General features: G+C 63.6%; 40 protein-coding genes. 14 read left to right on the top strand and 26 right to left on the bottom strand.

Annotation, left to right across the window (positions count from 1 at the left end; all coding sequences use genetic code 11):
• The first annotated feature begins 197 nt into the window (after positions 1-197).
• On the top strand, positions 198-1,238 hold the full coding sequence (locus ACVOLI_RS10145) for a S66 peptidase family protein (protein ID WP_481534512.1): 1,041 nt from the start codon (positions 198-200) through the stop codon (positions 1,236-1,238).
• A 49-nt stretch (positions 1,239-1,287) separates the two neighbouring features.
• On the opposite strand, the gene ACVOLI_RS10150 is transcribed toward ACVOLI_RS10145, so the two are convergent.
• Positions 1,288-2,262, bottom strand: a complete 975-nt coding sequence (locus tag ACVOLI_RS10150; RefSeq protein ID WP_481534513.1) for a hypothetical protein — start codon at positions 2,260-2,262, stop codon at positions 1,288-1,290.
• A 49-nt stretch (positions 2,263-2,311) separates the two neighbouring features.
• Positions 2,312-3,856 (bottom strand): serine hydrolase domain-containing protein, encoded by a 1,545-nt coding sequence (locus ACVOLI_RS10155; protein ID WP_481534514.1) that lies wholly within the window; start codon positions 3,854-3,856, stop codon positions 2,312-2,314.
• A 274-nt stretch (positions 3,857-4,130) separates the two neighbouring features.
• Here ACVOLI_RS10155 and ACVOLI_RS10160 point away from each other — a divergent pair, with 274 nt between their 5' ends.
• Together ACVOLI_RS10160 and ACVOLI_RS10165 are read left to right on the top strand one after the other, a co-directional pair.
• Positions 4,131-5,099, top strand: coding sequence for an MBL fold metallo-hydrolase (locus ACVOLI_RS10160; protein ID WP_481534515.1), 969 nt, complete (start codon positions 4,131-4,133; stop codon positions 5,097-5,099).
• A gap of 48 nt (positions 5,100-5,147) precedes the next feature.
• Entirely contained in the window at positions 5,148-5,498 is a 351-nt protein-coding gene (locus ACVOLI_RS10165; RefSeq protein ID WP_481534516.1) for a hypothetical protein, read from the top strand.
• Between the two features lie 169 nt (positions 5,499-5,667).
• On the opposite strand, the gene ACVOLI_RS10170 is transcribed toward ACVOLI_RS10165, so the two are convergent.
• Positions 5,668-6,558 carry a diguanylate cyclase domain-containing protein gene (locus ACVOLI_RS10170; RefSeq protein WP_481534517.1) on the bottom strand — a complete coding sequence of 297 codons (891 nt, stop codon included), beginning with the start codon at positions 6,556-6,558 and terminating at the stop codon, positions 5,668-5,670.
• A 595-nt stretch (positions 6,559-7,153) separates the two neighbouring features.
• On the opposite strand from ACVOLI_RS10170, the gene ACVOLI_RS10175 reads away from it, so the two are divergent.
• Positions 7,154-8,038 (top strand): acyltransferase, encoded by an 885-nt coding sequence (locus tag ACVOLI_RS10175; RefSeq protein ID WP_481534518.1) that lies wholly within the window; start codon positions 7,154-7,156, stop codon positions 8,036-8,038.
• Between the two features lie 67 nt (positions 8,039-8,105).
• On the opposite strand, the gene ACVOLI_RS10180 is transcribed toward ACVOLI_RS10175, so the two are convergent.
• A complete protein-coding gene (locus tag ACVOLI_RS10180) occupies positions 8,106-8,429 on the bottom strand; it encodes a glycine zipper 2TM domain-containing protein (RefSeq protein WP_481534547.1) in 324 nt (107 codons plus the stop codon).
• Between the two features lie 240 nt (positions 8,430-8,669).
• Here ACVOLI_RS10180 and ACVOLI_RS10185 point away from each other — a divergent pair, with 240 nt between their 5' ends.
• Positions 8,670-9,593 carry a M14 family metallopeptidase gene (locus ACVOLI_RS10185; RefSeq protein WP_481534519.1) on the top strand — a complete coding sequence of 308 codons (924 nt, stop codon included), beginning with the start codon at positions 8,670-8,672 and terminating at the stop codon, positions 9,591-9,593.
• 248 nt (positions 9,594-9,841) lie between these two features.
• Positions 9,842-10,594 (top strand): transporter, encoded by a 753-nt coding sequence (locus tag ACVOLI_RS10190; protein WP_481534520.1) that lies wholly within the window; start codon positions 9,842-9,844, stop codon positions 10,592-10,594.
• Positions 10,595-10,603: 9 nt separating this feature from the next.
• On the opposite strand, the gene phaZ7 is transcribed toward ACVOLI_RS10190, so the two are convergent.
• Positions 10,604-11,743, bottom strand: coding sequence for an extracellular native short-chain-length polyhydroxyalkanoate depolymerase PhaZ7 (gene phaZ7, locus ACVOLI_RS10195; protein ID WP_296245941.1), 1,140 nt, complete (start codon positions 11,741-11,743; stop codon positions 10,604-10,606).
• Between the two features lie 106 nt (positions 11,744-11,849).
• Complete coding sequence (locus ACVOLI_RS10200) at positions 11,850-12,755, bottom strand: LysR family transcriptional regulator ArgP (RefSeq protein ID WP_282265371.1); 906 nt, start codon at positions 12,753-12,755, stop codon at positions 11,850-11,852.
• 133 nt (positions 12,756-12,888) lie between these two features.
• Between ACVOLI_RS10200 and ACVOLI_RS10205 the strand changes: the two genes are divergently transcribed.
• Positions 12,889-13,524 (top strand): LysE/ArgO family amino acid transporter, encoded by a 636-nt coding sequence (locus tag ACVOLI_RS10205; RefSeq protein ID WP_282265376.1) that lies wholly within the window; start codon positions 12,889-12,891, stop codon positions 13,522-13,524.
• A 201-nt stretch (positions 13,525-13,725) separates the two neighbouring features.
• Here the strand turns inward: ACVOLI_RS10205 and ACVOLI_RS10210 are convergent, their stop codons facing one another.
• Both ACVOLI_RS10210 and ACVOLI_RS10215 read right to left on the bottom strand, forming a co-directional pair.
• Positions 13,726-16,461: a bifunctional diguanylate cyclase/phosphodiesterase gene (locus ACVOLI_RS10210; RefSeq protein ID WP_481534521.1), complete on the bottom strand. Its 2,736-nt coding sequence runs from the start codon at positions 16,459-16,461 to the stop codon at positions 13,726-13,728.
• A 297-nt stretch (positions 16,462-16,758) separates the two neighbouring features.
• Positions 16,759-17,568, bottom strand: a complete 810-nt coding sequence (locus ACVOLI_RS10215) for a carboxylesterase family protein (protein WP_481534522.1) — start codon at positions 17,566-17,568, stop codon at positions 16,759-16,761.
• 104 nt (positions 17,569-17,672) lie between these two features.
• Here ACVOLI_RS10215 and ACVOLI_RS10220 point away from each other — a divergent pair, with 104 nt between their 5' ends.
• Complete coding sequence (locus ACVOLI_RS10220) at positions 17,673-17,963, top strand: hypothetical protein (RefSeq protein WP_481534523.1); 291 nt, start codon at positions 17,673-17,675, stop codon at positions 17,961-17,963.
• 87 nt (positions 17,964-18,050) lie between these two features.
• On the opposite strand, the gene ACVOLI_RS10225 is transcribed toward ACVOLI_RS10220, so the two are convergent.
• From ACVOLI_RS10225 to ACVOLI_RS10295, 15 genes are all read right to left on the bottom strand, one after another.
• Positions 18,051-18,989 (bottom strand): SphA family protein, encoded by a 939-nt coding sequence (locus ACVOLI_RS10225; protein WP_481534524.1) that lies wholly within the window; start codon positions 18,987-18,989, stop codon positions 18,051-18,053.
• A gap of 87 nt (positions 18,990-19,076) precedes the next feature.
• Positions 19,077-20,381, bottom strand: a complete 1,305-nt coding sequence (locus tag ACVOLI_RS10230; protein ID WP_481534525.1) for an MFS transporter — start codon at positions 20,379-20,381, stop codon at positions 19,077-19,079.
• 285 nt (positions 20,382-20,666) lie between these two features.
• Positions 20,667-22,310: a thiamine pyrophosphate-binding protein gene (locus tag ACVOLI_RS10235; RefSeq protein ID WP_481534526.1), complete on the bottom strand. Its 1,644-nt coding sequence runs from the start codon at positions 22,308-22,310 to the stop codon at positions 20,667-20,669.
• A gap of 71 nt (positions 22,311-22,381) precedes the next feature.
• On the bottom strand, positions 22,382-23,875 hold the full coding sequence (locus ACVOLI_RS10240; protein WP_481534527.1) for an aldehyde dehydrogenase: 1,494 nt from the start codon (positions 23,873-23,875) through the stop codon (positions 22,382-22,384).
• Entirely contained in the window at positions 23,872-24,678 is an 807-nt protein-coding gene (locus ACVOLI_RS10245) for an aspartate dehydrogenase (protein WP_481534528.1), read from the bottom strand. Before ACVOLI_RS10245 ends, ACVOLI_RS10240 begins: the two co-directional genes overlap by 4 nt.
• A gap of 94 nt (positions 24,679-24,772) precedes the next feature.
• Complete coding sequence (locus tag ACVOLI_RS10250; protein WP_481534529.1) at positions 24,773-25,567, bottom strand: SDR family oxidoreductase; 795 nt, start codon at positions 25,565-25,567, stop codon at positions 24,773-24,775.
• Entirely contained in the window at positions 25,564-26,427 is an 864-nt protein-coding gene (locus tag ACVOLI_RS10255; protein ID WP_481534530.1) for an alpha/beta fold hydrolase, read from the bottom strand. Before ACVOLI_RS10255 ends, ACVOLI_RS10250 begins: the two co-directional genes overlap by 4 nt.
• Before the next feature lie 11 nt (positions 26,428-26,438).
• The gene (locus ACVOLI_RS10260; protein ID WP_481534531.1) at positions 26,439-26,960 is read right to left on the bottom strand and encodes a cupin domain-containing protein; all 522 of its coding nucleotides are present in this window, start codon (positions 26,958-26,960) and stop codon (positions 26,439-26,441) included.
• A 149-nt stretch (positions 26,961-27,109) separates the two neighbouring features.
• The gene (locus tag ACVOLI_RS10265; RefSeq protein ID WP_481534532.1) at positions 27,110-28,315 is read right to left on the bottom strand and encodes an NAD(P)/FAD-dependent oxidoreductase; all 1,206 of its coding nucleotides are present in this window, start codon (positions 28,313-28,315) and stop codon (positions 27,110-27,112) included.
• Positions 28,312-29,265, bottom strand: a complete 954-nt coding sequence (locus ACVOLI_RS10270) for a VOC family protein (RefSeq protein ID WP_481534533.1) — start codon at positions 29,263-29,265, stop codon at positions 28,312-28,314. Before ACVOLI_RS10270 ends, ACVOLI_RS10265 begins: the two co-directional genes overlap by 4 nt.
• Positions 29,266-29,362: 97 nt before the next feature.
• Positions 29,363-30,157, bottom strand: coding sequence for an IclR family transcriptional regulator (locus tag ACVOLI_RS10275; protein WP_481534534.1), 795 nt, complete (start codon positions 30,155-30,157; stop codon positions 29,363-29,365).
• Between the two features lie 13 nt (positions 30,158-30,170).
• Positions 30,171-30,941, bottom strand: coding sequence for an SDR family oxidoreductase (locus ACVOLI_RS10280; RefSeq protein ID WP_481534535.1), 771 nt, complete (start codon positions 30,939-30,941; stop codon positions 30,171-30,173).
• Entirely contained in the window at positions 30,938-31,984 is a 1,047-nt protein-coding gene (locus ACVOLI_RS10285; RefSeq protein ID WP_481534536.1) for a Rieske 2Fe-2S domain-containing protein, read from the bottom strand. Before ACVOLI_RS10285 ends, ACVOLI_RS10280 begins: the two co-directional genes overlap by 4 nt.
• A 36-nt stretch (positions 31,985-32,020) precedes the next feature.
• On the bottom strand, positions 32,021-32,329 hold the full coding sequence (locus ACVOLI_RS10290; protein ID WP_481534537.1) for a recombinase-like helix-turn-helix domain-containing protein: 309 nt from the start codon (positions 32,327-32,329) through the stop codon (positions 32,021-32,023).
• Positions 32,326-32,664 carry a non-heme iron oxygenase ferredoxin subunit gene (locus ACVOLI_RS10295; protein WP_481534538.1) on the bottom strand — a complete coding sequence of 113 codons (339 nt, stop codon included), beginning with the start codon at positions 32,662-32,664 and terminating at the stop codon, positions 32,326-32,328. Before ACVOLI_RS10295 ends, ACVOLI_RS10290 begins: the two co-directional genes overlap by 4 nt.
• A 666-nt stretch (positions 32,665-33,330) precedes the next feature.
• Between ACVOLI_RS10295 and ACVOLI_RS10300 the strand changes: the two genes are divergently transcribed.
• A complete protein-coding gene (locus tag ACVOLI_RS10300) occupies positions 33,331-34,392 on the top strand; it encodes an HDOD domain-containing protein (protein ID WP_481534539.1) in 1,062 nt (353 codons plus the stop codon).
• 235 nt (positions 34,393-34,627) lie between these two features.
• Here ACVOLI_RS10300 and ACVOLI_RS10305 read toward each other — a convergent pair whose 3' ends face one another.
• Positions 34,628-36,199 carry a phospholipase D family protein gene (locus tag ACVOLI_RS10305; protein WP_481534540.1) on the bottom strand — a complete coding sequence of 524 codons (1,572 nt, stop codon included), beginning with the start codon at positions 36,197-36,199 and terminating at the stop codon, positions 34,628-34,630.
• 123 nt (positions 36,200-36,322) lie between these two features.
• Here ACVOLI_RS10305 and sstT point away from each other — a divergent pair, with 123 nt between their 5' ends.
• The 3 genes from sstT to ACVOLI_RS10320 are packed head-to-tail and all read left to right on the top strand — an operon-like array spanning position 36,323 to position 38,555.
• Positions 36,323-37,528: a serine/threonine transporter SstT gene (sstT, locus tag ACVOLI_RS10310; RefSeq protein ID WP_481534541.1), complete on the top strand. Its 1,206-nt coding sequence runs from the start codon at positions 36,323-36,325 to the stop codon at positions 37,526-37,528.
• Entirely contained in the window at positions 37,528-38,256 is a 729-nt protein-coding gene (locus ACVOLI_RS10315; protein WP_481534542.1) for an AzlC family ABC transporter permease, read from the top strand. Before sstT ends, ACVOLI_RS10315 begins: the two co-directional genes overlap by 1 nt.
• The gene (locus tag ACVOLI_RS10320) at positions 38,253-38,555 is read left to right on the top strand and encodes an AzlD domain-containing protein (protein WP_481534543.1); all 303 of its coding nucleotides are present in this window, start codon (positions 38,253-38,255) and stop codon (positions 38,553-38,555) included. The genes ACVOLI_RS10315 and ACVOLI_RS10320 overlap by 4 nt, the downstream gene beginning before the upstream one ends.
• 165 nt (positions 38,556-38,720) lie before the next feature.
• Here ACVOLI_RS10320 and ACVOLI_RS10325 read toward each other — a convergent pair whose 3' ends face one another.
• The gene (locus ACVOLI_RS10325) at positions 38,721-39,431 is read right to left on the bottom strand and encodes an rRNA pseudouridine synthase (RefSeq protein WP_481534544.1); all 711 of its coding nucleotides are present in this window, start codon (positions 39,429-39,431) and stop codon (positions 38,721-38,723) included.
• Between the two features lie 66 nt (positions 39,432-39,497).
• Positions 39,498-39,995 (bottom strand): M48 metallopeptidase family protein, encoded by a 498-nt coding sequence (locus tag ACVOLI_RS10330; protein ID WP_481534545.1) that lies wholly within the window; start codon positions 39,993-39,995, stop codon positions 39,498-39,500.
• 69 nt (positions 39,996-40,064) lie between these two features.
• Between ACVOLI_RS10330 and ACVOLI_RS10335 the strand changes: the two genes are divergently transcribed.
• Together ACVOLI_RS10335 and ACVOLI_RS10340 are read left to right on the top strand one after the other, a co-directional pair.
• Entirely contained in the window at positions 40,065-40,619 is a 555-nt protein-coding gene (locus tag ACVOLI_RS10335; RefSeq protein WP_481534546.1) for a DUF2058 domain-containing protein, read from the top strand.
• A 161-nt stretch (positions 40,620-40,780) separates the two neighbouring features.
• Positions 40,781-41,044 carry a DksA/TraR family C4-type zinc finger protein gene (locus ACVOLI_RS10340; RefSeq protein ID WP_282265397.1) on the top strand — a complete coding sequence of 88 codons (264 nt, stop codon included), beginning with the start codon at positions 40,781-40,783 and terminating at the stop codon, positions 41,042-41,044.
• The last annotated feature ends 111 nt before the right edge of the window (positions 41,045-41,155 follow it).

Below are 41,155 nucleotides of genomic sequence, written 5' to 3' on the forward strand. Positions count from 1 at the left end.
GGGGCACTACCGGCAAAGCCTCTGCCGAGCATGGCTCGGCACTGTGAGGAGTTCGCTTGGAAAGCCCCCAGCCGAGCATGGCTCGGCACTACAGCTTGGGGTTCGCTTGGAACACCCCCTGCCGAGCATGGCTCGGCACTACAGGTGGAGCGGCGCGCTGCTACTCTTGGGGCGACATCCCGGGAACAGGTAGCAACATGGATCGACGTCGTTTCATTGGCGGTACGGCATTGGCGGCGGCCTTGCCGCTGATCGGCATGCAGGGCGCATTGGCGGTCGCGCGCGGGCAGCTGCTGGCGGCCGGGCTCAACAAGGGCGACACGGTGGGGCTGGTCAGCCCGTCCTCGGCCAGCAGCGAGCGGCTCAGCCTGCAGTTGGCGCGCGAGGCGATGGAAGCGCTGGGCTTTGTGGTCAAGACCGGGGCGCATTACGCCGCGCGCCATGGCCACCTGGCCGGCACCGATGCCGAACGCGCCGGCGATCTCAACGCCATGTTCGGCGACAAGCACGTCAAGGCCATCATCTGCGTGCGCGGCGGTTCTGGCGCCGCACGGCTGTTACCGCTGCTCGACTACGACCTGATCCGCGCCAATCCCAAGGTGTTGCTCGGTTATTCGGACATTACCGCGTTGCATTGCGCGATCCAGGCCAAGACCGGGCTGGTGACCTTCCACGGCCAGATCGGCGCAGGCAGCTGGAATCGCTTCAACGTCGACCAATTCGATCGGCTGTTCTTCAAGCGCGAGCTGATGCAGTACCAGAACCGCAGCGAGAGCGACGATGAACTGGTGCCGCGCGACAACCGTACGCTGACCATCCGCGGTGGCAAGGCGGAAGGAGAGTTGATCGGTGGCAATCTGACCGTGCTCACCGCACTGGCCGGCTCGCCTTATCTGCCGGATTTCACGGGCAAGATCCTGTTCCTGGAGGACGTGGCCGAAGCGCCGTATCGCATCGACCGCATGTTCAGCACCTTGAAGCTGATGGGCGCGCTGGACAAGATCAACGGCTTCATCTTTGGTGAGTGCACCGATTGTTGGCCGGGTGACGGCTATGGGTCCTTGACCCTGGACCAGATCTTCGATGACTACATCCTGCCCTTGAAGATTCCGGCCTACCGCGGCGCGATGATCGGCCACATCAAGGAGCAGTTCATCGTGCCGATCGGCGGCAAGGTCGGGATGGATGCCGACGCCGGGACCTTCCGTCTGCTGGCGCCGGTGCTGAGCGGGGCGTGATGCGCGCGACGACGTGGCGCGGTGCGAGCACGTCGTCCTTGCACCGGGCTTATTCTTCTTCGTCGCCTTGCGCGTCTTCGTCCTGATCTTCATCCTCCGGCGACAACCACCAGGCATGGCCGTCCTCGCGCACCGGCTGCGGCAACTCGCGGGTTTCGATCGCGTCCAGATGACGGCCGCTGCCGCCGGTGACCCAATCCTTCAACAGTTTCTCGACGGATAGCCGGCTCTGTGCCGCAACGCCGAGGTTGCGCTCACGCTGCCATGCCGTGTCTTCATCCGGCTTCGCGGCATGGCTGTGCGGTGCGCCGTAACTGCAACGCAGGCAGTAATGGCGGATGCTGCGGGTCCAATCCTCGGCATAGCCGATGCCGGGTGCGCTGGCGCGCAGCAGCGCGTCGATGTCGTCGGCGCTGTCCGCGCGCACGAACACCACGAAGGTCTGGAACTCGGACGGCTCCAGTCGCTCCAGTTCGTTGAATACATGCACCTCGCGCTCGCCATCGAAGCGTGCGCCGGTGGGGGCACCGTCGTGCAGCACGATGTCACCGAAGCGGTGGCCGCTCTCCGGCAGCGGCACGTTGAGGATGCGTGCGCGCACCGGGTCGATGCGGCGCATGAACACCGTCTCGCCGGCACTCCAGGGATTGAGGCGTACCACGGCGACACCGAAGTTGCCGTCGATGGGGCCTTCACCTTCGGGCAGGGTGATATCGCAGGCGGCCCATAGCTCGCGCACTGTCGTCCATTGGCCAAGGCCGGTCGCCGCGATGGCCGCGTTCCAGTGCTGGGCCTGGCTGAATTCTTCCGCCAACGCGATTGCCTGCAGGTTGTCCCGCAGCGATCCGGCCCAGTCCATCTGGTATTTCAAGGCCAGCCCGCGCATATAGTGGTAGAACGGGTTGTCTGGATGGTGTTGCAGCAGCACGTCGAAAGCGCGCGTGGCATCGTTGAGGTGGCCATCATCCACTGCCGTGTAGGCATGGTTATGGATACGTTCCAGATCTTCGTGTTCGGTGCTCATTACCGGCAGTTCCAACAAGGTGCCCGAATGATGTCACGAGCTGCGCATCTCAGGGCTGGCTTGGACTGGATTGCAGCTTGTTGAAGTGCAGTTGGCCGCCCTCCCGTTGCACACGAAGGCCTTGCACCTTGCCGTCCGCGCCACGCAGGAATTCGAACCGCGGCTGCGAGGCGTCGCCAGCAGGGTTGACGAAGCGGGTAGGCGTCAGCGCTTGCAGGCGACGCGGAGTTTCGTCAGCTTGCGACACGACGAGCATGTCATCGTCCACTGCCACCCGGAAACGGTCGTGATCGAAGTAACCGCTCATGTTTCCTGTGACGCTGCTCGGCAGGTTGGGCGCCAGAAGATAGCTGCCTTCGAAGTCGGCCAACGCTGCGGTTGGCAACTGCATGGTGCGCAGGACCGGATTGATGCCGCTGATGTCGGTCAATGCGTTACGCAGCTCCGCTGCCAGCCTGCCGCCATTGGTGCCATTGGTGAGTATCACGAAGCCGTCGCCGCTGGCGGGGTAGCCCTCGATCCAGGCGCGATAACTGTCATTGCTGCCGCCATGGTGGAATACACGGGACCTGCCTTCGCCCTCCAGGCGTGGGCCAAGCCCATGCTGGCTGGGCGCCACCTCGGTCATCATCGCAATGGCCAGGGGCTGGGGAAGAAAGGCGTCTTGCCCGCGGTAGGCGTTGAGCAATGCCGCGACGAAACGCCCCAGGTCATTGGCACTGGTCCAAAGACCGGAGGCTGCCTGCTCCGGAAAGCTTTCCCAGCCCCTGGGCAGGGCTGTAGGTTGCCCCTGTTTGTCGTGGGCATGGGCAACATTGCGGGTGTCGGCGGGGAGTGGATTGACGAAGGTGCTGCGTGACATGCCGATCGGGCCAAACACGCGTTCGTCCGCCAGTTGCGCGAACGATTTGCCGCTGGTGTCCTGCAGCAGCAGTTGCTCGATGGTGACGCCGCCGCCGGAATAGAGCATGCGGCTACCCGGCGGGAACTGGATGCGTACCGCTGCATTCTTCGCCGGCGCTTGGCCGTTCAAGGTTTGCAGCAGGGTAGGCAGCGTTTCGCCAGGTTGGTAATCCTCAAACCCCCACACGCCCAGGCCTGCGGTATGCGACATCAGCATCCGTAGGCTGATTGTGTCCGGGTCGATACCGGCGTCGGCGGGGATCTTCCAGGAGCGCAGGTAGCCGTTGACGCTACCGTCCAGGTCAAGGCGGCCGTCGGCAACCTCGCGCAAGCTGACCGCGGCGGTCACGACCTTGCTCACCGAGCCCACCGAGAACAATGTGTCGGCATCCACCGGGGCATTGCTGCCGGCCTGGCGTGTGCCGAAGCCGCGCGCATAGACAAGCTTTCCATCACGGATCACCGCCACCGAGGTACCCGGAACGCTGTGTTGTGTCATACGTTCTGCAAGTGACCAATGAGGGAGCGGGGCGTGCAAGGGCAATACCGAAGGGCGCAGGCCGTGCGCCAGGGCATCGTCGATTGCCTCGCGAGGATCGGAGGCGAGCGCGAGGCTGGCGAAACAGGCCATCAGTACTACCAGCAACGACCATCGGGCACGGAAAATGCCTTGCTTGAACTTGCGGCTCATGGGTCTTCGCGTCCGGACCGGGGCAGGTCCGCGCAGCTTAGCGTGCGGTTGCGGGTGCTGCTACTTTAGCCGCGCTTGAGCTGTGCCTTGCAGGCAATGCTGGCTGCCGGCACCGTGTGCTGATGCAGGCGCAGAAGATATGGCGTGCTTTACATGTCGATAACGGCCGCGTGGTCAGCATTGGCGTCGTTGGTGGCAGTGGCGGTATTGCGACTCCACCTGCCGACAACCTCGCACGGTGGCGTGCTCCACCACGGACTAACGGAGAATGAAGATGGATGTACGCAAGGTATCGACACGCCATGTGCTGGGTGCAGCGGCAGTGCTGGCTGTATTGTCCGCATGCGGCAAGCAGGACGCGGCGACGCAAGCGCCTGCAGGAGCGGATGCGGCAGCAACAGCAGCGGCCACTTCCGCCGACCGGGACGGTACACAGCAGCCGCTGCAGGTGGCCGTATTCAACCCCGGCCAGGGTGGCATCTTCGCGGTGTCTTCCGAGGTGTTGACCGGTGTGCGTGACGCGGTGCTGGTGGACGCGCAGTTTTCCACTGCTGATGCGGCCAAGCTGGTCGAGATGATCAAGGCGTCAGGCAAGAAGCTGACGACGATCTACATCAGTCACGGTGATCCGGACTACTACTTTGGCCTGGAGACCTTGCACGCTGCATTCCCCGATGCGCAGATCCTGGCCACCCCGCAGACCATCGCGCATATCCAGGCCAGCAAGGATGAGAAGCTGAAGATCTGGGGGCCACAGCTGGGTGCCAATGCGCCCAAACAGTTGCTGGTGCCTTCTCCCCTGCAGGGCAACAGCCTGCAGTTGGAGGGGCAGGAGTTGAAGGTGATCGGCCTGGACGGCGCCAGCCCGCAGCGCACGGCCTTGTGGGTGCCATCGATCAGTACGGTGATGGGCGGTGTGCTGGTGGATGCCGGTTCGCACGTGTTCATGGCCGATACGCAGACGCCGCAGTCGCGTCAGGATTGGCTGGCCGCGCTGCAGCAGATCAAGGACCTGGCGCCGGCGCGGGTGATTCCCGGCCACTATGCCGAAGGTGCGCCACAGGACCTGGCGGCGGTTGAGTTCACCGCCAACTACATCCGCGCCTTCGATGAGGAAGCGGCAAAGGCCAAGGATTCGGGTGCGCTGATTGCGGCGATGAAGCAGCGCTATCCGGGTCTGCCAGGTGAGGCATCGTTGGAACTCAGTGCCAAGGTGACCAAGGGCGAAATGCCTTGGAAGTAACGGCGTGATGCAAAATGGGAGCGATATCAACTTCATGGAAGATCATTTTTGAAAAGTCGATTTCTTGCTGTTCTCAGCATCGGCGTCCTGGTTGCAGGTAGCGCCTTGGCCAAGGAAGCCATTCGATTGGACGCGTCTTCCGATGCGGCGGCTGAGTCCAGTTGGGAACGGATGGTCGAGTCAGTCAGTGCTTCGAAAAAGCAGAAGCTCCTGGTCGCCATGCTTCAGATCAATCTGGAGGGTGTGAATTCTGCCTACGAGGTGGCGGGCAATCCGGAATTGCAACGCTTTGGTATTGCCAGGGTGAAGGACAGGGTTGCCGGCCTGGATGCTGATGAGATCATTGCGTTGAGAGGTTGGGCCTCCAATGCCGGGATCCGGATCCAGTCAGTCGAGTAGCGTCCAGTCACGTATGCAGCTGGAACCCATTCCATGCACAGTTTGGGTTCCGGGAACGTTGCGTTCATGCTGCAAGCCGGTTCGGCATCCCCCCGCCAGATGGCCGTTGGGATGCCGAAGTCATCGCTGCTCCACGCACACTGCGTCGGTCCTGGAAGAACTGCCTGGATCAGGAAATCGGGTTGGAGGCGCGATCCGCAGCAGAGTTGGCAAGGCGCTTCTTCGCCTTGGCGGCATACATGGCGGCATCGGCATGGCGCAGCAGGGCATCGGCGTCATTGCCGTCGGCGGGGAAGCAGGCCACGCCCACGCTGGCATCTATCTGTGGCGTGTCGCTGCCCAGGCTCTGCAGCAAGGCCAGCCGCGCACGCAGGGCAGTAGCGATGTTCAGGGCATCACTGGGGCTGGCGCAGGCCGGCAGCACGGCAACGAACTCGTCGCCGCCGACGCGGGCGATAAGGTCGTTCTGGCGCAGGCCATCGCGTAGCTGGCGGGCGGCATCACGCAGCAGGCGATCGCCGGCTTCATGACCATAGCGGTCGTTGGCGGCCTTGAAGCCGTCCAGATCGATGTAGAGCAGTGCCAGCCCGCTGCCGTCACGCGCCGCACGCTCCAGCGCCGCTTCCAGCTCGCGCCGCAGGTGGTAGCGGTTGGGCAGGCCGGTCAATGTGTCGTGGCTGGCCAGATGCTCCAGCTGTCGTTCGATCCCACGCAGGGCGGTTACCTCATGGCCGACGCCGATGCGGATGCCGTATTCCGGCAGCCATTTGGCCGACCATTGGATGTCGACCACGCTGCCATCCTTGCGGATGTAGCGGTTACGGAAGTTGGAGCGTGGCCGGCCTTCCATCACGTCCAGTGCCGACTGCTCGGTGGCGGCGCGGTCTTCCGGATGTACCAGATCCATGATCTGTCGGCCTTTGGCCTCTGCAGGGGTGTAACCGAAGATGGTCTCGAAAGCAGCATTGACCATCAGCAGCTCGCCATCGGGGGCAACCATGCACACTGCGTCGGGTAGCAGATCCAGGACTTCGCCGAGCGGCGGCAACTTGAAGGGCATGGGCAATACGGCAAATACGAAGGTTGGGATTATGCCGCGTCCAGATTACTGCGTATGTCGGGGCGCGACCCACTCCGATCTGCACGCAGCTACTCCAAGGACAGGGGAGGGGGCTGGCCGTTGATGACGGATAAATCCTGAATGCGCGGAGCCAATGGCACGCCTGCCAGCCCCAGTCCGATTCGCTGGCGTGCTGACCAATGCGCCGGGCGGCCAAGCCTGGTAGCTGCCAAGCCCTCCTGTCAGGCACTCGCCACGGCTTTGACGGCGCTTGGGACGGGACCGCCATCGATACTTGCTTCCGCAAGCGCATGTGGCTCCGGCAGGGGGCAGCCGATCAGCCGCCGGCCGTTGCAGGCATCTGGGTCTGGGGCATTCCCATCCGTGGCAGTCCACCGGATGCAGCTGCTGGAGGCGGACTCCAAGGCACCGAGCGGTGCGGGACCGGCAACTTCCAGTGGCCGGAAATGGCGGTGATTGCCGGGCATTGCGCGATGTTGCCGGGTCCTGCCAACCGTTCGAGATGAATCCTGACGCGACGGTTTTGCTACCCTGTGCTTCTTTGGGTTCTGGGGTTGCTCCCCGCGGTTACTCCATGGTGTGGTTGCGTGTAGCTCTGATTTTTCCGTTGATCGTGATCAATACGCTGGCCCATTGCCTGCCGTTGTTCGTGGTGGCGTTGTTCAAGGCGGTACTGCCGCTGAAGTCGGTGCGCCCCGCCTGCAATCCGCTGCTGACCGGGCTGGCTGAAAGCTGGATCGCGGTGAACAGTGCAATGATCCATGTGTTCACCGCGACCCGTTTCACGGTCAGCGGCACCGAGGGCCTGGAGCGCGATGGGCATTACCTGGTGCTGGCCAACCACCAGAGCTGGGTCGACATCCTGGTGCTGCAGAAAGTATTCAACCGTCGCATCCCACTGCTGCGCTTCTTCCTGAAGCGCTCGCTGTTCTGGGTGCCGGTGCTGGGCCTGGCCTGGTGGGCGCTGGATTTCCCCTTCATGGGCCGCTACAGCCGCAAGCAGATCGCCAAGAACCCGGAGCTGGGGCGGCGCGACATGGAAGTGACGCGCAAGGCCTGCGAGAAGTTCGCCAGCATTCCGGTGTCGGTGATGAACTTCGTCGAAGGCACCCGCTTCACGGCTGCCAAGCACGCCGCGCAGACCTCGCCGTTCAAGCACCTGCTCAAGCCAAAGTCCGGCGGTGTGGCCTTCGTGCTGGACGCGATGGGCAAGGGCCTGCATGCCTTGCTGGACGTGACCATTGTCTATCCGAAGGGCATTCCTTCGATGATGGACCTGATGGCCAACCGCTTGCCGGAGGTGAAGGTGCTGGTGCGCAAGTTGCCGATCCCCGCCGAGTTCATCGGCCGCAACTATCAGGAAGATCGCAACTTCCGCGCCCAGTTCCAGCAATGGATGAATGGCTTGTGGTTGCAGAAGGATGAGGACATCGCCCGTCTGCTCGAAAGCAAGGCTTGATCACCACCATCGTTGAAAACAAAGGCCCCTGACGGGGCCTTTGTTGCTTTGCAGGGTGCTGGATCCGTCAGCGATAAACCCGTTCGCAGTGGGTCTCGACCACTCGCTGGCCGTTGCGCTCCTGGTTGCGGCCCTGCACGTTGCGGCCGACAAGGCCGCCGGCTACCGCGCCGCCCACCGTGGCGAGCTTGCGGCCATTGCCTTTGCCGACCTGGTTGCCGAGCAGGCCGCCGACCACAGCACCGGTGGCGGTGCCGGCAACCAGGTTCTGGTCGCGCGCATTGTTGGCTACCTCAACCTTGTTGCAGACCACGCGGCTACCGTCGTTGAAGCGGCGGCCTTCATCGCGGGGGCCATAGGTCTGTGCGTTGGCGCCGGCGGAGAGAAGCATTGCACTCGCGGCAACGGCCGAGGCCAGGGTGATATGAAACTTGCCCATGTCGGTACTCCTGATTATTGGCAGCGCAGTTTTGCGCCAATGTGCGTCCAGCCTGCACCCACGCAGTGAAATCCGAGGTGAAAGGTGACTAGCGCAATTGAGCCTGCGTTCATGCAATCCGCCGTGCAGCCTGAAGCTTCCTCGGCTTGGGTGTACAGTGCGCGCCATCCTCCGTATTGAAGAGATCTGCGCATGAGCATTGATGCCGCTTTCTATCCCATTGGTACTCCCGGTAAGCCATGGGGCGAGCAGGAGCGCGCGCAGTGGCTGGAACAGCAGCAGGTGCAGCGCAGCTATGCAGATGAGGTGTTGAAAAAAATCGATGCGCTGCGCGATCGTTTCGATGTCACCCAATACGGTGAGCTGGACTATCCGTCGGGCCGTTACCCGCTGTTTGCGATCCGCAGCCAGAACTGGGACGAGGCCTTGCCGGTGATGTTGGTCACCGGTGGCGTACACGGCTATGAGACCAGCGGCGTGCAGGGCGCGCTGCAGTTCGTCGACCAGCATGCGGACAGCTATGCCGGCCGCTGCAACCTGCTGGTCGCCCCCTGCGTCAGTCCGTGGGGTTATGAGCGCATCCAGCGCTGGAATGCCTTGGCGCTGGATCCGAACCGCTCTTTCGTGGACAACAGCCCGGCACAGGAATCGGCGGCGCTGATGGCCTTGGTTGCCCCCGTGCAGGGGCGTGTGCTGATGCATATCGACCTGCACGAAACCACCGACACCGACGAAACCGAGTTCCGTCCGGCGCTGGCCGCGCGCGACGGCAAGCCGTTCGAGCCGGGCGAGATTCCTGACGGCTTCTATCTGGTGGATGACACCGAGAACCGCCAGCCGCAGTTCCAGCAGGCGGTGAATGCCGAAGTCGCCAAGGTGACCCATCTGGCCCCGGCCGACGAGCACGGCGAGATCATCGGTTCCAAGGTGGTGGCCGAAGGCGTGATCGAATACCCGCTCAAGGCCCTCGGCCTGTGCGCCAGTGTCAGCGGTGCGCGCTACACGACCACCACCGAAGTCTATCCGGACAGTGCCAAGGCGACCCCGCAGCAGTGCAATGATGCCCAGGTGGCGGCGGTGATCGGCGCTCTGGATCACGCGCTGGCGCATCGCTGAGGTTTTGGCTCGGCAGGTTTGATGAGAGCCCACCCGGCGCAAGCGGGTGGGCTTTCCATTTGTGGCCTCGCCACCAACCAAAGTGGCGTCCCCGGAGCATCCGTAGCCCGGGCAAGCGAAGCGCACCCGGGAAGCACGCGCCGCAACAGCCCGAACGGGCGATCATGCACCATTGCGCTCTCTGGGCATGCCGGTAGCGCCCATGATCTTTCACATCACCACCCAGCCGCGTATGGAACATGGCGGGCATGAAAACCTCGTCCCTGCTGCTTGCAGTGTTCGCCTTGCCCAGTGGCCAGGCTCAGGCCGAAGACGCACCGGAATTCGACCGTCCAGGCATCGGCTTTTCCACCAGTACGGTTGGCAAGCGCGTCGTTGTCTGGGAGCAGGGCTTGCCCGATGCCAGCCGCGATCGCAGTGCTGGCCTGACCACCACCACATGGACCGCAGACACGCTGTTGCGGGTCGGGCTTGCCGATACGCTGGAGTTGCAGTTCGGCGCAGATAGCTGGAGCGAGCTGCGGCAGCGCGGCCCCGGTATTCGGGTGCAGGACAGCGGCGGCGGCGACGGCAGCGCGGCACTCAAGTGGGCACCAGCGCTGGTCAACGAACAGCTATCAATGGCTTTCAAAGCAGGGGCCAGCCTGCCTTGGGGCAGGGCACCGCTGGGTGATGCGGGGCATGACTACGACCTGGGCATGACGGTGGCATGGGCGCTGCCGCGCGAGAGCAGCCTGGCGTTCTACATCGACCGGCAATGGGGCGATGGTGGCAATGGCTGGTTGTTTTCGCCCAGCTATGGTTTCGCCTTGCGGCCGCAGTTGTCGGCCTATGTCGAAGCCGGCTACGGCACCGGCGCGCAGTACATGCGTGCGGCCGGTGCCGGTGTGACGTGGATGGTGGGCCCGCGCGTGCAACTGGATGCATCGTTCCTGCGCGGGCTGGATGCCGACACCACCGATTGGCAAGGCGGCGTCGGCGTGTCGATGTCCTTCGATTGAGAGCGTGGTTCAGCGATTGACCGCAGGGCCGTATACGCCGCTGTAGCCAGCTGCGCAATTACTGGTGCAGTCGCTGGTGAGCATGTTGCGCACGATCAGGCCGGCGTTGTTCTTCGAGCGGAAATGGCCGACGCCGCTGCTGGTGTCGCCGCCGCCGAAGTTGTAAGGGCTGCCGTCGCTCCAATCCCAGTCGAAGCTGTAGGCGCTGCTGCCTGCGCCGATGTCGACCTGCGCGTAGACATTGGTGGCGCTGTTGAACAGTGCGCCATCGGCACAGCCGGCGCTGTAGCTGGTGGTGAAGCAATGCACCTGATCACGCGAGCCGGCGGTGATGGTGTAGAAACGGATGCCGGTGTACGTGGCCGGGAACGTGCGCAGGCTGCCGCTGCCACTGCCGGTCCAGCGGTTGTAACCGTAGTAGGCAACGCCGGTGCTCGGGTACAGGCCGAAGGTGTAGTAGTTGTACGGGAAGACATAGGCCTCGGCGTTGCAGGTGGGCGCCAGGGTCGATTGATAACCGGTGCTGCGGCAGGTCTGCAGGCCGCGCAACCCGCCAGCGATGTTGATGAAGCGGCGCACGCTGCCTTGATTGGCGTTGTACTTGATCGAGGCCAGGGCCATGGTCGCGCCCAGCGAATGGGTGACGATGTCGACCTGGCTCTTGCCGGTATAGGCCTTGACCTTGTCGATGAAGGTCTTGAGGGTCTGATAGGTGGCCGGTGCGTGGTAGTTGTACTGCGGCGCCGCGCGCTCGCTGGCGCTGAGGTAGGTGATGCCGAACAGTTCGCAGTCGTTGTAGCCGGCAGCCTTCAGTTCGGCATAGATCGAGCGCGGCGGGGTGCTGTAGCCGGCCACCGCGCCGGCGGGCATGTCGAAGCTGATGGCGCTGTCGCCATTGCCGGGAATGAACACCACCGGTGTCTTGCTGGCGGTACAGCTGCCGCCACCAAAGCCGCCCTGGCCTACACCGGGATTGAACCCGCCAGCGTATTGGTTCGCCGTGCCGGTGCAGGTGTAACCGTTGTTGCTGCCGCACTCCAGGGCCTTGGCGCTGGTGGGTGCCAGCATCAACATGGCGCCCGCCAACGGCGCGGCCAAGGCGCTGAGCAGCCACGAGGAAATGACGGGGACAGATCGTTTGCTCGACATCTGGCGGCTCCGGTAGGTGTGCGGGTTGATCCATGCAGCATCCGCCCGGGCCGCCGGGGCAGGCAGTGTCCTTTAGGGAAACTTGCAGTGCAGCACAGGCCCCGCGTTATCTGCGCTTGCGTATCAGCATGGCCGAGGCCTGCAGGATGGCGCGGGTCAGCAAGGCCATGGTTTTGACCTCTCCCTTCCAGTGCTGCCAGTACAACGGCACGTCCTCCCAGGCACGCGCCTTGACGTAGACCAGGCGCCCGCTCTCCAGGTGCCGACGCACCAGTGGCAGCGGGTTCATGGTCCAGCCCAGTCCGCCGAGGTTGGCGTGGACGAAGGCGCGGGTGGAGGGGATCCACCAGGTCGGCGCATTGTGCGGCTGTTCGACCCCGGCCAGACGGCGTGCATAGCGGGCCTGCATGTCGTCCTTGCGGTTGAATACCAACACCGGTGCCTGCGCCAGCGCCTGTGCGGTCACGCCCTTGGCGAAATGCCTGGCATGGAACTCGGGGGTGCAGGTGGCGGCGTAGCGCATGCTGCCCAGCGCATGGATCTGGCAGCCCTGCACAGGCTCGGACAAGGTGGTGACCGCACCCATCACCGCGCCCTGGCGCAGCAGGGCAACGGTGTGGTCCTGGTCTTCGGTGTGCAGGTCCAGGGTGGTGGAGGTGCTATGGGAGAAATTCTGCACCGCCTCCGGGAACCAGGTTTCCATGCTGTCGTGGTTGACCGCCACCGGGATGCTGGCGCGTGGCAACTCGGCGTCGCTGAGGCCGATGCGCTCGAAGGCGTCGCGCTCGAGCAGCGCGGTCTGTTCGGCCAGCTGTACCAGCACCTGGCCCTCCGCTGTTGCCTCGGTGGGGATGGTGCGCTTGATCAGCAGTTTGCCGACCCTGTCCTCCAGCGCCTTGATCCGCTGCGATACCGCCGAGGCGGTGACGTTCAGCGACAGCGCCGCGCGTTCGAAGCTGCCTTCGCGGATGACGGCGGCCAGTGCCCGCAACTGGGCATGATCGATGCGCATATTAAGTTCTGCTAATGATGGTTAACGAAGTTTAGCTCTACTTTTCATTGCTGCATTGCGACAATTGCCGCGTCCGGACGTGCCGGTGGGTTCTCCCGCTGCGTCCTTCCCCCAGGTAACAAGGTTTTTCCTCATGTTTTCGGTTATTTCCGCCCAAGCTGCCGGCAGTGCCTGGCTCAGTGGTGCCGGTATCGGTATCGGTCTGTTCGCCATCGTCGGCGCGCAGAGTGCGTTCATCCTGCGCCAGGGGATCATGCGCCAGCACGTGATTCCGATCATTGCCACCTGTTTCGCCATCGATGCGGTGTTCATCATGGCCAGCGTGGCCGGCCTGCGGCAGCTGACCGCTCAGCTGCCGTGGCTGACCACCGTCCTGCTGTGGGGTGGTGTTGCCTTCCTGACCTGGTATGCGGCGCAGTCGGCGCGGCGTGCGGTGGCCGGTGGCGGTGGCATGAAGCTGGATGACAACGGCGAGCAGTCGTTGCGTGCAGCCCTGATGGCGGCGGCCGGTTTCTCGATCATCAACCCGCATTTCTGGCTGGACATGATGGTCATTGGTTCGATCGCCGACAACTTCGGCGAGTCGCGCATGGCGTTCGCCATCGGTGTGGTGACCGCCAGCGGTGTGTGGCTGACGGTGCAGGGCCTGGGCGCGCGGATGCTGGCGCCGTTGTTCACCAAGCCCTCCACCTGGCGCATTCTGGACGGCACCATCGCCGTGATCCTCAGCGTGCTGGCCTTGACCCTGGCGATCCGCGGGGTCAACTGAGGCCAGGCTTCATCCGGTCGTTTTGGGGGCGGCCGGGTCATACCCGGACCCGGTCGGATCGACGCTTTGGCAGTCGCATCAATATCGCCCGGGCAAGTGCAACACACCAGGCAGCAGAAACCTGCCGTTCTCCCAGACTGACCGGCAACAGGCCCGGGTACGTTGTGCTTACCCGGGCTGCGGCCTTGCAAGCGTTGGCGGCTAGGTGGCCGGGTTCCAGCGTGCCGGCCACTGGAGGATGAAATCCTCCACCTTTGCCAACGGCATTGGTCGTCCAAACACATAGCCCTGGCCCTCGGCACAGTGCTCTTCCTTCAGCTGGTCCAGTTGCGCCTGGGTTTCGACACCTTCGATGGTGGTGCTGATGCCCAGCTTTTCGCACAGGTGCGATACAGCGCCGATGATGGCGCTGCCCTGGCTTTGTTCACCCAGGTCGCGGACGAAGGACTTGTCGATCTTGACCTTGTCGAACGGGAACGCGCGCAGGTAGCCGAGCGAGGAGTAGCCGGTGCCGAAGTCGTCCATCACGATCGATACGCCGGCCTTCTTCAGTTGCAGCAGCTGTGCAGACGCGGCCTCGATGTTGGTGATCAGTGCGTTCTCGGTGATCTCCAGTTCCAGCCGTGCCGGTGCCAGCCCGGTTTCTGCCAATACCTGCTCGACGCCTTCCGCCAGATCGGGCTGGGCCAGCTGCGATACCGACAGGTTCACCGCGATCTTCATCTGCTCCGGCCACTGGCTGGCATCCCGGGCGGCCTGGCGCAGCACCCACGCGCCCAGCGGCAGCATCATGCCGATGTCTTCAGCCAAGGCGAGGAACTCACTGGGTTCAAGCAGGCCACGTTGCGGGTGATTCCAGCGCAGCAGCGCTTCAAAACCGGCGACCTGGCGCAGGCGCAGGTCCACCAGCGGCTGGTAGTGCAGCTCAAACTGCTGTTGCTGCAGGGCCGCGCGCAGTTCGGTCTCCAGCTGCCGGCGGCGCTGCATGCGCGTATCCATTTCCGCCTCGAAGAAACGGTAGCAGCTGCGGCCCTCGTCCTTGGCCCGGTACAGGGCCAGATCGGCGTTGCGCATCAAGGTGTCGGCAGCGTTGGCCTGGTTGTCGATCAGGACGATGCCGATGCTGGTGCTGATGGCGAACTGGTGGTTCTCCAGTTCGACACTGCGGCCCAGTTCTTCCACCAAGCGCGCAGCCAGCGTGGCGGCGGCCTCAGGCATGCGGCTTTCCGATGCCATCAGGATGGCAAACTCGTCGCCCCCCAGTCGCGCGACGAGGTCATTGCCGCGTACGCAGCCGAGGATGCGCTGGGCGACTTCCTGCAGCAGGCGGTCGCCGGTGGGGTGGCCGAGGCTGTCGTTGACGTCCTTGAAGCGGTCCAGGTCGAGCAGCAACAAGGCGCTGTGGTGTCCACGACGGGCGGCGATCAAGGCCTGGTCGAGCTTCTCGAACAGCATGGTGCGATTTGGCAATGCGGTCAGCGGATCGTGCTGGGCCAGGTAGGCAATGCGAGCCTGCGCCTGCCGCCGCGCATCCACGTCCTCCAGCACGCCGGCCCAACTGCTCAGGCTGTGGCCGATGCGGGCACCGCGGGCGCGTAGCCAGCGCCACTTTCCGTACAGATCCAGTACCCGGAACTCCACGTCCAGCGAGGCCGCTTTGGTGGCGGTGAAACTCTGCTCCAATGCGATTTCTATCTGTGGCAGGTCGTCTTCGTTGACCCGGCGCAGCCAGCCCTTGCCGAGCGCATGGTCATCGGGTTGGCCGGTCAGCTCGCGCCAACCGGTGGCCGAGAGCACCGTTCCATTGCGATCGGATTGCCACAGCACCAGAGCGCCGGCCTCGGCGACGGCGCGGTAACGCTGCTCGCTGGCCTTGAGATCACGGGTCAGGGCGCGCGCTTCATCGGCGCTCTTCTTCAATGCATCGACAGTGCCGCTGAGGCTGCTCTGCAGGCTGCGCACTTCGCGGATGTTGGACGGGTGTGGATCGGGCAGGGGGGCGAGGTTGTCGACGACGCCATGGCTGCGCTGGACCAGGGCGCGGATCGGCAGCAGGATGCTGCGGGCGATGGCGTTGGCCCAAAGCAGGGCGATCACGGCTGCGACGATGCCACCGAGAATGATCCCGAGCAGCGGTTGTAGCCAGCGGGCCTGGAAGCTCTGTTGTGGTTCTCCCACCACCAGCGTCCAGCCCGGTGCGGCCTGCAGCCTGTGGAAGGCGAAGATCACCGGCGTGCCTTCCTTGCTGCTGGCATCGATCAGCCCGTGTTGGCCGCTGCTGCGCTGCAGCGTCCGCCAGTCGGGCACCTGCTTGCCGATATAACGTTCCGGCGAAAGCGATCGCGCGGCAATGACGCCGTTGTTGTCGACGACCGCAGCCAGCAGCTGCTGGTCGTTGCCGCTGCCCATGATGCTGGCGATCAGGCGATTGGAGGGCTGTACCATGGTCAGGACGCGGGTGCTGCCGGGCTCCTCGAAGGGCAGGGCGATCGCCACTTCCGGGGTGCTGGTTCTGGCGTTGGTGAACAGGTTCGAGACCTGCACCTTGCCTTCGCGACGTGCGTCGTACAGCAGTCCGGTCGGCAACGTACGGGCATCCTCGCTGTCGTCCTGGATAAGTCGGATATCTGGATTCTCGCGTGCCCATGCCTGCAGCTCGGGCGCTGTCTCGCGCAACTGGGGTGCCAGCAGCGATAGCAGGCGCAGCTGGTTGACGTTGTCCTCGATGCCTTGATCCACGCCGCGCGCAAGCGCGGTGGCGGTTTCCTGCAGACGCTGCTCGGAGCTTTGGCGGTAGTCGCGCGCCGCATTCCATACTGCGAAAGCGCCGATCACCAGCAGCGGCAGCAGCGTGGCCAGAATCAGAAGGTGCAACCGGGAATGCAGACCACGGGTGCGCGGCAACGGGTCCAGCGTTGCCGATGCGTTAGTTGCCAAGCGTGAGTCTCCGGTTTCCATTCCAGCTTAGCGCATTACACCGCTTTACCTGCAGGATTGCAGGCATGGTGTGGCCCTTTCATGGCGCGAACTCCGTGTACCTGGGAGCAGGATGATGCGGGAAGTATTGCCTGCAACTGTCCGATTTCTGCCGTGCAGGACAGGTGTAGGAGGATCGGTGGATGTGTGATTTCAATCACGCTACCACGGTTCGGTTCCGCGAGCGTGCAGGCCGGCTGCGCAGCGGCCCGTGCCTGGGTATGAGGGGGGCGTTGCGCCCCCAGGCAGCCGGGACGGTCAAGGCCGCTGTTGCCTGAACAACCACTCCCACATTGCCGGATTGCGGTAGGTTGGGTCCCAGGCGTTGTGGTGAACGTCGGGGTACTCGGTGTAGCGGAAGTTCGCGCCTGATCGCTGGCTGGCGGCGGCGATGGCGCGGTCGTCAGTGGTGGGCACCAGTTCGTCCAAGGCGCCGTGGAATATCCAGATGGGGACATGGCGCAGGCGGGTGGCGGTGCTCTGGTAGGGGTCCTGCTCCGTCGCAACCTGGTCGACCATCAGTCCGGGTCGGTCGGCACGTGGCGCGCGTAGCGCACCGCATATCGGTACCAGCGCGGCGAACTGGTCGGGGCGGGTCAAGGCCAGCTCCCAGCTGCCGTAGCCGCCCATCGAAATGCCACTGAGATAGATCCGTCGCGGATCAGCTGCGAACTCGGCGCTGGCCGCGTCCAGCACGGCCAGCGCCATGCGCGCATTGCGGCCGCGCCATTCCTCACCCTCCGGTACCTGCGGAAATACCACCAGCGCCGGGAAGGTATCGCGATTCTGCGTAAGCCATGGGCCCACGCCGGCCAGCGTTGGCTTGAGTCCATCGTCGCCACGCTCGCCCGAGCCATGCAGGAACAACAACAAGGGACGGGCGCCGGCAGCGGTTGCGGAGGTGGCCGGCACGAACACCTGATAGCGGAATTCACGGCCTTCAAAGCTCAGTTGGCGGGCAACGAACTGGCCTTGTACCTGGGCACTGGCGTTTGCAGTTGCGGCAGGCGCAGTGCTGCAGCCCAGCAGCAGGATCGACAGGAAAAGCGATGTCAGGGTACGAACCATGGTGCCGGACTCCGTTGTGAACGGCGCTAGCCTAGCGTGATTGGGCCTGTGCCAGAATGCCTGCCGAAGCATCGCTGGTGCGGTGGGAGTTATTGGAGTGGTGCATGAGGAAGGTGCTGATCGTTGTGCTGGCGACACTGCTGGCTGCTTGCAGCCAGGGGCTGAGCGGAACCTGGAGCGACGGCATGGGGCTGGTGAGCTACACCTTCGCGTCCGATGGCAAGGTCACGGTGCAGACGCTGGGCAAGTCACAACGGAGCCACTACAGGCGTGAGGGTGACAGGCTGAAAGTGGATGCGGCGGACGGCAATGGCGAAGCCTTGGAGTTCACTGTCAACGAGGATGGTTCGCTACAGGGGCCGATGGGCGTACGTCTGCACGAGCAGGAGGAATAAGCTGATGCCGTTGCCGTGTGCCCGTGCCTGCGGCTGTACGCCCGAACCCCGCCGGGTCAGGGCGTAGAGCCACCTGCGCCTATCACTTCAGCGCCACACGTACATGTAGCGCAGGACCAGCTGTGAGCCTGCGGCGCGGTTCCTGGCCAAACCTTCGGCGTAGGCATTGCCGATGAAACGGTGCGGCCCGCCGCGCCACTGCACGCCCGGGCCGATGCCGAACAGGCGTTCCCTCGAGTCGGCTTGGGCATGGCCGTTGATGCGATCCGCACTGGTCTGCTGCAGCTGATACATGGCCGCGCCCACCCGCCAGTGCGCATTCAACGCATAGGACGCGCTCAGGTTGTAGTGAAATGCCTGGCCAGGTTGCACACGCCGGACCGGTTCACCGAAGGCAGTTTGCAGGCGAGTTTCCGGATCGTTGCTGCTGCCATTCCACAGATACATGAAGCGGCCACTGATTTCCCATGCGTCGCTGCCGCGCCAGGTGAAGGCGTAGTACGGATTGAAGCTGTAGTAGTCGGCGCCAGCATTGACCGTGGCATCGCGATCGTAGTGGCCAATTGGCAGCGTCACCCCCAGTGCAAGCCGTGAGTCAAGCCGCCTGCCCAGCAGGCGCTTGTCTCGCCACTGCACATAGCCGCCGATACCGGGGTTGCTGATGCCGCTGCCGCGCATGTGGGCTGGGCCAAGTTCGAGATCAAGGTCGAGCAACGGTACGATGACCTCGGCACCAAGATTGCCACCAAAGGCTTGCTGTGGACTGGTGTAGGCGTAGTGCAGGCGGGCGATCCAGAGCGCGCGATCGTAGTTGATCGGGCGCTTCTCGCCACTGGCGTCATAGCTGCGGTTGGCGTCAAAGCGGCTGTTGCTGGTCTGGAAGAAGTGGCCGATACCACCGCCGCCGTCCTCGAAACTGGTCGCGCCGGTATTCACCCCCGGCAGGGCGAGGTCCGCGGCGTGGACGGGTGATGCGATCAGCAGCATTGCGGTAAAAAACACAGGCAGGCGAGTGCGATCTTCCATGCGTGATGCTCCTTGTGGACGGTGGCATAGCGGTGAGGTTCGTGCTTTCGTGCGCCGTTGACTGGCAGCGATAGGGGCTTCGCAGCCTCAGGTTTTGCGGGCGGAGGTCTGCGATGTCGGCATCGAACGCGCTGTTGCGCTGCGGCGTTCGCGTAACCACAGCGCCCAGCCGCAGATCAGGATCACCAGTTGGGTGCCGATGAGTACGGCAAACCCCGCGCTCAAACTTGCATGCTGCGAGGCACCGCTGTCAGACATCAGCATCATCACCTTGCCCATCACCAGTGGCATGAACGCGGATACCAACGCCCCGGTTCCGTTGGTGATGCTCATCGCGCTGGCCACGTGCTGTGGCTGCGAGTAGTACTGCACGGTGCTGGGCAAGGGCGGGGTCTGGATGCCGCAGAATACGCCTGCAACCACCAGACTCACCACCGCCAGGTACTTGTCGTTGACGTTGAGCGCAGTGAGTACCGCCATGGCAACGCCGATGCTGCCAACCACGAAGATCAGCGGTACCTGTCTGCGAGGAATACGATCGATGACAAAGCCGCTGAGCAACACGCCGACTATCATCGCGTACTGCGGCAGCGAACCGAGCCAGCCCATCTCGCGCAGGGCGAAGCCGCGTGCTTCCTTGAGGTAGGTGGGCAACCAGCTGACGCTGCCCCAGAGGTAGGCCAGGTAGGCGGCGGTCAATAGTGTGATCATCAGCAGGTGCCGTGTCTGCAATGCGCCGCTGAATATCTGTCGCACCTGCGCGACCATGTCACGCACCGAGTCGTGGCGTTGCTGGTAGACCGCCAGCTTGGGCATATGGATGTAGGCAAGCACCAGTGGCAAGCCGATCAGCAGGTTGATCAACCCAAGCACGTGGAATGCGCCCTGCCAATCGAGCATGGCGATCAGGCTGCTGATCAGCGGCATGCCGATGGCCAGCCCAAGGCCCGTTCCCATGTTGACCAGGGAGTTTGGCTTGCCGTTCTCATGGCCTTCGAAGTAGGCCTTGATGTAGGAGGAGGCCAGGCCGAACAGCGGCCCTTCGGAAATACCCAGCAGTACGCGCGAGAGCAGCAGCATCGCGTAGCTGTCGAATGAAGGCGACAGCAAGGTGACACCTCCCCACAGGATCAGTCCGAGTATCAAGCTGCGACGCACTCCGAGCAGTGCCGCGCAGAAGGGCGTCAGCACGAACGCCGACAGCCCGTAGCCAACCATGAACGCGGTGCTGAGCGCTGCCTGGCTGGCACGGTCCTCGGCGACCATGCCGAAGTGCTGCAGAAACTGCAGGTCCGTGACCATCAACGCGATATTCATGCGGTCGATGAATGAAATGGCGACGATCACCAGTAGCGTGGTGACGCCGAACCAGCGTGCACTTCGTGCTTGCATTGCACTTCTCCTTTGCATTGGTGGCGCATCTCGCGTGACAGGGGAACAGCTGGCAGCTGCGTTTGTGTTGGTAGATCCCGGGCAGTGCTGCGCAAGCTGTGCGAGTTGTGATCGCATCTCGACAGCTGTGTAGCCTTCATTTGGCTGGCGACCTCAGGTTGCCCGTGTGCTGCCGGAGCAGGTGTGTTCGGGCAGTACGCCGCTGCAGCTGGCGGACTGTCTCCAGTGCGGGCAACGCGTGGTGCGCGGGCGTTGTTGGGGTAACACCGCCGCCGCAGCGCTGTTTCAGTACAGTTTCTTCTGTGGCGGACCGGAGAAGTGCAACGGCCCGATCGCATCCATATCCACTTCCACCAATGCTGGCCCGGGGTGGGCGACGGCCGCGTGCAGCACGGCATCGAAGTTGCTGCTGTCGTCCAGCTTCCACGCGCGCATGCCCATCGCTGCAGCCAGTGCATGGAAGTCGGGTGCATGCAGCTGGTTGTAGTACTGGCGGTCGCCGAAGTGCTTCTGCTGTATGCCGCGCATCACTCCGTAACCACCGTCGTTCATTATCAGGAACACCACGTCCAGTTGCTCCTGCACAGCGGTGGCGAATTCGCCGATGTTGAGCATCAGGCCGCCATCGCCGATCAGTGCCAGGACCTTGCGCTGCGGGTTGGCGATGGCGCAGCCGATGGCGGTAGGCAGGGCCAGCCCGATCGCGCCAGCCAGTGAATGGATGTTCTGCAGCGGTTGCTGGAAGTTGAGCAGGCGGCTGCCCCAGGTACTGCCGGACATGGTGATGTCGCGGACAAAGATGCCGTCATCGGGCAGCGCACTGCGTACCGCATCCGACAATGTTGCGTAAGGGCCAAGTTGCTCGCGCAAAGCGTACTCTGCGGCGATGGTTGCCGAGCAGATGTCGTGATCGCGTAGCGGGTCGTGCTTGGGCGTCGGCTGCAACGCATCGGCCAGCAGCCTCAATACCTGTGCGCAGTCACCCAGCACGAAGGCCTCCATCGGGTAGCTGCGGTTGCAGGCCGCGGGGTCGATGTCGATCTGCACGCGCTTGGTCGTCAGCGACAGGCTGTAGGTGGCGGTCTCGTTGCTGCGCAGGCGTGAGCCGGCCACGATCAACAGATCGCTCTCCGCCAGCAGGCGGGCGACGTCGGTGGCGTTGTGGAATGCACGCAGGCTGCGCGGGTGGCTGTCCGGCAGGATGCCGCGACCGTGGGTGCTCGATACAACCGGAACACCCAACTCGGCCAAGCGCAGCACCGCACCGGTGGCGCCGATGGCGCCGCCACCTACCCAGAGCATCGGGCGTTGGGCTTGCTGCAGTCGCGTGGCCAGGTCCGTCACTGCAGCGACATCGAGTGCGGGAATCGGCAGCGGCAGGCGTTGGATGCTGCACGGCACTTCGATCCTGGCGGCCTGTACATCGATGGGAATTTCGATGCTGACCGGCCCTGCCGGCAGGCGCATTGCCTCCTGGATGGCACGCTGGGTGATGGCGACCGCCTGTTCGGGATGCAGGATGCGGAATGCTGCCTTGGAGCAGCCGCGCAGCAGACTCATCTGGTCGCGGGTTTCGTGGATGAAGCTGGCATCGCGGTCCAGGTACTCACGTTCCACCTGGCCGGTGATATGCAGCAGTGGCGTGCCGGCATTGAGTGCCTCCATCAACGCGCCGGCAGCGTTGCCGGCACCCGCGCCGGTGCTGGTCAAGGCGACGCCCAAGCCACTGTGACGGCCGTGCCCATCGGCCATCGCGGCAGCGCCGGCTTCGCCCCGCGCGGGCACGAAGCGGATCCTGCTGCGTCGGCCAATGGCGTCGGCCACGGGCAGATTGTGGATGGAGATGACGCCAAACACGGCATCTACACCATAGGCTTCCAACACGCGGACAATGGCTTCGGCAACGGTAATGCGTTCGTTGCTGTCCATGTACTTTGGCTCCGCGTGGAGGCCTGCATCAGTGGAAGGTGTGATCTGCTCGGTTGTCATGGCTTCGCTGCTCATCGGCTCCATCCCATTGGGGTACGTTCAAGTCCCAGATAAATGCTCTTCTGCTGCATGTAGGCCAGCAGGCCCTGGCGGCCTTTTTCGCGGCCCAGTCCGCTCTCCTTGAAGCCACCGAACGGTGTTGAGATGGAGAATTTCTTGTAGGTGTTGATCCACACCGTTCCTGCCTGAAGGCCTTTGGCAAGGTGCAGGGCGCGGCGGTAGTCACTGGTCCAGATACCGGCTGCCAGCCCAAACACGCTGTCGTTGGCCTGTGCGATCAAGGCGTCTTCGTCGTCGAAGGGCTGTGCGATCAGGACCGGGCCGAATATCTCCTCGCGGCAGGCGCGGGCGTTCGCGGGCAGGTCCTCGATCAGGGTAGGCAGGTAATAGCTGCCCATTTCCAGGTTGCTGTCGGCCGGGGCGCAACCGCCAAAGCGCAGGCGGCCACCGTCGGCCAATGCGGACGCTACATAAGCGGCGACGCTGTCGCGATGGGCATGGTTGATCAAGGGGCCAATGTGCACGCCGTCGTGCTCGGGATGGCCAATGCGCAGGCCACGCGCAACTTCTTCCAGACGCTCGATGAAGGACGCGTAGCGGGAGCGGTGCACAAATAAACGGGATCCTGCGATACAAGCCTGCCCGGCCGAGCTGTAGATGCCGTAGGCAACACCTTGAACGGCCAGTTCGATGTCGGCGTCGTCGAGCACGATGGTCGGAGATTTGCCGCCAAGCTCAAGCGAGGTCGGAATCAGCTTGTCGGCGGCAACATGCGCAAGATGGCGGCCGGTGCTGGTGCCGCCGGTGAAGGATATCTTGCGCACCAGCGGATGCCGGGCAATGGCCTCGCCGATGATGGAGCCTCGCCCGGGTAGCACGCTGAGCAGGCCGGCGGGCAAACCGGCTTGTTCAAACAGCCGGGCCAGCGCCAATGCTGCCAGCGGTGTTGCTTCGGCGGGTTTGAGTACCACCGCGTTTCCGGCAGCAAGGGCCGGTGCGATCTTCTGCATCTCGCTGGCAATGGGGGAGTTCCACGGCGTTATCGCGCCGATCACGCCGATCGGCTCGTAGCAGCTGAAGCTGATGAAGTCCGCGCTGCGTGGGCTGGGAAGTTCGCCATCCAGGGTTTCGCAGACAGCGCCGAAGTAGCGCGCCGTGGCTGATGCGCTGTCCACCAGCGCCCTGGATTCGGCCAGTGGCTTGCCGTTGTCGCGGGTCTGCAGGCGTGCAAGCGGTTCGCGCTGGGCGGCTATCAGGTCGGCGACGCGGTGGAGGACTGCGGCACGCTGGTGTGCCGGTTGCTCCCGCCACGCCGGGTTGCGCCACGCAAGCTCGGCACCGTTTATCGCGTACTCGACATCGTTGAGGTCGGCTGCATGCAGTTGCGCATTGATGCTCTGGTCGGCAGGGAATAGTGAGCGCATCAGCGTGCCGCCACCCTGGCGCCATTGCCCGCCCACCGGGATGTCATGTTCAATCAGCGGTGCCACGTTGTGGATGCTCATGCCAGCGGCTCCAGTAGCTGCCGGCAAGCGCGTACCGCACTGAGCGCAGCCAGCATCGATGTCTTCGGATTGCCGGGGAGCGGATGCGCGGCCAGCTCGATCGTCATCTCGCCGAAACCGCCGCGCGCATGGATGCGGTGGGTGTTGCGGCGGGTGTGTGGGTCCACCATGAGCAGCACCCGGGTCGCGTCCATGCCGATGCCATTGAGCGCGATGGTCGCAGCCACGTTCGCGTTTGCAGGGAAGGCATGTGCCGCCTCGCCGGCGGTGCCCTCGAAGAACACGGTGGGTTCGGTGACACTGTCGAGGTTGATCATCTGCTCGGCGGCCGAACCGCGCCAGCTGGCAGTTCCCTTGCGTGAGATGTAGACCACTTCGTCCAGGCCGGCTTCACGAGCAGCGGCGAGTCCATCCATGCCGGCGACGGCGCCGGAGAGCAGCTGCAGGGTCGCACCACCACTGCGTGCGGCGTATAGCAGCTGCTGGTAGAGCGTTGTGTCGGCCAGTGCGCCTACCGAGACTACGGCCAGCCGCCATCCGCGTTGCAATGCAGGAACGCCATGCTCGGAAAGCGCTGCATGGCCGGCGCATTCCAGGACCAGGTCCGGTACCGCGTCCAACTGTTTGATATCCTCAAGCACAGCGATGCCCCGTGGTTCCAGTTCAGCGGCTATGTCTCGTCTGAACTCAGCGGGGACGATCACCCAAGCCACGCTTACGCCATCGGGCAAGCGCGCGACGACTTCACGCGCCATGGCGCCATAGCCGATCAACAGGATGCGTTTACTGCAGGTGCGGGTCATTGCGGGAGAGCTCCTTGTGAAACCGGATTTCAGATCGAGCGGCGGCCATCACGAAACGAGGCTGTTGGGTTTGGGCCACGCGGCTGACGGCGGCTTAGACCTGGCGGTTGAAACCACCGGACACATCGATGCAGCTGCCGGTGGTGTAGGAAGCCAGCGGTGATGCCAGGAAAAGCAGGGCACGTGCGGGCTCATGCGGGCGACCCATGCGGCCCATGGGGATGCCGCGTCGCGCGGCGATACGAGCGGTCCAGTCGTTCCAGTCCAGATCGGTGTCACTGCGGCTTTCATAGCGGCGCCGCCATTGGCCGGACTCGACCATGCCCAGCAGGATGGAGTTGACCCGGATTCCTTTGGCAATCAGCTCCTGTGCCAGAGAATGGGTGAGGTTGAGCAAGGCGGCGCGGGCAGCGGAGGTGGCAATCATGTGCGGCTCCGGCTGCAGTGCCAATAGCGAGTTGACGCAGGTCACCGAGGCGCAGTCACTGACTTCCAGCTGCGGTAGGAAGGCCTGCAATGGATGCAGGACACCGAACAGCTTGAGCCGCGTTTCGTCAAGCCAATCCTCCTCGACGGTCTCGGCCAGCGAAGCTACGCGGCCCTGGCCGGCGTTATTGATCAGCATGTCGGTGCCGCCAAAGCGCGCATGCACCGCATTGGCGAAGTCGTGCATGGTGGCGCGGTCGAGAACATCGCCGCTGTAGGCCAGCAGCTCGGCATCAGGATACTCACGGCGGAGCATGCTTTCGGCCTCTGCCAGTCGTTGCGCATCACGGCCGCAGAAGGCCACGCGTGCACCGTGCGCCAGCAGCAGGCGGACGGTCTCCAGTCCAATGCCGGATGAGCCGCCGGTGACTACCGCAGTGCGTCCCTGGACTTCGAATTTCATGGTGTTCCTTTGGCAAGGGGTATGCCGCGCGCGGCTTCCAGCACGGTTTTGGCGAAGGACGCAGGAGCGTCCAGGTAGCAGGCGTGGCCGGCACCCGGCAGCAAGCGCAATGGGGCCTTGAGGCGTAGTGCCAGAGCGCTGACGTCAGCCGGTGGGGTGATGTTGTCCACGTCGCCGCTGACCACACGCGTGGTGCCGGACCACTTCGTCAGATAACGCCAGATGTCATCGTGAGCCAGCATCGCGCAGGCCTGCCCGAAGCCGGCTGGGCGCAGGCGCCGCATTGAGTCCTGCACGGCCGACAGGGCTTCAGCGGCGGGATGCGGGCGCAACAGACCCGGGGCACGTTGCAAGGCGTACTCCTCAGGGCCCAAGTTGGCCAGCAGTTGTACCCGCTCACTGCACGCACGTGTGCGTGCAGCCGCGGGTGCATTGGCATAGCCTTGGGCGGGGTCTGCAAGCAGCAGCACATGCACATGCTGCGGATGGGCGGCCGCATAGGCGGCTGCCATCATTGCTCCCAACGAATGCCCGACCAGTACGAACCTGTGCAGACCAAGCGCATCCACAAGACCGTGCAAAGCATTGGCATAGTCGCTTGCCTTGGGCTGCGGTTCGGCCAGGGCATCACTATCGCCGTAGCCTGGGGCATCCCAGGCAATGACCCGTACACGCTGCGTCAGCAGCGTCGACAGCAGCTGCCATGATCCAGCGCCGGAACCAATGCCATGCAGCAATACCACCGCGAGCCCACTGCCGCATTCGCGAAAGCTGATTCTGCGTCCTGCCACGATCTGGCAGCGTTGCTGCCAGTGCAGCGACTCGCTGGGCGAGGCGATACGGGATGCGCTAGCTGACATTGCAGTTGGCCTCAGTTGCGCTTGATCTTGGACAGCGGGTGATCCACCGGATAGGTCGGTATGCGCGGTTTGGGCGAGCCCAGCATCACGCACATCAGGGCTTCTTCCTGGCCGTGGTTGAACAGGCCGCGGTAGATGCCCGGCGGGATCGAGATGAGGTCGCGCTCGGTCAGTTCGGTTTCGAAGCGTTCGCCGTTTTCCTCCAGCGTCAACATGATCTTTCCACGCAGTATGAAAAACACCTCTTCGACATCATCGTGCAGGTGCAGCGGACCTTCGCACTGGGCTGGGAGCACCATCGTCGAGAATGTGAAGCTGTCCGAAGGGACGGTGTTGTTGTCCGCGCCAACGCCGGTTGCACCGGTACCCATGTAGCGCATCTGTGCACGCCGGTACTTGGGGTCGAAATCGGCCTGGAACTTCAATGCGTCCCAGTCATAGCTGCGGCTCTGGTAGCGCGCGATGCGCGGCTGCATGCGCTCATCAAGACTGACGGTGCTCTGTGCGCGTATAGCGACGTCTGGCTTACTCATTGTCGATCTCCATGTCATTCAACAAACGGTGGCCGGCATGTCGTCGTCGGAGGGTGCCGGGTTCTCCCAGCGCTGATCGCTGGGCAAAGCGCTGCCGGGCCCGCTGTGCGCGAGCACGTCAATAGGTGTTGTTCGACGGCGGCGCGCGGTCAGCGCAACGTCATCAAGTCATAGTTCGGGTTGGCCAGGTCACTGGCATTCAATGGGCGTGAGGTTGCCATCCAGCGTCGCCCGAGCTTGATGGCGCGCGGGTCGCTGAAGGCGACCATGTGTTGCAGACGACTCTGCTTGTCAAGTTGGAAGTAGATGTCCCGGCCATCGGCGCTGGCGCGGTGAACGCTGATGTTGTGCTGCGAGTGCAGGCCGAGGATCTGGATGTTCATGCCGTGCTGATCGGACCAGAGCCAGGGAACGTCGTCGTAATTTGCGTCCAGACCCAACAGGCCGCGGGCCGAGGCAATGCCCTGGTTCTGCGCGTTGGCCCAGGACTGCACGCAGAGCCCGTGTACCGGATGCTGGGCAACATCGCCTGCTGCGTAGATGGCCGGATCGCTGGTGCGGCCACTGCCATCCACGACGATGCCGTGGTCGACCTTCAGGCCAGCCGCCTGTGCCAGCTCGGTATTGAGTTGTGCGCCAGCGCCAACCAGTACCGTGTCGTAGACAAGTGCATCGGCTTCTGTGCGCACCTCCACACCCTGAATTGTTTGCGTGAGAGAAAGATCGCCGCATTGCAGTCGCAAGGTGATGTCCTGCTCGCGATGCAGGCTGGCCAGACGCTCGGCAACGTCCGCACCTATGCTTCGACCACACAAGTGTGTTCCGCGCTCGTAGATGACGACTTCGATGCTGCGCGTACGCGCCATCGCTGCAACTTCCAGTCCAATCCAGCCGCCACCAACGATGGCCATGCGCCGGCAGCTGTGCAAGCGCTGGCGCAGCAGGAGTGCATCATCTGCGCTGCGTAGCACGACGACGCCTTCAAGCTGCGCCCATTGCGGATCAGGCAGGCGTGGGCGGCTGCCGGTAGCAAGCAGGAGCCGGTCGTATGGCAGTGAAGTTCCGTCATCCAGAATCACGTTCTGCGACTGCCGTTCGATGACGCAAGCGCGACGCGGTCGGTGCCAGTGCAGGTTCAGCGCGTCAATCGTGTCCTGTGGGAACAGACGCAACTGCGCCGGCTCGCGCTCACCGCTCAACACATCCTTGGACAACGGCGGGCGCTCGTAGAAGTCGTGCGATTCATCGGCGACCACACTCAGGCGCTGGGCATAGCCCAGGTCACGCAGCGTCTTTGCTGCCCAACCCGCTGCCTGGCCGCCGCCGACGATGACCATGTCGCGAATAGTGTTCATGCGACGGGCACCTCCCTGGCGCGGAGTTGGCGGCGGGTGTTGGCATCAATGCCGCCTTCGACTGCCCACTCGGTGAATGATTCAACCGAGTGTTGCAGTTCGCGTGGCGTCCACGCTTCGGTCAGGTGATCTTCATTGGTGTAGAACTCGAAAGCGCCGCCGGTTGGGCTACGCACATACCAGAAGTAAGCAGAGGAGATCGGGTGTCGGCCGGGGCCGAGGAAGGTAGCCCAGCCAGCACGGCTCATCGCCAGTCCGCCGCCGAAGACTTCCTGGATGTCGCGCACGGTGAAGGCGACATGATTGAGCCCGCGCGCCTTGCCCGGGCGGTGCAGCAGGAACAGGTCATGGTGGCCGGCGCGGGCGGAAACGCGCAGGAAAACGCCGCGGCCGACATAGCGGTCGGAGACCTGGAAGCCAAGTTTCTCGCGGTAGAAACGCTCCATGGGCTCAAGTTCATCGACGAAGAACACCGCATGACCGATGCCAATTGGCGTTGCTCTCTCGTATACCGGGCTGGGTTGATCCACGCGCCGCATATCCCCCCATTGGTTGATCGGTGGCGAGGGTTGCAGTTCCACCGGACGTCGGGTGCTGAGCCGGAACTGCAGGGTCATGCCATTGGGGTCACGACAGCTGACACCTTCGGCATCAAGCGAGTAGCCCGGTTGCCCAACCAATGCTTCGGCCAGGTGCTGCAGGGCTGTTGCGGAGGCGACACCCCAGGTTACCCTGCGCAGGGTGGATCCAGGCTCGATGGCCTGGGGCAGCCTTGGATCGTCCAGCGGGTAGAGCGTTACCCGTGAGCCGTCCAGTGTTTCCACGCTGTGGCAGCCATTGCTGCAACGCGCGGAGGCGACTGGACTCAGGCCGAAATCGTTGAGGAAGCGCTCGCAGTCCGCAAGGTTCTCGACTCCAAACTCGTATTCTTCAATACCGATGATCTGCATGACTACCATTCCAAAGGGTGGTGACGGGGCGGTGAGGCCAGCGTGACAGGCAAACGGCGACAGCTATGGGTATCGGTTGGATCCAACATCGATCCAGCTAGGACGCGTGCAGGAATCCCTCGATTTCGAGCGCGGCTTTCTTTACCTGCATGCTCAACGACAGCTTCAGGTCCGGTGGCAGCACCGAGCGCGGAACCATTACGCTGATCGAGGCCAGTACGTTGCCTTCGCGATCACGTAGCGGATAGGCCACCGATGACACGCCGGGTTGATAGAACGACTCGCTGATGGCGTGGCCGCGAGCGCTGTCGGTGCCAAGCAGGTCGATCAGTTCCTGCGGTGTCTTCGGGCCCTGCTCGGAGGTGAAAGAAAAATTTGGCTCCGGGAACAATGTGCTTACCTCCTGCTCTGGCAGGGACATCAGCAACACCCGGCCGATGGCGGTGCAGTGCGCGGGAAGGCGGGTGCCGACGCCGACGCCCAAACCGATCTCGCCGACCGCGCTTGCCCGCGCGACGTACACGATGTCGCGCCCATCCAGCACGCACAGGTGCGCGGAGTAGCTGCTCGTGTCGCGCAGGCGCTGTATCACCGGCTGGCCGATCTGCACGATGTCCATCGATGACAGATAGTCAAAGCCGAGGCGCAACACGCTGATGCCCAAGCTATAGCCGCCGCTGGCGGTATTGCGGGTGAGGAAACGCATCTGTTCCAGTGTCTGCACCGTGCGGTACACCGAGGCTTTGGGTAGCCCAGTGCGCTGGCAGACCTGGGTGAAGCTGAGTTCACCTCGGTTCTGGCCAAACAGCAGCAGCATGTTCAGGCCCTTCTCCAGCGCCGGCACCATGTAGCGGTTCTGTTCTTTCAGCGATGTTGCCTGGGGCGATAACATTTCCGCCATCCTTCTAGTTGAAAACAAAGCCGCCGTTGACGGGCAGGGTCTGCCCGGTGACGAAATCAGAGAGGTTTGAAAGCAGGTACAGCACCGTGCCGTCGATGTCGGCCGGGAACTGCGCGCGTGGCAGGCTGCGGCCGTTCTGGTACAGCGCGTGACGTTCAGCCGGGACGTACTCGGTGGCCTCGCAGCGGGTCAGGCCCGGCGCAATCGCGTTGACGCAGATGCCGTCGGCACCCAGCTCGCGCGCCATGGATCGGGTCATTGCCAGTACGGCGCCCTTGCTTGCCACATAGGCCAACAGACGCGGTGCACCCCATAGGGCGGTATCGGACGCGAGCATCACGATCTTGCCGTTGCCGGATGCACGCAGATGGGGCAGGGCGGCGCGACTGACCAACCAGGTACCACGGACATTGACCTGCAGCGTTCGATCCCAGACCTCGGTCGCCAGCTCGTCCATCAACGGCCCGCCTATGCCGGTGGCAATGGCGGCGTTGTTGACCAGGCCGTCAATTCCACCCATCAGTCGCGCGGCCTCGGCGACGGCGGCGTCCACGGACGCGGGATCGGCGAGGTCGATCGCCACCGCATCAGCCTGCGCGCCTTCCGCGCGCAACTGCTGCAGCGCGCCGCTGGTATCCAGTACGTCGGCCACCACTACCCGCGCACCGGCGCGGGCAATTGCCGAGGCGAAGCTCAGGCCCAAGCCGCGTGCGGCGCCGGTGACCAGTACCTTGCGTCCGTCCAGCAAGAGGTGTTTGACGACAGCCTTGCTCATGCGTGCGCTGCCTCGTTTGCAGCGGGTGCCAGCGCCGACTGGTGGTCGAGCTGGCGCTCTGCCATCTTCTGCATTGCGCGGCGCACCCGGGTCAGCCCGGCATCATGCGCATAGAGGAACTCCTGGTTGCGTGCCCCGGGAGCGAGGTTCTCCAGAATCAAGCGATCCTGCTCCAGCACGTCCCAGTGCAGTTGCTCCAGGCGCGTGCGGTACATGAAGCGCCAGACATCGCGCTGCCACCCCTGCACCTTACGGATCCGCCAGAAGAAGACCCGGCAATTGGCCTCGTCCACGGGCACGGTCATGCCCACGATCCAGAACGGACCACCTGGCCCGAACTGCGCTCGATAGGGGATGGATAGACGCAGCCAGAACGCGCCGCTGTGACCAAATTCGACCCAGTCGAAGTTGACGCCGCGCTGGCCGGTTTTCTCGAAGATGAAGCCGGTGTTGGTGGGAACCACCTGCATTTCGGCGCTGCGGTCGCCTTCGGCCATGGAGTGTGAGGCCGCGTGCAGGTAGGCACCGTGCATAGGGTCCATGACATTGTCGATCGCATACTGGTAGCCGCACTGCCAGCCTGCGGTGCACAGGAAGTTGCTGTACTGGGCGCCGTCCTCCAGTTCCTCAGGCAGGAGCAACGGTGGCACCTCCGCCTGCGGATCGAGGGCGAAGTACAGGAAGATCGCGCCATGCCGTTCCTGCACCGGGTAGCTGCGCAGGCACTGGCTGCCTACCAGCGGGCAGGCGCTCACCGCGGGTACATCCCTGACCGTGCCGCTGCCATCGACCTCGACGCCGTGATACCAGCAGGCAATGCGTTCGCCCAGGTTCCAACCCATCGACAAACGTGCCCCGCGGTGTGGGCAGCGATCTTCCAGTGCATGCACGCGGCCGCCGTGATCGCGCCACAGCACGATGTTTTCACCCAGGCGGGTGATGCCCAGCGGGGCATTGGATACTTCCCAGCTCGCGACGACCGGGTACCACAGTTCGCGCAGGCCGCGGCGCAGGTGCGCTTCAATCGCTGTCTTGCTTGCCATCAATGCTCCCTCCCAGGATGCGTTGCGTGTGCAGGATCAATAGCCCAGAGCGGCAAAGGCTTTATGGAACGAGACTTCGGTCCAGGCTTTGCCGCCGGAGTCGTAAACGCCTAACTCGTTGAGCTGCTGGACCAGATCGGCGACCTCGCTGGCACCGTTGCTGAAGGCTTGCTCAAGCGCGTGTACGAGCCGCAGTTCGTGCTCGTTGGCAGCACGGGTACGGGTCTGCCAGACGATGTTGTCGTAGCGGCCGGGCTGCTCGATGGTGCCTGCGCCCGGATCATTGGTAGGCAGCGGCTTCTGCCACTGCTTGAGCTGCGGATTGAAGTCGAGTTGCATACTCATGCGACGTGCTCCAGGCCCGCGTCGATGCTGGACAGATCGATCTGTATGTCCTCGCCCTGCATCCGCAACGGATAAGTGCGCAGGTCACGGCCGCCAGGTTCGCGCAGGCAGCGGCCACTGCGAATGTCGAACACCGCCTCATGCAGTGGGCATTCGACCTTGCCGTCTTCAACGAATCCCTGACTCAGCAGGGCATAGGCATGCGGGCAGACATCTTCCAGGGCGTAGTAATCGCCATTCACCAGGAATATGCCGATTTCCTTGCCAGCGACCTTGGTCGCGAAGGGATATTCGTCGCGTACCTGCGACTGATTACAAACAGTTTTCCACGTCATGCTGTTCTGCCCGCTCATCGGTGTTGAGGGTGAGGTTTTATATTTGAAACTAAATCTCATTACAGAAACTACGATTCAACATAGCAGTCACTGGTTTGGCTGCAATAAGGAAAGTGGCCGTTTACATGTGCTGGTATTCACAGATTCGATACTTGGCGTGTTTTATTTACTTTGAATTTGCGAAGTGGGTGGTGTGTGCCCCGGAGGCTGGCAGCATTGGTTTGACTGGTGAAACTAAATCGCCATTCATATGCCTTGATTCAAGAGGTTCTGCCCTGTTTTGCGTGTTACAAGGCGCCCGTTTGTATTGCGTATTGCGCGCGTGCTGGAACCCAGGGGGCTGGATGCTGGAGGTGCGTATTGGTGATCCTGCGTAGTGCTGGGGAATATCGGTATGGCTGGGTCGGTAAATGACCAAGGCTGCGCAATGTGGGCGCCTGATGGTTTTGAACGAGAACCAATCTGTTCGGTTGAATATAGAATTGGTTATTGCCGGGTTTCTTTGGGATTTGTCTTAAAAGGGGTGAGCTTGAGTAGAAACTGGAGTGGGCTTGGCAGTGTTGTTTTATTCATTCTTGTACTCGCGGCGGCGGTGGGCGCTAAAGGAAGTCGGTTGCGAGCCGATATATAGGGCAGTTCTCCGCGCGGACCTTATCTGTTTCTCTCATGGTGATTATTTCGGCAGTGCTTGCAGCGGTTGTGGTCGGAGGCTTGGTCTGGCTCTGGCTGCGCGGCAATGACGAATCGGCGCAGCCGCAGCGACGTGCGTATTCGATTCCGGCTGCGGGGAAGGACGGCGCCGTGTCCGAGGCCCGCCCGCTTGTCTGCACCGAAGATCTGCAGAGGCGATTTGTGCTCGCTGCGCTAGGGAGCGCCGATGCAGGGGCCGATGAGCTGCGGGTGCAGCGGGCGGTGGTTGATGATGTGGTGGCGGCATTGAGTCGTGCCGACATGTCTTCGCGCTACACGCCACGGCGGCCGAACCTGCTGCCGCAGCTGATCCAGAGCGTCAATGACAGCGCCGCCTCGTCGCGTTCAATCGCCCGCATCATCGGTAGCGATGCGGTATTGGCAGCCACGCTGCTGCGCATCGCCAACAGTTCACTCTATCGACTGCAGCAGCAGGACGTGCAGAGCATTGAGCGGGCGGTGACCCTGATCGGCAACGATGGTATCCGCCAGATCATTTCCGCTGCGCTGGTACAGCCGGTGATGGAGTCGGCCAGGGGAGAGGACGCAGAGTTCGCACGGCTGCTGTGGGAGCACACCTTGCGGGTGTCACTGGCTGCGGCCGATCATGCGCGCAGTGTCGAGCACGAGGACGGGTTTGCAGCACAGTTGGCTGGTTTGCTGCTGGGGCTTAGTGCGGCCATGGCGATGCAGGCAGCCGCAGACGTGCTCGCCAAACCGCCGTTACGCATGCGCGAGCCGGGAACCCTGCTGGAAGTGCTGGCGCGGTGCCGGGGGCCTACCGCAGTGCGGATTGCCGAACACTGGAAGTTGTCGGCGCCCATCGTGCAGGCACTCAAGCAGGTGGATGCAGGTGCAGCGACAGGTTTGGCGCGGTCATTGCAGGTTGGTCAACTTGCGGCCAGCGCGGCAATGCTGCATGCGCAGGGTTTGATGAGCGAGGCAGATGCCTGCGCGGCGCTCGCCGTGGAGCTACCCGAGCATGTGGCGATGTGGCTATGGAAGCGCATGCACCAGGCTGATGGCGTGCAGGAATGAAGTGTCCAGGCGAGGGCGACGCGGGCTGGGGCGGCCTCTCCGTCGGTCGCAATGCGGTTGCTGCTATCCGACATGGCATACAACCGCGGGTCCAGTAACGTAACCCGGGTAAGCGCAGCCCACCCCGGTGGCGAGGACTTGGTGATCTGTCAGGCTTTCTGCCATCGGCCTTGGTGCCCAGCGCTTGCTCGGGCTACGGTTGGGCGGATATCGAGTAGTGTGTCGATGGCGTGGTTCAGAGCTGCGACTCCAACGGCAGCCAGCTGATCATGCGCGTGCTGGTGCGCTGCATGAGGCTGGTGTCCGGTTCGGTACGCAGGCTGATTGGAGGGGTATTGTTGCGGTCCAGCCAGCGCAGTTCGTGGTCCTTGTTGAGATAGACCCAGTAGCTGAGCTCTGCACTGGATAGGCGCAGGTATTCCTGCTGCAACCGCGCGGCCAGCACCGGGTCATCGAACAGCGCGCCCATTTCGGTATTGAGGTAGGCCGAGCGCGGGTCGAGGTTGAACGAACCGACGAAGCCGCGGCGATCATCAATGACGAAGGCCTTGGTATGCAGGCTTGCACCGCTGCTGCCGAAGGTGGATGCCTTCTCGATGTGGTCACGGGCCTTGAGTTCGTACAGCTGCACGCCGCCAGCCAGCAACGGGCGCCGGTAATGCATGTAGCCGCTGTGCACGGCGGCTACGTCGTTGGCCGCCAGCGAGTTGGTGATGATGCCGACCTGCACGCCGTTCTCGGCCTGCTGTATCAAGCCCTTGGTGCCGACCGCACCGGGCACGAAGTAAGGCGAGATCAGCAGTGATTTGTGTTCAGCGCTGCCCAGTACCTCGACCAGCCGGGTGACCAGCCATTGGCTGCTGTCGCCACCACTGGGCTTGCGAGGGGGATCGGAGTGGATGCTCACGCCGTCAGTCCAATGCAGGTCCAGCTGCTTGCTGAGATAGGCATCGGTGAAATGCGCTCGCACGCGCTGAAGATAGGGTTCGGCTTCCTGTTGGCGGGCGTCCAGCTCGGCCTGGCTGATGAAGTTGGCCATCTGCTGGTCGGTGCTGTAATGCAGGGCTGCAATCGGCACCACGGCGTCGCTGTTCCAGAAGTCATCGAATACCGTGCTGGCTTCGCTGGCCACCGGACCGGCGAGCAGCAGGTCGAGGTCGCGGAAATTCACGTCCGGGCGCGCATCGAAGTATTCGGCGCCGATATTGCGGCCGCCGACGATGGCGACGCGGCCATCGGCGATCCACGCCTTGTTGTGCATGCGGTGGTTGATGCTGAAAACCCGCTGCACCATTTCGACCAGGCGCCACAGGCCATCGCGGTTGCGGAAGGGGTTGTACAGGCGGATCTCGATGTTGGGGTGATTGTCCAGCGCCAGCATCTGTGGGTCCAGGCCGGCGGCGTTCATGTCATCCAGCAACAGACGCACGCGCACGCCGCGGACGGCGGCCTGGTAGACGTCATGTGCCAGCAGGTGGCCGAGCATGTCGTCGTGCCACATGTAGTACTGCAGGTCCAGGCTGCGTCCGGCCTGGCGGGTGATGATGGAGCGTGCGGCGTAGGCTTCGAGCCCGTCGGAGAGGTAAACCGCGCCGCTTTTGCCCGGATGTTCGGCCAGCAGCGGTCGCAGTTGGCGGTCGATCAAGGTCTGCTGTGCCTGCAGCGGCAGGGCGTGTGAAGGCGCACCGACTGCCTTCGGGGTGAGGTGGTCGCCGAGCAGCAGGCCGCTGCCCATCAACAGCAGCACAAAGGCCAGCAGATAGGCCAGGAACCGCAGCAGGCGTCTGGGGCGATGCTTGTTTTCCATGGGCGCATCCTAGCGGTGTTCGTGATCAGGCGTCAGTTTGTCCTGATTCCATGACGTTCCGGGGGTGCGGGGAGCGCCCCCGTTGGGCGAGAATCGGGGTTTGCGTTTGCCGCGAGCCCTGTGATGACCGAACGTTCTTCCTCCTTCCGAGCGCCCAGTCTGGTGCTGCAGATTGTCATTGGCCTGATCGCCGGCATCGTGCTGGCGATGGCCTGGCCTGCCGCTGCCACCGCTGTCGGCCTGCTCGGTACGGTATTCATTTCCGCGCTGAAGGCGGTTGCACCGATCCTGGTGCTGGTGCTGGTCACGGCCTCCATCGCCAATCATCAGCAGGGGCAGAAGACCCATATCCGGATGATCCTGATGCTGTACATGATTGGCACCCTGGCCGCGGCCATGGTTGGCGTGGCGGCCAGCTTCCTGTTCCCCAGCACGTTGACGTTGAAGACGGTTGAAAGCGCCATGAGCGCGCCGGGCGGCATAGGCGAGGTGCTCAATACCCTGCTGATGCAGATCGTCGACAACCCGGTGCACGCACTGCTCAACGCGAACTACATCGGTTTGCTGGCCTGGGCGGTGGGTCTGGGCCTGGCCCTGCGCCACGCCAGCCAGACCACGCGCAACCTGGTCAGTGATTTCTCCGATGCCATCACCTGGGTGGTGCGGTTGGTGATCAAGCTGGCGCCGCTGGGCGTGTTCGGTATCGTTGCCTCGTTGTTGGCCGAGTCCGGTCTGGGCGCATTGAAGGACTACCTGCATCTGCTGGCGGTGCTGATCGGCGCGATGCTGTTCATGGCCTTCGTTGGCAATCCGCTGATCGTGGCCGTGGTGACCCGCCGTAACCCTTATCCCTTGGTGCTGCGCTGCCTGCGCGAGAGCGGTATCACTGCGTTCTTCACCCGTTCCTCGGCGGCCAATATTCCGGTCAACATGGAGTTGTGCCGCAAGCTCGGCCTGCATGAGGACACTTATTCGGTAGCGGTGCCACTGGGCGCGACCATCAACATGGCCGGTGCGGCGATCACCATCTCCGTGTTGACCCTGGCGGCGGTGAATACCCTGGGCTACGCGGTCGATGTGCCGACCGCGCTGCTGCTCAGCGTGGTTGCCGCTATTGGTGCCTGCGGCGCCTCCGGCGTGCCGGGTGGCTCGCTGTTGCTGATTCCACTGGCCTGTGGCCTGTTCGGCATCTCCAATGAAGTTGCCATGCAGGTGGTCGGCGTCGGTTTCGTTGTCGGCGTGGTGCAGGATTCGGCTGAAACCGCCTTGAATTCGTCCACCGACGTGGTGTTTGTCGCGGCGGCCGAACAGGCACGCGGGCGCGCCTGATGGCAATGGCCGGGCGCGTCACGCCAGCGGTACGCATCGGCGTTTCGATAGCGATTGCGACCGGTCTGTATGGCATCTCGTTTGGTGCGTTGGCGGTGGCGTCGGGTTTCAGCGTGGCACAGACCGCCGCGCTGAGCCTGTTGATGTTCACCGGTGGCTCGCAGTTCGCCTTCATCGGCGTGATTGGTGCTGGTGGTGCAGGCGCGGCGGCGTTCGGCGCCGCCACCTTGCTGGGCATCCGCAACGCGGTGTATGGCGCGCAGATCAACCGCATGTTGCGCCCGCGTGGCTGGCTGAAGCCGTTGGCGGCGCAGGTCACCATCGATGAATCGGCCGCCACTGCGGCAAGCCAGAGCGATCCGCAGGAACAGCGTCGCGGCTTCTGGGTAGCGGGGCTGGGCGTTTACCTGTGCTGGAACCTGTTCACCCTGCTCGGCGCATTGCTTGGCGATGCGTTGGGTGACCCGCGCCAGTGGGGCTTGGATGGTGCGGCTGTGGCGGCCTTCCTGGGATTGCTGTGGCCGCGACTACGTTCACGCGAGCCGGTGGCGATTGCCGTGGTCTGTGCCTTGGTGACGGTGCTGGCGCTGCCGTGGGTGCCGCCCGGGGTGCCGATTCTCCTGGCTGCGGCAGTGGCCGCGGTTTGGGGCTGGTTTGGGCATGGCCCGGCGGATGAGGGGTTGGAGCCCGATGTCGCGCCCAAGGTCGAGCAGGAGTCGGCACGATGACACTGTGGGCGTGGATCGTCTTGGGCTGCGCTGCCGCGTGGGCGATCAAGTTCGCTGGCTACCTGGTGCCACTGCGCTGGCTGGAATCACCGCGCATGAACCGCGTTGCAGGCTGCCTGACGATAGGCCTGCTGGCCTCGTTGACCGCGATGAACACCGTGTCGGCCGGGCAGGGGCTGGCCTTCGATGCGCGCATTGGCGCGTTGCTGGCCGCGGCGGTCGCCCTGATGCTGCGGCTGCCGTTCTTGCTGGTGGTGATTATTGGTGCGACGGCCGCGGCGGTGATCCGATTGCTATAAGCGCAGTTGGCGGATGTGGGGGCGGCGTCAGCCGCGAAGCTGACCATCTCTCCGGTCACGACACAAAACGACGCCTGACGATCTGCAGTCGCAGGCGTTCGGCACACGGCCCATTCACCGGCTTCGCGGCTGACACCGCTCCAACAAGACCTGAGGGGCCTTGGCCTAGAACTTCTGCTCGGCTGCCAGGTAGCGCCACTGGCCTTCGGGCATCTTGCTCAGGCCGATGCGGCCGATGCGCAGGCGACGGATCTGTTCGGCCTTGAGGCCAACCTGGCTGCACATGAACTGCAATTGGCCCGGGCGCACGTCCTTGATTGCGAAACGCAGGCGCTGCTCGCTTTGCCAGCTGATCTTGGCCTGCGGCAGGCTGCGGCCTTCATGGACCAGGCCATGGGTGAGCCTGGGCATCGCCCACGGGGTCGGTTCGCCGCTGACTTCGACCACGAACTCCTGTTCCAGGCTGGCGCCGGATTCCTGCAGGTGGCGGCGTACGCGCCAATCCTGGGTCAGCACGACCAGGCCGCTGGCGGCATCATCCAGCGGCATCAGGTAGTCCAGGCGCTGGAAATGACGGCGCAGCGAACGGATGCCGGAGGCGTCGTCGGCAAAGCGGTTGTCGTCGGCCAGCAGCGCGAACAATTGTTCTGCGGTACAGCCAGCCGGCTTGTTGATCAGGAAGGTGGCGGCTTCAGCGGTTTCGGTGCTGCCTTCGGCGGCCAAGGTGATGATTTCCTCGCTGACCATGGTCTGCGGGGTCTCCACGACCACGCCATCGACGCTGATCCAGCCGCCTTCGATGTACTGCTGGGCCTGCGAGCGCGAGCACTGCAGCTGCGCGGCAACGCGCTTGTCGAGACGGATCGGGGTGGTCATGGCGGCTATGGGTTCTACGAAGGGCGGGGAGTGTAGCGCTGTGGCGAGGCCGGGGCGATGATCGGCTCAGGCGGGTTCATGTTCCAAGGCGGTCAGGTACAGGCGCAGGTCGAACTCCAGCTGGTGGTAATCCGGCTCCATGTGCAGGCACAGCTGGTAGAAGGCCCTGTTGTGGTCGGCCTCTTTGATGTGGGCCAGCTCATGCACCACGATCATCCGCAGGAACTCGGCCGGGGCCTCGCGGAACACGCTGGCAATGCGGATTTCGCGACTGGCCTTGAGCTTGCCGCCGTGGTTGCGGGAAATGGCGGTATGCGTGCCCAGCGCGTGTTTGACCACCTGCAGCTTGCCGTCATACAGCACCTTGCCCAGTGGTACCGACTGGCGCAGGTGGCGCTCCTTGATGGCCTGCACGTAGTCGTAGAGCTGGCGGTCGTTGCGCACCGGATTGGGCTCGGCGTAGCGCTTGCGGACCGCTTCGCCCAGCTTGCCCGCGTCCAGCAGCTCGCGGGCGCGCTGCTGCAGGTGTTCGGGATAGCCATTCAGGTATTTCAGCGGAAGCATGGGCATTTGGGCGGGACAGGGCAGGCCGCTATGATGGCAGCCTCGGCAACAGAACCATGAACAACGACGATGGCAAAGGGTAATCCACTGCAGGAACAGCTGCTCAAGGTTGGCCTGGTGAAGAAATCGCAGGTCTCGCAGGTGGCGCGCGAGCAGGTCAAGGCGCGCCACGGCAAGGGCCCGGTCAGTGCGACCGAGAGCCAGCGCGAGGCCGATCGCGCCCGTGCCGAGAAGGCCGAAAAGGACCGCCAGCTGGCCGCCGAGCGCAATGCCCAGCGTCGCGCCGACGAGCTGCGCGCGCAGGCCAAACAGATCATCGCCGACCGCAAGCTGCCGCGCGCCGGTGAGCTGGAATACCGTTTCAACGACGGCGCAGTGATCCGTACGATGCTGGTCACCGAGGCGCTGCGCACCCAGCTGGCCAATGGTGCGCTGGTGATCGCCCGGCACGGCGACAGTTTCGAACTGCTGCCGCGCATGGCTGCGGAAAAGGTGCGTGAGCGTGACGCCAGCCTGATCGTCCTCGACCACGGCCAGAGTGCGGATACGCCGATTTCCACCGGCAATGCCGAGGACGATGCGTACTACGCCCAGTTCCAGGTGCCTGACGACCTGATGTGGTGAACGCTGTGCTCGCGCCGCTTGGCGCGGGCCGACGCCTGTGGTGAGCGGCCAGCCCTCCGCCGGTGGAACTTGTTCAGGCAGCTGTACGCCTGGCCGCCAGCCCTTGAATTGTGTCCAGGGAGGCGGCAATTTGCCTGTGTTGCTGTACGTGGAGACAGGACATGGCTACCGGTTGGGCGGGCGACACCGCCGTTCAGGATCAGATTGACGCCACCGTCGAGGACGCGATCAAGCGTGCGCGCAGCCGCATGCCCAGCGGCCCGGGGCTGGAACATTGCGAAGAATGTGATGCGCCGATTCCAGAAGCACGGCGCAAGGCCGTGCCCGGCGTGAGGTTGTGCATTGCCTGCCAGCAGGCGCAGGACGAGGACGAGGCGTTTGCCGGCTATAACCGGCGCGGCAGCAAGGACAGTCAGCTGCGCTAGGAACGATGGCTGTGTCTGTGCCTGTTGTGGTCGTCGCTGTGGTTTGCGGCTTTGGCTGTTGTTTCAGCCCTGCTCCTGCTCGTCATCCTCGCGAAGGCGGGGATCGCTCTG

It is taken from the genome of Stenotrophomonas sp. STEN029 (assembly GCF_056760015.1).

Bases quoted from the DNA above. Each gene is read 5' to 3' on its own strand.
- ACVOLI_RS10260 (WP_481534531.1), bottom strand. From the start codon at position 26,960: ATGAGTAAGCCAGACGTCGCTATACGCGCACAGAGCACCGTCAGTCTT.
- ACVOLI_RS10325 (WP_481534544.1), bottom strand. From the start codon at position 39,431: ATGACCACCCCGATCCGTCTCGACAAGCGCGTTGCCGCGCAGCTGCAG.
- ACVOLI_RS10335 (WP_481534546.1), top strand. From the start codon at position 40,065: ATGGCAAAGGGTAATCCACTGCAGGAACAGCTGCTCAAGGTTGGCCTG.
- ACVOLI_RS10295 (WP_481534538.1), bottom strand. From the start codon at position 32,664: ATGACGTGGAAAACTGTTTGTAATCAGTCGCAGGTACGCGACGAATAT.
- phaZ7 (WP_296245941.1), bottom strand. From the start codon at position 11,743: ATGTCGAGCAAACGATCTGTCCCCGTCATTTCCTCGTGGCTGCTCAGC.
- ACVOLI_RS10215 (WP_481534522.1), bottom strand. From the start codon at position 17,568: ATGGTTCGTACCCTGACATCGCTTTTCCTGTCGATCCTGCTGCTGGGC.
- ACVOLI_RS10185 (WP_481534519.1), top strand. From the start codon at position 8,670: ATGAGCATTGATGCCGCTTTCTATCCCATTGGTACTCCCGGTAAGCCA.
- sstT (WP_481534541.1), top strand. From the start codon at position 36,323: ATGACCGAACGTTCTTCCTCCTTCCGAGCGCCCAGTCTGGTGCTGCAG.
- ACVOLI_RS10275 (WP_481534534.1), bottom strand. From the start codon at position 30,157: ATGTTATCGCCCCAGGCAACATCGCTGAAAGAACAGAACCGCTACATG.
- ACVOLI_RS10225 (WP_481534524.1), bottom strand. From the start codon at position 18,989: ATGGAAGATCGCACTCGCCTGCCTGTGTTTTTTACCGCAATGCTGCTG.
- ACVOLI_RS10300 (WP_481534539.1), top strand. From the start codon at position 33,331: ATGGTGATTATTTCGGCAGTGCTTGCAGCGGTTGTGGTCGGAGGCTTG.
- ACVOLI_RS10175 (WP_481534518.1), top strand. From the start codon at position 7,154: ATGGTGTGGTTGCGTGTAGCTCTGATTTTTCCGTTGATCGTGATCAAT.
- ACVOLI_RS10205 (WP_282265376.1), top strand. From the start codon at position 12,889: ATGTTTTCGGTTATTTCCGCCCAAGCTGCCGGCAGTGCCTGGCTCAGT.
- ACVOLI_RS10180 (WP_481534547.1), bottom strand. From the start codon at position 8,429: ATGCTTCTCTCCGCCGGCGCCAACGCACAGACCTATGGCCCCCGCGAT.
- ACVOLI_RS10155 (WP_481534514.1), bottom strand. From the start codon at position 3,856: ATGAGCCGCAAGTTCAAGCAAGGCATTTTCCGTGCCCGATGGTCGTTG.
- ACVOLI_RS10230 (WP_481534525.1), bottom strand. From the start codon at position 20,381: ATGCAAGCACGAAGTGCACGCTGGTTCGGCGTCACCACGCTACTGGTG.
- ACVOLI_RS10315 (WP_481534542.1), top strand. From the start codon at position 37,528: ATGGCAATGGCCGGGCGCGTCACGCCAGCGGTACGCATCGGCGTTTCG.
- ACVOLI_RS10305 (WP_481534540.1), bottom strand. From the start codon at position 36,199: ATGGAAAACAAGCATCGCCCCAGACGCCTGCTGCGGTTCCTGGCCTAT.
- ACVOLI_RS10220 (WP_481534523.1), top strand. From the start codon at position 17,673: ATGAGGAAGGTGCTGATCGTTGTGCTGGCGACACTGCTGGCTGCTTGC.
- ACVOLI_RS10290 (WP_481534537.1), bottom strand. From the start codon at position 32,329: ATGAGTATGCAACTCGACTTCAATCCGCAGCTCAAGCAGTGGCAGAAG.
- ACVOLI_RS10200 (WP_282265371.1), bottom strand. From the start codon at position 12,755: ATGCGCATCGATCATGCCCAGTTGCGGGCACTGGCCGCCGTCATCCGC.
- ACVOLI_RS10145 (WP_481534512.1), top strand. From the start codon at position 198: ATGGATCGACGTCGTTTCATTGGCGGTACGGCATTGGCGGCGGCCTTG.
- ACVOLI_RS10265 (WP_481534532.1), bottom strand. From the start codon at position 28,315: ATGAACACTATTCGCGACATGGTCATCGTCGGCGGCGGCCAGGCAGCG.
- ACVOLI_RS10170 (WP_481534517.1), bottom strand. From the start codon at position 6,558: ATGCCCTTCAAGTTGCCGCCGCTCGGCGAAGTCCTGGATCTGCTACCC.
- ACVOLI_RS10150 (WP_481534513.1), bottom strand. From the start codon at position 2,262: ATGAGCACCGAACACGAAGATCTGGAACGTATCCATAACCATGCCTAC.
- ACVOLI_RS10320 (WP_481534543.1), top strand. From the start codon at position 38,253: ATGACACTGTGGGCGTGGATCGTCTTGGGCTGCGCTGCCGCGTGGGCG.
- ACVOLI_RS10280 (WP_481534535.1), bottom strand. From the start codon at position 30,941: ATGAGCAAGGCTGTCGTCAAACACCTCTTGCTGGACGGACGCAAGGTA.
- ACVOLI_RS10240 (WP_481534527.1), bottom strand. From the start codon at position 23,875: ATGAGCATCCACAACGTGGCACCGCTGATTGAACATGACATCCCGGTG.
- ACVOLI_RS10285 (WP_481534536.1), bottom strand. From the start codon at position 31,984: ATGGCAAGCAAGACAGCGATTGAAGCGCACCTGCGCCGCGGCCTGCGC.
- ACVOLI_RS10245 (WP_481534528.1), bottom strand. From the start codon at position 24,678: ATGACCCGCACCTGCAGTAAACGCATCCTGTTGATCGGCTATGGCGCC.
- ACVOLI_RS10255 (WP_481534530.1), bottom strand. From the start codon at position 26,427: ATGTCAGCTAGCGCATCCCGTATCGCCTCGCCCAGCGAGTCGCTGCAC.
- ACVOLI_RS10160 (WP_481534515.1), top strand. From the start codon at position 4,131: ATGGATGTACGCAAGGTATCGACACGCCATGTGCTGGGTGCAGCGGCA.
- ACVOLI_RS10235 (WP_481534526.1), bottom strand. From the start codon at position 22,310: ATGGACAGCAACGAACGCATTACCGTTGCCGAAGCCATTGTCCGCGTG.
- ACVOLI_RS10340 (WP_282265397.1), top strand. From the start codon at position 40,781: ATGGCTACCGGTTGGGCGGGCGACACCGCCGTTCAGGATCAGATTGAC.
- ACVOLI_RS10190 (WP_481534520.1), top strand. From the start codon at position 9,842: ATGAAAACCTCGTCCCTGCTGCTTGCAGTGTTCGCCTTGCCCAGTGGC.
- ACVOLI_RS10250 (WP_481534529.1), bottom strand. From the start codon at position 25,567: ATGAAATTCGAAGTCCAGGGACGCACTGCGGTAGTCACCGGCGGCTCA.
- ACVOLI_RS10330 (WP_481534545.1), bottom strand. From the start codon at position 39,995: ATGCTTCCGCTGAAATACCTGAATGGCTATCCCGAACACCTGCAGCAG.
- ACVOLI_RS10270 (WP_481534533.1), bottom strand. From the start codon at position 29,265: ATGCAGATCATCGGTATTGAAGAATACGAGTTTGGAGTCGAGAACCTT.